At 73.9% G+C, this 57,671-nt stretch carries 42 protein-coding genes, 4 pseudogenes and 1 riboswitch (1 of these 47 running past the window's edge); of the genes and pseudogenes, 20 read left to right on the forward strand and 26 right to left on the reverse strand.

Features of this window, described 5'->3' with window-relative positions:
• Positions 1-1,223, forward strand: a 1,223-nt coding sequence (locus tag A2U95_RS07860) for a cell division protein PerM (RefSeq protein WP_240957242.1), incomplete at its 5' end; no start/stop codon positions are given.
• 357 nt (positions 1,224-1,580) lie between these two features.
• Here the strand turns inward: A2U95_RS07860 and sucD are convergent.
• From sucD to A2U95_RS07895, 7 genes are all read right to left on the reverse strand, one after another.
• Positions 1,581-2,465, reverse strand: a complete 885-nt coding sequence (sucD, locus tag A2U95_RS07865; RefSeq protein WP_166021476.1) for a succinate--CoA ligase subunit alpha — start codon at positions 2,463-2,465, stop codon at positions 1,581-1,583.
• A gap of 28 nt (positions 2,466-2,493) precedes the next feature.
• Complete coding sequence (gene sucC / locus A2U95_RS07870; RefSeq protein ID WP_166021477.1) at positions 2,494-3,672, reverse strand: ADP-forming succinate--CoA ligase subunit beta; 1,179 nt, start codon at positions 3,670-3,672, stop codon at positions 2,494-2,496.
• Between the two features lie 290 nt (positions 3,673-3,962).
• The gene (locus A2U95_RS07875; protein ID WP_166021478.1) at positions 3,963-5,558 is read right to left on the reverse strand and encodes a hypothetical protein; all 1,596 of its coding nucleotides are present in this window, start codon (positions 5,556-5,558) and stop codon (positions 3,963-3,965) included.
• A gap of 151 nt (positions 5,559-5,709) precedes the next feature.
• A complete protein-coding gene (locus A2U95_RS07880; protein ID WP_166021479.1) occupies positions 5,710-7,017 on the reverse strand; it encodes a hypothetical protein in 1,308 nt (435 codons plus the stop codon).
• Positions 7,018-7,153: 136 nt separating this feature from the next.
• Complete coding sequence (locus tag A2U95_RS07885; protein WP_166021480.1) at positions 7,154-8,365, reverse strand: VWA domain-containing protein; 1,212 nt, start codon at positions 8,363-8,365, stop codon at positions 7,154-7,156.
• Positions 8,362-10,869, reverse strand: a complete 2,508-nt coding sequence (locus A2U95_RS07890) for a DUF5682 family protein (RefSeq protein WP_240957243.1) — start codon at positions 10,867-10,869, stop codon at positions 8,362-8,364. The genes A2U95_RS07885 and A2U95_RS07890 overlap by 4 nt, the downstream gene beginning before the upstream one ends.
• A complete protein-coding gene (locus A2U95_RS07895; RefSeq protein ID WP_166021481.1) occupies positions 10,866-12,020 on the reverse strand; it encodes an ATP-binding protein in 1,155 nt (384 codons plus the stop codon). Before A2U95_RS07895 ends, A2U95_RS07890 begins: the two co-directional genes overlap by 4 nt.
• Before the next feature lie 144 nt (positions 12,021-12,164).
• Between A2U95_RS07895 and A2U95_RS07900 the strand changes: the two genes are divergently transcribed.
• Genes A2U95_RS07900 through A2U95_RS07910 form a run of 3 tightly spaced genes read left to right on the forward strand, consistent with a single transcriptional unit; the run spans position 12,165 to position 15,129 of the window.
• The gene (locus A2U95_RS07900; protein WP_166021482.1) at positions 12,165-13,511 is read left to right on the forward strand and encodes an SWIM zinc finger family protein; all 1,347 of its coding nucleotides are present in this window, start codon (positions 12,165-12,167) and stop codon (positions 13,509-13,511) included.
• On the forward strand, positions 13,508-13,660 hold the full coding sequence (locus tag A2U95_RS07905; protein ID WP_166021483.1) for a hypothetical protein: 153 nt from the start codon (positions 13,508-13,510) through the stop codon (positions 13,658-13,660). The genes A2U95_RS07900 and A2U95_RS07905 overlap by 4 nt, the downstream gene beginning before the upstream one ends.
• Positions 13,660-15,129, forward strand: coding sequence for a DUF5691 domain-containing protein (locus A2U95_RS07910; protein WP_166021484.1), 1,470 nt, complete (start codon positions 13,660-13,662; stop codon positions 15,127-15,129). The genes A2U95_RS07905 and A2U95_RS07910 overlap by 1 nt, the downstream gene beginning before the upstream one ends.
• A 281-nt stretch (positions 15,130-15,410) precedes the next feature.
• On the opposite strand, the gene A2U95_RS07915 is transcribed toward A2U95_RS07910, so the two are convergent.
• The gene (locus A2U95_RS07915) at positions 15,411-15,827 is read right to left on the reverse strand and encodes a coenzyme B12-dependent isobutyryl CoA mutase small subunit (RefSeq protein ID WP_166021485.1); all 417 of its coding nucleotides are present in this window, start codon (positions 15,825-15,827) and stop codon (positions 15,411-15,413) included.
• A 457-nt stretch (positions 15,828-16,284) separates the two neighbouring features.
• Here A2U95_RS07915 and A2U95_RS07920 point away from each other — a divergent pair, with 457 nt between their 5' ends.
• Positions 16,285-17,757 (forward strand): M23 family metallopeptidase, encoded by a 1,473-nt coding sequence (locus tag A2U95_RS07920; RefSeq protein ID WP_166021486.1) that lies wholly within the window; start codon positions 16,285-16,287, stop codon positions 17,755-17,757.
• 84 nt (positions 17,758-17,841) lie between these two features.
• On the opposite strand, the gene pcrA is transcribed toward A2U95_RS07920, so the two are convergent.
• The gene (gene pcrA / locus A2U95_RS07925; RefSeq protein WP_166021487.1) at positions 17,842-20,313 is read right to left on the reverse strand and encodes a DNA helicase PcrA; all 2,472 of its coding nucleotides are present in this window, start codon (positions 20,311-20,313) and stop codon (positions 17,842-17,844) included.
• Positions 20,314-20,609: 296 nt separating this feature from the next.
• On the opposite strand from pcrA, the gene guaA reads away from it, so the two are divergent.
• The gene (gene guaA, locus A2U95_RS07930) at positions 20,610-22,199 is read left to right on the forward strand and encodes a glutamine-hydrolyzing GMP synthase (RefSeq protein WP_166021488.1); all 1,590 of its coding nucleotides are present in this window, start codon (positions 20,610-20,612) and stop codon (positions 22,197-22,199) included.
• An 87-nt stretch (positions 22,200-22,286) separates the two neighbouring features.
• On the opposite strand, the gene A2U95_RS07935 is transcribed toward guaA, so the two are convergent.
• The gene (locus tag A2U95_RS07935) at positions 22,287-22,772 is read right to left on the reverse strand and encodes a pyridoxamine 5'-phosphate oxidase family protein (RefSeq protein WP_166021489.1); all 486 of its coding nucleotides are present in this window, start codon (positions 22,770-22,772) and stop codon (positions 22,287-22,289) included.
• Positions 22,773-23,086: 314 nt separating this feature from the next.
• On the opposite strand from A2U95_RS07935, the gene A2U95_RS07940 reads away from it, so the two are divergent.
• The 3 genes from A2U95_RS07940 to A2U95_RS07950 all read left to right on the forward strand — a co-directional run bounded on the left by A2U95_RS07940 (position 23,087) and on the right by A2U95_RS07950 (position 26,580).
• Entirely contained in the window at positions 23,087-24,370 is a 1,284-nt protein-coding gene (locus tag A2U95_RS07940; RefSeq protein ID WP_166021490.1) for a hypothetical protein, read from the forward strand.
• Positions 24,371-24,449: 79 nt separating this feature from the next.
• On the forward strand, positions 24,450-24,974 hold the full coding sequence (locus A2U95_RS07945) for a DoxX family protein (RefSeq protein WP_166021491.1): 525 nt from the start codon (positions 24,450-24,452) through the stop codon (positions 24,972-24,974).
• A gap of 275 nt (positions 24,975-25,249) precedes the next feature.
• A riboswitch (cyclic di-AMP (ydaO/yuaA leader) is annotated at positions 25,250-25,406 on the forward strand.
• Positions 25,407-25,413: 7 nt separating this feature from the next.
• Positions 25,414-26,580 carry a C40 family peptidase gene (locus A2U95_RS07950; RefSeq protein ID WP_166021492.1) on the forward strand — a complete coding sequence of 389 codons (1,167 nt, stop codon included), beginning with the start codon at positions 25,414-25,416 and terminating at the stop codon, positions 26,578-26,580.
• Between the two features lie 135 nt (positions 26,581-26,715).
• Here A2U95_RS07950 and A2U95_RS07955 read toward each other — a convergent pair whose 3' ends face one another.
• Complete coding sequence (locus A2U95_RS07955) at positions 26,716-27,069, reverse strand: hypothetical protein (protein WP_166021493.1); 354 nt, start codon at positions 27,067-27,069, stop codon at positions 26,716-26,718.
• A 376-nt stretch (positions 27,070-27,445) separates the two neighbouring features.
• Here A2U95_RS07955 and A2U95_RS07960 point away from each other — a divergent pair, with 376 nt between their 5' ends.
• Complete coding sequence (locus A2U95_RS07960) at positions 27,446-28,519, forward strand: C40 family peptidase (RefSeq protein ID WP_166021494.1); 1,074 nt, start codon at positions 27,446-27,448, stop codon at positions 28,517-28,519.
• 85 nt (positions 28,520-28,604) lie between these two features.
• Here A2U95_RS07960 and A2U95_RS07965 read toward each other — a convergent pair whose 3' ends face one another.
• Positions 28,605-29,348, reverse strand: a complete 744-nt coding sequence (locus tag A2U95_RS07965; protein WP_166021495.1) for a LuxR C-terminal-related transcriptional regulator — start codon at positions 29,346-29,348, stop codon at positions 28,605-28,607.
• Positions 29,345-30,673 (reverse strand): ATP-binding protein, encoded by a 1,329-nt coding sequence (locus A2U95_RS07970; protein WP_166021496.1) that lies wholly within the window; start codon positions 30,671-30,673, stop codon positions 29,345-29,347. Before A2U95_RS07970 ends, A2U95_RS07965 begins: the two co-directional genes overlap by 4 nt.
• Positions 30,674-30,850: 177 nt before the next feature.
• Between A2U95_RS07970 and A2U95_RS07975 the strand changes: the two genes are divergently transcribed.
• The 3 genes from A2U95_RS07975 (at position 30,851) to A2U95_RS07985 (ending at position 33,478) form a co-directional block, all read left to right on the forward strand.
• On the forward strand, positions 30,851-32,290 hold the full coding sequence (locus A2U95_RS07975) for a PspC domain-containing protein (protein ID WP_166021497.1): 1,440 nt from the start codon (positions 30,851-30,853) through the stop codon (positions 32,288-32,290).
• Positions 32,277-32,495, forward strand: a complete 219-nt coding sequence (locus A2U95_RS07980; RefSeq protein WP_166021498.1) for a hypothetical protein — start codon at positions 32,277-32,279, stop codon at positions 32,493-32,495. Before A2U95_RS07975 ends, A2U95_RS07980 begins: the two co-directional genes overlap by 14 nt.
• Before the next feature lie 599 nt (positions 32,496-33,094).
• Complete coding sequence (locus A2U95_RS07985) at positions 33,095-33,478, forward strand: chorismate mutase (RefSeq protein WP_166021499.1); 384 nt, start codon at positions 33,095-33,097, stop codon at positions 33,476-33,478.
• Positions 33,479-34,000: 522 nt separating this feature from the next.
• Here A2U95_RS07985 and A2U95_RS07990 read toward each other — a convergent pair.
• The 7 genes and pseudogenes from A2U95_RS07990 to A2U95_RS08015 form a co-directional block, all read right to left on the reverse strand.
• Positions 34,001-35,992 carry a GMC oxidoreductase gene (locus A2U95_RS07990; RefSeq protein WP_420856978.1) on the reverse strand — a complete coding sequence of 664 codons (1,992 nt, stop codon included), beginning with the start codon at positions 35,990-35,992 and terminating at the stop codon, positions 34,001-34,003.
• 204 nt (positions 35,993-36,196) lie between these two features.
• Complete coding sequence (locus A2U95_RS07995) at positions 36,197-37,834, reverse strand: succinic semialdehyde dehydrogenase (RefSeq protein WP_166021500.1); 1,638 nt, start codon at positions 37,832-37,834, stop codon at positions 36,197-36,199.
• 197 nt (positions 37,835-38,031) lie between these two features.
• Entirely contained in the window at positions 38,032-39,765 is a 1,734-nt protein-coding gene (locus A2U95_RS08000; protein WP_166021501.1) for a serine/threonine-protein kinase, read from the reverse strand.
• A gap of 71 nt (positions 39,766-39,836) precedes the next feature.
• Positions 39,837-41,102: pseudogene (locus tag A2U95_RS33740) on the reverse strand (serine/threonine-protein kinase); the annotation flags it as partial.
• Between the two features lie 515 nt (positions 41,103-41,617).
• Positions 41,618-42,106, reverse strand: a pseudogene (locus A2U95_RS33745) (hypothetical protein); the annotation flags it as partial.
• Positions 42,107-42,264: 158 nt separating this feature from the next.
• Positions 42,265-44,124, reverse strand: a complete 1,860-nt coding sequence (locus A2U95_RS08010; protein ID WP_166021502.1) for a serine/threonine-protein kinase — start codon at positions 44,122-44,124, stop codon at positions 42,265-42,267.
• A 420-nt stretch (positions 44,125-44,544) separates the two neighbouring features.
• Entirely contained in the window at positions 44,545-46,251 is a 1,707-nt protein-coding gene (locus tag A2U95_RS08015; RefSeq protein WP_166021503.1) for a glycerol-3-phosphate dehydrogenase/oxidase, read from the reverse strand.
• Between the two features lie 314 nt (positions 46,252-46,565).
• Between A2U95_RS08015 and A2U95_RS08020 the strand changes: the two genes are divergently transcribed.
• Positions 46,566-47,786, forward strand: coding sequence for a nucleotide sugar dehydrogenase (locus tag A2U95_RS08020; RefSeq protein ID WP_166021504.1), 1,221 nt, complete (start codon positions 46,566-46,568; stop codon positions 47,784-47,786).
• A gap of 115 nt (positions 47,787-47,901) precedes the next feature.
• On the forward strand, positions 47,902-48,501 hold the full coding sequence (locus A2U95_RS08025) for a hypothetical protein (RefSeq protein ID WP_166021505.1): 600 nt from the start codon (positions 47,902-47,904) through the stop codon (positions 48,499-48,501).
• A gap of 78 nt (positions 48,502-48,579) precedes the next feature.
• Here A2U95_RS08025 and A2U95_RS08030 read toward each other — a convergent pair whose 3' ends face one another.
• From A2U95_RS08030 to A2U95_RS08045, 4 genes are all read right to left on the reverse strand, one after another.
• A complete protein-coding gene (locus A2U95_RS08030) occupies positions 48,580-49,704 on the reverse strand; it encodes a GuaB3 family IMP dehydrogenase-related protein (protein WP_166021506.1) in 1,125 nt (374 codons plus the stop codon).
• Positions 49,705-49,819: 115 nt separating this feature from the next.
• Positions 49,820-51,325: an IMP dehydrogenase gene (guaB, locus tag A2U95_RS08035; protein WP_166021507.1), complete on the reverse strand. Its 1,506-nt coding sequence runs from the start codon at positions 51,323-51,325 to the stop codon at positions 49,820-49,822.
• Between the two features lie 224 nt (positions 51,326-51,549).
• Positions 51,550-52,125: a sigma-70 family RNA polymerase sigma factor gene (locus A2U95_RS08040; protein WP_108954763.1), complete on the reverse strand. Its 576-nt coding sequence runs from the start codon at positions 52,123-52,125 to the stop codon at positions 51,550-51,552.
• A 293-nt stretch (positions 52,126-52,418) separates the two neighbouring features.
• Entirely contained in the window at positions 52,419-53,030 is a 612-nt protein-coding gene (locus A2U95_RS08045; RefSeq protein WP_003948568.1) for a response regulator transcription factor, read from the reverse strand.
• 403 nt (positions 53,031-53,433) lie between these two features.
• On the opposite strand from A2U95_RS08045, the pseudogene A2U95_RS08050 reads away from it, so the two are divergent.
• Positions 53,434-53,745, forward strand: a pseudogene (locus tag A2U95_RS08050) (WhiB family transcriptional regulator); the annotation flags it as partial.
• A 121-nt stretch (positions 53,746-53,866) separates the two neighbouring features.
• On the opposite strand, the gene A2U95_RS08055 reads toward A2U95_RS08050, so the two are convergent.
• Positions 53,867-54,778, reverse strand: coding sequence for a LysR family transcriptional regulator (locus A2U95_RS08055; RefSeq protein WP_166024941.1), 912 nt, complete (start codon positions 54,776-54,778; stop codon positions 53,867-53,869).
• 94 nt (positions 54,779-54,872) lie between these two features.
• On the opposite strand from A2U95_RS08055, the gene A2U95_RS08060 reads away from it, so the two are divergent.
• From A2U95_RS08060 to A2U95_RS08070, 3 genes are all read left to right on the forward strand, one after another.
• Positions 54,873-55,541 (forward strand): MOSC domain-containing protein, encoded by a 669-nt coding sequence (locus tag A2U95_RS08060; RefSeq protein ID WP_166021508.1) that lies wholly within the window; start codon positions 54,873-54,875, stop codon positions 55,539-55,541.
• A gap of 63 nt (positions 55,542-55,604) precedes the next feature.
• A complete protein-coding gene (locus A2U95_RS08065; protein WP_166021509.1) occupies positions 55,605-56,381 on the forward strand; it encodes an SDR family NAD(P)-dependent oxidoreductase in 777 nt (258 codons plus the stop codon).
• Between the two features lie 121 nt (positions 56,382-56,502).
• Complete coding sequence (locus tag A2U95_RS08070) at positions 56,503-56,733, forward strand: DUF6243 family protein (RefSeq protein WP_166021510.1); 231 nt, start codon at positions 56,503-56,505, stop codon at positions 56,731-56,733.
• Between the two features lie 245 nt (positions 56,734-56,978).
• Here A2U95_RS08070 and A2U95_RS32560 read toward each other — a convergent pair.
• Positions 56,979-57,272: pseudogene (locus A2U95_RS32560) on the reverse strand (FAD-dependent oxidoreductase); the annotation flags it as partial.
• Between the two features lie 182 nt (positions 57,273-57,454).
• On the opposite strand from A2U95_RS32560, the gene A2U95_RS08080 reads away from it, so the two are divergent.
• Positions 57,455-57,671 carry the 5' portion of an SPFH domain-containing protein gene (locus A2U95_RS08080; RefSeq protein ID WP_166021511.1) on the forward strand. It continues 824 nt past the right edge of the window, so the window shows 217 of its 1,041 coding nt (coding positions 1-217); it begins with the start codon at positions 57,455-57,457; its stop codon lies off the right edge, out of view.

Here is a 57,671-nt window from a genome sequence, read left to right on the forward strand (position 1 = left end):
CCCCGGCCGCCGCGCTGCCGCCGCTGCCCGCGCTGGTGGCGGGCGCGGCGGCGGCCGGGGCGGGGCTGGTGCTGCTCGCGGTGCCGGTGCTGGTCCTGTGGATGAGCGCGCCCTATCCCGACGGCGGCCCGGGCGGCGCGCTGCGCACCACGGCCGCGCTCTGGCTGCTGGCGCACGGCGTCGAACTGACCCGCACCGAGACGTTGTCCGGCGTGCCCGCGCCCATGGGGGTGACGCCGCTGCTGCTCACCGCGCTGCCCGCGCTGCTGCTGCACCGTGCGGGGCGGTCGGCCGCGGAGGGGGGCCACGACGGGGACGTCCCGCCGCCGCGTCCGACGGAGGCGTGGACCGGGGTGACGGCCGGCTACCTGGCGGCCGGGCTGTTCGCGGCGCTGTACGCCTCCGGCGGGGAGTACCGGCCGGGGTGGGGGTGGAGCACGCTGAGCCTGCCGGCGCTGACCGCCGTGGTCGCGGCGTGCGGGGTGTGGGCCGGGTGCGACCGTCCGCGGCGGGCGGTGGACCGGCGGGGCGGACGCCTCCCCGACCTCCTCCTCGGCCGGGCCGACCGGGGCCGCAGGCTGACCACCGTGTGCCGGGCGGCCGGAGAGGGCACGGCGGTGCTGACGGCCGGCGGGACGGTGCTGGCCGTGGTGGCGCTGGCGCTGCGCGCGGGCGAGGCGGGGGAGGCGTTCGGCCGGCTGGCCGGGGGCTGGCTGGACGGCGTGACCCTGCTGCTGCTGTGCCTGGCGCTGCTGCCGAACGCGGCGGTGTGGGCCTGCGCGTACGCGCTCGGGCCGGGATTCACGCTGGGTCCGGCGGTGGTGACGCCGCTGGACGTCCAGGGCGTGGTGCCCTCGCTGCCGGTCTTCCCCTGGCTGGCGGCGGTACCGGCCGGGGGGCTGGGGGCGGCACCGGCGTGGGGGCTGGCCGCGGTGCCGGTGCTGGCGGGGGTGGCCATCGGGGCGCGGGTCGCCCGGGGGACCGCGGCGGCCCGCGTGCCGTGGCCCTGGCTCCGCACGGCGGTGCTGGCCGTCCTGGCGTGCCTGCTCTGCGCCACCGCCCTGGCCGCCCTCACGGCCTTCGCCTCGGGTCCGCTGGGTACGGGCGCGCTCGCCGCCTTCGGCCCCCTCTGGTGGCGGACGGGCCTGGCCACCGCGGCGTGGACCGTCCTCCCGGCCGTCCCGGCGGCCCTCCTGACCCGCTGGGACCTGCTCCGTCGCTGACCCCCGCCCCCGCCCCGCCGGCCGCGCGGGGCGCCGTGCGCCGCTCCGGCGGGCGTGCCGCCCGGGAACGGGGCGGCCGCGCGTTCCGCCTGCGGGTGAGCGTGCCGGCCGGGGGCCCGTGCCCATGGGGGAAGCGCGGGAGGAGGCGGCGGCGCGGCCCCGCGCGGGGCGAGACGCCCTCCTCCGGGGCGGGACGCCCTCCTCCGGGGCGGGACGCCCTCCTCCGGGGCGGGACGCCCTCCTCCGGGGCGGGACGCCCTTCTCCGGGGCGGGACGCCCTTCTCCGGGGCGGACCGGCGACGGGCCCGCGCCCAGGGGGTGTACCCCGGGCGCGGGCCCGTCGAAGGGGGAGGCGCGTCAGCCGGCGAGGATCTCGCGGGCGAGCTTCGCGGTCTCGGTCGGCGTCTTGCCGACCTTGACGCCGGCGGCCTCGAGGGCCTCCTTCTTCGCCTGGGCCGTGCCGGACGAACCGGACACGATCGCACCGGCGTGACCCATGGTCTTGCCCTCCGGCGCGGTGAAGCCCGCGACGTAGCCGACGACCGGCTTGGTCACGTTCTCCTTGATGAACGCCGCGGCACGCTCCTCGGCGTCGCCGCCGATCTCACCGATCATCACGATCAGGTCGGTGTCGGGGTCGTCCTGGAACGCGGCCAGCGCGTCGATGTGCGTGGTGCCGATGATCGGGTCGCCACCGATGCCGACGGCGGTGGAGAAGCCGATGTCACGGAGCTCGTACATCATCTGGTACGTCAGCGTGCCGGACTTCGAGACCAGGCCGATGCGGCCCGGCTTGGTGATGTCGCCCGGGATGATGCCGACGTTCGAGCCGCCCGGCGTGATGATGCCGGGGCAGTTCGGGCCGATGATCCGGGTCTTGTTGTCCTTCTTGCCGGCGTACGCCCAGAACGCGGCGGTGTCGTGCACCGCGATGCCCTCGGTGATCACCACGGCCAGCGGGATCTCGGCGTCGATCGCCTCGATGACCGCGTCCTTGGTGAACTTCTCCGGCACGAAGACGACCGTGACGTCGGCGCCGGTCTTCTCCATGGCCTCCTTGACGGTGCCGAAGACCGGTACCTCGGTGCCGTCGAAGTCGACCGTCTGCCCCGCCTTGCGCGGGTTGACGCCGCCCACGACGTTGGTGCCGTCGCCGAGCATGAGCTTGGTGTGCTTCATGCCCGTGGCACCGGTCATGCCCTGGACGATGACCTTGCTGTCCTTGTTGAGCCAGATAGACATGGTGTGTGGATGTCCTCGTCCTCGGTGCTTACTTGGCGGCGGCGAGCTCGGCGGCCTTGGCAGCCGCACCGTCCATGGTGTCGACGCGCTGGACCAGCGGGTGGTCGGCGTCGCTGAGGATCTTGCGACCCAGCTCGGCGTTGTTGCCGTCGAGGCGGACGACGAGCGGCTTCTCGACCTTCTCGCCGCGCTCCTCGAGGAGCTTCAGCGCCTGGACGATGCCGTTGGCGACCTCGTCACAGGCGGTGATGCCACCGAAGACGTTGACGAACACGGAGCGGACGTCCGGGTCGCCGAGGATGATCTCCAGGCCGTTCGCCATCACCTGGGCGGAGGCGCCGCCACCGATGTCGAGGAAGTTGGCGGGCTTCACGCCGCCGTGGGCCTCACCGGCGTACGCGACGACGTCCAGGGTCGACATGACCAGGCCGGCGCCGTTGCCGATGATGCCGACCTCGCCGTCGAGCTTGACGTAGTTGAGGCCCTTCTCCTTGGCAGCGGCCTCGAGCGGGTTCGCCGCGGCCTTGTCGTGGAGCTCCTCGAAGTCGGGGTGACGGAACTCGGCGTTGTCGTCCAGGGAGACCTTGCCGTCGAGGGCGATGATGTCGCCGGAGGCCACCTTGGCCAGCGGGTTCACCTCGACCAGGAGGGCGTCCTCCTTGATGAAGACGTCCCAGAGCTTCACCAGCACCGCGGCGACCTTGTCGGCGACCTCGGCGGGGAACTTGGCGGCCTCGACGATCTCGCGGGCCTTCTCCGGGGTGACACCGTCGATCGCGTCGATCGGGGTCTTGGCGACGGCCTCGGGGCGGGTGGCCGCCACCTCCTCGATGTCCATGCCGCCCTCGACGGAGGCGATGGAGAGGAAGGTGCGGTTGGCGCGGTCGAGGAGGAAGGAGACGTAGTACTCCTCCGCGATCTCCGGCGCCATCTCCGCCAGCATGACCTTGTGGACCGTGTGGCCCTTGATGTCCATGCCGAGGATGTCGTTCGCCCGGGCGACGGCCTCGTCGGGCGTGCCGGCGAGCTTCACGCCGCCGGCCTTGCCGCGGCCACCGACCTTCACCTGCGCCTTGACGACCGACTTGCCGCCGAGCCGCTCGGTGATCTCGCGCGCCGCCTCAGGCGTGTCGATGACTTCACCGGCAAGCACCGGTACATCGTGCTTGGCGAAGAGGTCCCTCGCCTGGTACTCGAACAGGTCCACGCGCTTCCGTCCCTATCAGTGATCTCGCGGTTCGTTGGATGCGTGGGCGTGCCGCGAAGGGCAACGTGACGTCCGCAGTGTCACAGGGGGGGCGCACACGGTGTCCGAGCGCGCGGCATGTCCGTCCGGCAGGGTATCCCCGCCACCCGTGAGGGCTCTAATTGGGGCATCACACATGAGCGGTGATTACGGTCACATGTTGTCCCAGGTGATCACGGGTTTTCACCGGTTCGGCCGTGCTCGACCGACCTCACCGGGCCGGGTCCCGGCCCGGTGAGGTCGACGGTCGATCAGCCGAAGTACGGGTGCGCGGCGTGGCCCGGCGCGACCTCGTCGGCCGTGCCCAGGACGACTCCGTGCACGCCGTCCACCGCGTGCCCGGCCGTCCCGGCGGCGCCGCCCGCGACCTCCGCGGCGACGCCGTCCGCGAAGCCGCCGGCCTCGGCGGCGGCGGTCCACGCGAACGCGTCGGCCTCGCCGGTCACCCCGGAGGCGAAGGGAGCGGCCTCCCACGCCACCGCCCGGGCCGCGCCGCCGGCGGTGGCCGCCGCCCCGTGCGCCGTGGCGCCGACCGCGCCCACGGCGCCGCCGGTCACGGGGGTGACGGTGCCCTCGACGCCGTGGACGGCGGCGGTGACGGTCCCGTCGGCCCGCCAGGCGGTGGCACCGGCCACGTCCCGCACCTCGTGGATGGCGGGGGCGACGGTGGTGCGGACGGCGCCGACCGCACCGTGGGCGGCGGCCGCCACCCGCCCGACCACCCCGGCGGCGGCGTCGTGCACGCCGTCCACCGTGCCGGCGGCGGTGGCGTCGACGCGCTCCACCAGGGGGACGGCCGTCGCATGGACGTTCCCGACCGCGCCCGCGGCGGTCGCGTCGACCCCGCGCACGGCGGTCGCGGCGGTGGCCGCGGTGGCGTCCACGACCGCGCCGGCGGTGCCGGTGACCCCGTGCACGGCTCCCGGCACCTGACCGGCCACGCCCTGGGCGAAGGGGGTGGCGTGGCCGGCCACGCCCTGGGCGAGCGGAGGCACCTGGCCGGCCACACGGGCCACGAACGGCCGGACCAGCCCGGCCGTGCCGGACGCCAGGTCACCGGCGTCGGCGACGGCCCGCTCAGCGACCGGGCCGGCCCCGTCCAGCGCGGTGCCCGCGACGGGCGGCAGCACGGCCTCCCCGGCGTCGGCGGCGACCTCGCCCACCACCCCGGCGGCGTACGGCGGCACGTCCGTGACGACACCACCGGCGACCGGCCGCACGCCGTCAACCGCATGCACGGCGACCTCGCCCAGAAGGGTGGCAACGGAGACAGCTCCACCGACAGCCTCCCCGGCGACCGCCGTGGTGCGGCCCGCGGTCCCGTCCACCACCGGCAGCGCGCCGTCCACGGCGGAGTACGCCACCGGCGGGACGGCGGCGGAGGCGGCGCCGTCCACCGCCTCGCCGGCGCCGGTCACGGCCGCCGACCGGGCCCCGGTCAGTTCGGGGGCGAAGTCCTCCAGGGGGCCGAAGAGGTAGTCGACCTCGGCCGCGGCGGTACCGCGGACGGCGTCACGGGCGTCCTGGGCGGCGTCCTGGGCCTCCTGGGTGGTGGTCCGGACGGTTCCCTCGGCGCCCTCCCGGGACACGGCGACCTCCTCCCGCACGGTGGTGACGGCCTCGGATGCCTGCTCGGTGGCCTTCCCGGTGGCCTTCCCGGCCTCCGTCACGGTGTCCTCGGCCGTCTCCCCGGCGAACTCGTCGGCGGCCTGGTCCCGGGCGGGCAGGTCCGGGAGGGAGAGGGAGGATGCGGGCAGCTCGTCGGCCGAGGCGGCGGTGGAGCCGAGCGCCCAGGCGCTCGTGACGCCGGCGGCTATGACGATGGACCGGCGGATGTTCTTGTTCATGACGTGCTTCAGATCCTTCAGATCTTGAGCGTTCCGAGCCGTCAAAGGACGGTCGGAAGACTGGGACGTTCCCGTACCGGAGCGCGTCCGGACAGGCGGGCAGACCTGTTCCGCCCCCGCGCGGCAGGTCATGGCGGGGGAAGGGTCCTGCTCAGCCAGGGAAGACGGGGACGTCCCGGTGCCGGTCCCGGGTCCCGGCCGCGTCGTCGCCCGCAGCGGCGCCGGGCCGCAGCCGCAGCGGCGGCCGGGCGTCGGAGGTCACGGCGTGGGCGTCGCCGTGCCGGGGGCTGCCGTTGTCGGCGGACGCCGTGCCGGCGGGCAGGCCGGACGGGTCGCCCGCGGGGGTGCGGTCGGCGGGGAGGGGAACGGCCCCCGTGGCGGCGCGGCCGTCGCCGCGCTCCTGCGGCACCGGCTGGCTGCCCCGCGGCAGGAGGTCCCGCGGCTGCTCCGCCGCGTCCACGGCGCACCGCGCCGTCGTCCCGGGGCCCACGGCCGGGGCGTCACCAGGCACGGCGGGCGGCGTCGGACCGCCCGGGGCGCCGGGCACGGCGGGGAGGGCGGGCGGAGCGGAAAGCGCGGGAAGACACGGCAGTCCGGGCAGTCCGGGCAGCGCGGAGAGCGCGGATAGGGCCGGCAGCGCGGCCGGCGTGGGCAGGGACGGCAGCGCGGAGAGCACGGACGCCGCGGTCGGCACGGGCGGCCCGGACAGCGCGGGCAGGCCCGGCAGCGCGGCGTGCTCGGACGATTCGTGCGGTACCGGCAGTCCCCGGAGTCCGGGCAGCGCGGGCAGCACCGGCAGCGCGGGCAGGTCCGGCAGTGCGTCTCCGGCCGGCGGCGCGGGCAGTTCGGCCCGCTCCGGCCCCGGCGGCGTCCCGGGCCGCGGCAAAGTCGCGGGCGACTCCGCCCGTCCGGCCGACGCGGCGGGCGCGGCAGGCGCGGCGGACTCATGCGTGACCGGCGCCCCGGTGACGTCGCCGAACGCGGGAGACGTCACGGACGAGGGCGAGCCCTGCTGTCCGGGAGGAAGGGACGGCACCGGAGCGGCGGGCCGCGCGGGCCGCGTTCCGGAGGGGGCCTCCTCGGCGGCCCCGGCCGGTGCACCCGCCGCTCGCACCACGCGGTCGGTCACCGTCCGGGACGGCTCCCGCACCAGGTCGCGCACCGGCTCGGCCGACGCACCGTCAGCTCCCGCCGGCACCCCGGCCTCCCCCGCAGGCCCGAGCACACGCTCCGTCAGCGGTCCCGGCGCGGAACCGCTGCGGGACCCGTCCGCGCCCGCGCGGCCGGCGTCGCCCGTCACGGTGACCGTGACCGCCTCCGCCGCCTGTGCCCGCTCCCCGCAGACGAGGGTGAGCCCGAACAGGCCCGCCACCAGCACCGCCAGGAACAGCGCACGCCGCCCGGCCGCCCCACGCACTGGGCGCTGGACGGTCCCGGCGAGGGACGCTGACGTGTGCAAGGGCGAGGAGCTTCCGTGCGGCAACGGATGGACGGGCGGCGAGGACACGGCACGCCCACGGCGCACCGATCCTCGCACGCGCCTCCCGCGGCCACGCAAGCCCCCCGTCAGGGATGGGCGGTGATGTCCGGTTGGCTCACGTCACGTCCGGTATGGGCAACGGCCGCTTCTCCAGCGCCGCCGCCATGACCTCGGGGAACAGGTCCGGCGTACAGGCGAACGCCGGCGCGCCCAACGCGGCCAGCGCCGCCGCGTGCTCGCGGTCGTAGGCCGGGGCGCCCTCGTCGGAGAGGGCCAGCAGCGTCACGAACTGCACGCCCGCCGTCTTCATCGCGGCCACCCTCTTGAGCATCTCGTCGCGTATGCCGCCCTCGTAGAGGTCGCTGATCAGCACCACCACCGTCTCGGCCGGCCGGGTGATCTGCGACTGGCAGTAGGCGAGCGCGCGGTTGATGTCCGTGCCGCCGCCCAGCTGGGTGCCGAAGAGGACGTCCACCGGGTCGTCGAGCTGGTCGGTCAGGTCGACGACCGCGGTGTCGAAGACGACCAGCCGGGTGGCGATGGACCGCATGGAGGCCAGCACCGCGCCGAAGACCGAGGCGTAGACCACCGAGGCGGCCATCGAACCGGACTGGTCGATGCAGAGCACGACCTCCTTCTTCACCGCCTGGGAGGCCCGCCCGTAGCCGATCAGCCGCTCCGGCACGACGGTGCGGTACTCGGGCAGGTAGTTCTTCAGGTTGGCGGCGATGGTGCGGTTCCAGTCGATGTCGTGGTGGCGCGGCCGGTTCACCTTGGCGCTGCGGTCCAGCGCGCCGGTGAGGGTCGCCCGAGTGCGGGTGGCGAGGCGCTTCTCCAGGTCCTCGACGACCTTGCGCACCACCGCCCGGGCCGTCTCCTTGGTCGTCTCCGGCATCGCCCGGTTGAGCGAGAGCAGGGTGCCCACCAGGTGGACGTCCGGCTGCACCGCCTCCAGCATCTCGGGCTCCAGCAACAGCGCGGCCAGGCCGAGCCGGTCGATGGCGTCCTTCTGCATCACCTGGACGACGGAGGACGGGAAGTACGTGCGGATGTCGCCCAGCCACCGGGCGACCGACGGAGCCGAGCCGCCGAGGCCCGCCGAGCGGTCACCGCCGCGCGGGCGGCCGGAGGGCCGCGAGCCCTTCTCTCCGTTGCCGTACAGCGCGGCGAGGGCGGCGTCCATCGCGGCGTCCCGGCCGGTGAGCGCGTGGCCGGTCCCGTCGGCCTGGTCCCCGCCGAGCACCAGCCGCCAGCGCCGCAGCCGCTCGGCCTCCGCGTCCGGTGCGGCGGCGGGCACGGTGAGGGGCGAGGTGGGGGATGTGGTCATGCCGCTGCCTCCACGGTGGCGTCGGACCGGTGATCGGGATCGGGGCCGGGGCCCGTGTCCAGGCCCAGCAGCAGCCGGACCACGGGCAGGACGGCGTCGGCACGGGCCGCATCGAGGTCCTCGGCGAAGCCCGGCGCGGGGGCGGCCGCCGCCCCGCCGCCGGCCGCCGGCCCCCGGCGGACCAGTTCGCCCAGGCTGCGGCGCACTCCCGGCTCGTAGGCCGAGAAGGTGCGGCGCAGCAGGGGCAGCACGTCGGTGAAGGACTCCGCCGGCACCCCGGTCAGCCAGGCGTCGACCAGGCCGAGCAGCCGCTCGTCGTGGACCAGCAGGAGCCCGCCGGAGCCGCCGCCCACGAAGCCCTCGATCCAGGACGCCGCGTCGGCCGGCTCGGTCCCGGGCGACAGGACCAGGCCCATCCGCCGGGCTGCCTCCTCGGTGTCGAGCGCGCCGTCGTCGAGCAGCAGCCGCACCGAACGTCCGCGCAGCACGCCGGGGGCGGTGTCCCGTGCGGCGAGCCTGCCCAGCACGTCGTGCCAGCGGGAGCGCAGTCCTTCCGGGTCGACGGCGGGGACGCCGCCGAGCAGCCCCACCGCGGCGTGCACCGCGTCGACGTGGCGGCGCATCTCGGTGGCCGCCTCGGTGTCGAGGGCGCTGCAGGCCGGCGGGAGGCCGACGAATATCCGCTCGGCGAGCCCGGCGGCGACCTCCGCGAGCGCGCCGGTGTCGGTGCCGCGCACGTCTCCGTAGCGCAGGGTGCGCACCAGGGCGGGCAGGGCGGCCGCCAGGTGGGCGACGTCGGTGTCGAGCGCGGCCCGGTCGGCGAGGGCCCGCATCACGGTGGGCAGGGCGTCCGGGAGGTCGGCGAGCAGGCACCGTTCGGCGAGCGCCGTCACCTCCGCGAGGGCCGTGGCGTCGCAGGCGTCGGACTCGGCCTTGGCGGTGGCGGCGGAGAGCACGGTGGTGCCCCACACCCCGGCCTCGGCGACCCGGACGGCGAGCTCCGGCTCCCAGCGCAGCCGCCAGGTCTCCCGGAAGGTGCCGGTGCCGCCGCGCGAGGTGACGGGCTCGCCCCAGCCGACGGACAGGAGGCGCAGCCGGTGCAGCAGGCGGCTGCGGGCGGCGTCGTTCTCCTTCCGCAGGTCCAGTTCCCGTTCCCGCTCCAGTGCCTCCGGCTTGAGGCGCAGCGCGCGCTGCTGCCGCTCCAGGTCGCGCCGCAGCGGCACGGCGGGCGCGGTGGACGGCACCTCACCGAGCACGTCCCCGACGATCAGCCGGTCGCGGACCAGTTCCAGCGGCACGTCGGAGCCCTCGCACATCACGGCGCGGACCGCGTCGACCGTCTCGCCGAGGCCGGGCAGCGGGCGTCCGCGCATCACCGCGAGGGTCTCGGCAAGCCGGACCGCCTCGATGACGTGGGCGGAGGAGACGCCCAGGTCCTCGTCGCGCAGCAGGCCGGCGATCTTGGTCATCCAGCGTTCCACCGGGCGGTCGGGAGCGGAGAACAGGTGCCCGTACCAGCCCGGGGAGTCGATCCCGGCGCCGTAGCCGCTGAACCGGGAGAGTCTGCGGTGCGTCCAGGGCACCCAGGTCATCTCCGTCCTGATCCTGGGCAGGCCCTTGAGCAGGGCGCGGTCGGCGGCGACGGTGCTCCTCCGCCGCAGGGCGGGGACGTGCCAGGCGCCGCAGACCACGGCGATCTCGTCGCCGAACTCCTTGCGGGCCGCGCGCACCTGGAGCCGCATGTACGCCTCGCGGACCGGGTCGTGGTCGTGGCCGCCGGTTCCGTACGCCTCCCGGAGGGCGCCCATCGCCTCCTCCACGGCGGCGAACGGCGCCAGCGGGTCCTCGCCCGCGCCGCGGTGCTCGACCACGTCCTCCCACCAGCGCTCCGGGTCGTCGTACCCGGCGGCCTCCGCCAGCACGGCCAGCGGATCGACCCGCGGGTCGGCGTTCCGGGCCCCGGTGTCCCCCTCGTCCCCTGCGGGGCCGGGCCCGTCGCCGGGCGGCGCGGCCTCCCCGCCGGCCGCCGGGGTTCCGTCCGGAGCGACGGCGGAACCGTCCGGAGCGACGGCGCCGCGCGCGGGCGCGGCGCCCTCCGCGGCGTCCTCCTCCGCGTCCTTCGCCAGGACCGGAGCCGGGGCCTCCCCCTTCTCCGGTCCGTCCTCGCCCCGCAGGGCGAGGACGTGGGTGGCGGGCAGGTCGACGAACCGGGCCGGGACGCCGTTCTCCACGGCCCACCGCAGGGCCACCCACTCCGGGGAGAACTCGGCCAGCGGCCAGAACGCGGAGCGTCCGGGCTCGTCCACGGCGTGGGCGAGCAGGGCGACCGGCGGCCTCATCTCCTCGTCACCGACCAGCGGAACCAGCGCGTCGGCCTCCGGGGGCCCTTCGATCAGCACCGCCCGGGGACGGACCGCGTCCAGGGCGGCCCGTACCGCGCGGGCCGAGCCGGGCCCGTGGTGCCGCACCCCCAGCAGCAGCGGCAGCGCGTGGGATCCGGTCACGCCGACACCTCCCGGCAGGCGCGGTAGAAGTCCTTCCAGCCGTCCCGCTCGCGGACCACGGTCTCCAGGTACTCCTGCCAGATCACCCGGTCGGCGGCCGGGTCGCGGACCACCGCTCCGAGGATGCCCGCCGCCACGTCCGCCGGCCGCAGCACGCCGTCGCCGAAGTGTGCGGCCAGCGCCAGGCCGTTGGTGACCACGGAGATCGCCTCGGCGGTGGACAGCGTGCCGCTGGGCGTCTTCAGCTTGGTGCGCCCGTCGGTGGTGAGGCCGTCGCGCAGCTCGCGGAAGACCGTGACGACCCGGCGGATCTCGTCGATGCCGTCCGGCGCCTGCGGCAGTTCGAGGGAGCGGCCGAGCTGGTCGACCCGGCGGGAGACGATCTCCACCTCCGCCTCCGGGCTCTCCGGCAGCGGCAGCACCACGGTGTTGAAGCGGCGGCGCAGCGCGCTGGACAGGTCGTTGACGCCGCGGTCGCGGTCGTTGGCGGTGGCGATCAGGTTGAACCCGCGGACCGCCTGCACCTCCTCGCCGAGCTCCGGTATCGGCAGCGTCTTCTCGGAGAGGATGGTGATCAGGGTGTCCTGGACGTCCGCCGGGATGCGGGTGAGCTCCTCGACGCGGGCGATCATGCCGTCGCCCATGGCCCGCATCACCGGGCTGGGGACCAGCGCGTCGCGGCTGGGGCCGTGGGCCAGCAGCTGGGCGTAGTTCCAGCCGTAGCGGATGGCCTCCTCCGGGGTGCCGGCGGTGCCCTGGACCAGCAGCGTGGAGTCGCCGCTGACGGCGGCCGCCAGGTGCTCGGAGACCCAGGTCTTGGCCGTGCCGGGCACGCCGAGGAGCAGCAGGGCGCGGTCGGTGGCGAGCGTGGTGACGGCCACCTCGACGATGCGGCGCGGACCGACGTACTTCGGCGAGATCACCGTGCCGTCGGCGAGCGTGCCGCCGAGCAGGTAGGTGGCGACCGCCCACGGGGAGAGCTTCCAGCGGGCCGGGCGGGGCCGGTCGTCGGCGGCCGCCAGCGCCTGGAGCTCCTGGGCGAAGGCGTCCTCCGCGTGCGGCCGCAGCGCCTGCTCGTTCTTTGCGCCCTTCGCGGGCGCGGGGTCGTCGGACACCGTGGTGACGGACGTCGGGTCGATGGACACAGACATGGCTGAGGCCCCCTCCAGCTCGGCCGGTTCGGATCTGCTGACCACCTTGCACCACGGCACTGACAATCCCCACGGCCTGTGGAAACACGGGGCGCTGGGCCATCCGGGGCAGCGTTGTCAGTGGCAGGTCCTACCGTCGGTGCCATGACTCAGCAGGGGGTGCGCTGGAGCGCGGAACAAGTGCTGGCACTGGCGCCTGACGCGGCGTCCCGCAAAGCCGGAAGCAAACTCGCCGCGCCCGGACCGTGGTCCGGCACGGGCTGCGGTGACGAGGGGACGGTGTGGGGGCTGTGCAAGGGCAGCGGCAGCAAGCCGTATCAGACGATCGTGGACATGGCGGACCCGTCGGCTCCCGCCTACAAGTGCAGTTGTCCGAGCCGCAAGTTCCCCTGCAAGCACGCGCTGGGGCTGCTGCTCCTGTGGGCCGCCGACCCGGCCGCCGTGCCCGCCGGGCAGGAGCCGCCCGACTGGACGCGGCAGTGGCTGGACGGCCGGCGGCAGCGGGCGGAGCGCAAGGAGGCCGCCTCCTCGGGCGGGGGCACGGCCGACGCGGAGGCGGCACAAAAGCGCGCCGAACGCCGCGCTCAGCGGATCGACGCGGGCGCGGGCGAACTGGAGCGGCGGCTCACCGACCTGCTGCGCTCCGGCCTCGCCGGTGCCGAGCAGGCCGGGTACGCCCTCTGGGAGGAGACGGCGGCCCGCATGGTCGACGCGCAGGCGCCCGGACTGGCGGCCCGGGTACGGGAACTGGGGGCGATACCCGGTTCCGGCCCGGGCTGGCCGGTGCGGCTGCTGGAGGAGTGCGCGCTGCTCCACACCCTGGTCCAGGGCTGGCTGCGCCGCGACCGGCTGCCCGAGGAGCTGGCCGCCACGGTTCGCTCCCGGGTCGGTCTGCCCGGCTCCGCCGACGGACCGCCGGTGCGGGACCGGTGGCTGGTGCTCGCCCAGTACGACACCGCGGACGCCCGGCTCACCACCCGCCGTATATGGGTGCACGGCGAGGAGACCGGACGGACGGCGCTGCTCCTCTCCTACGGCGCTGCCGGCCGCGCACCCGAACTGGTGCTGCCCACGGGGCTGGTCCTGGACGCGGAGCTCTCCCCCTACCCCGGTGGCGGGCAGCTCCGTGCGGCGCTCGGCAAGCAGTTCGCCGCCCCGGCCCCGGGCGCGCTGCGCCCGCCGGGACTCACCGCGGCCGGGGCCGCCGCCCGGTACGGCGACGCCCTGCGCGACGACCCCTGGCTGGACGCCGTCCCGGTGACCCTGGAGGCGGTCACCCCGGTGCCGCACGACGGGCGCTGGCAACTGGCGGACGCGGCCGGCGAGGCGCTGCCCGTCACCGGACCGGCCTGCGCCGGGCCCGGCTTCTGGCGTCTGGTCTCCCTCTCCGGCGGCGTGCCGCTGCGCGTCTTCGGCGAGTACGGCCACCGCGGTTTCACCCCGCTCACCGCCTGGCCCGCGGGACCGGGAGAGGCGGTGGCGGTGCGATGACCCGCCCCGTACCCGTCGTCCCCCGGACCGCCGGCGCCCCGGGCACCGCCACGGCCCGTGCCTCCGCCACCGCCACCGCCACCGCCAGTGCCGCATCGCGCACCACCACCCATGCCACCGCCGGCGTCGTCGAAGGGACGCGTTCCTGATGGCTGTCACCGCCTCCGACTGGGAGGACCTGGTCACCACCGCCCTGCTGGGGACCGAGCGGCGCCCGCCCGCCGTGCCGGCCGACGGGCGCGACGCCCCGGTGGCCGTGCTCGACGAGGCCGCGCAGCAGACGCTGCGCCGACGGGCCGGGCTGAGGCCCGCGCAGGCCGCCCCGCTCCCCCGCCCCGCTCCCCCGGACCCCCGGCCGCCGCTGCCCGCCGCTCCGCCCGAGGCGCTGCCCGCGCTGCTGGAGGCCGCCCGCGGCCGCACCGACCTGCGTCCCGCGGTCCTCTCCTTCGCCGGTCCGCGCGCGCTGTGGCTCGCCGGGCTGAACCCGGAGTGGCGGTTCGCCCTGCGTGCCGCGTCAGGCGGCGGCCGGGAAGGACGGCTGCCGGCCGACGCCGGACCCGAACGCGTGCGGGAGCTGTGGGAGGAGGGCCTGTTCGCCGAACGGGTGGCCCTGCTGTCCGCTCTGCGCGACCAGGACCCCGCCGCCGCCCGCGCCCTGCTGGAGTCCACCTGGACGACGGAGCGCGCCGAGGACCGGCTGATGTTCCTCGACTCGTTGCGCGCCGGGCTGTGCGCGCAGGACGAGCCGTTCCTGGAGCGGGCGCTCGCCGACCGCAGCCGCAACGTGCGCGCCACCGCCGCCGAGTTGCTGTCGGCGCTGCCGGGCTCGGCCCTCTCCCTGCGGATGGCCGCGCGGGCTGTGAGCTGCGTGGCCCTCGACCGCACGGGGGCGGACCCGTGCATCGTGGTGGAGGCGCCGCACGCCTGCGACGCGGAGATGGAACGGGACGGCGTGGTGGCCAAGGCCCCCTCCGGGCGGGGCGAGCGGTCCTGGTGGCTGGGCCAGCTGGTCGAGGCCGCCCCGCTGGCGACCTGGCCGGAGCGGCTGGGCGGGCACACGCCCGAGGAGATCGTCGCGCTGGAGGTGGTCGACGGCTGGGAGGGCGAACTGCACGCGGCCTGGTGCCGGGCCGCGGTGCGGCAGGCGGACGCCGCCTGGGCGCGGGCCCTGCTCGGCTCGCCGTCCGCGCCGGAGGCCGCCGGCCCGGGCGCGGTGGGACCGGCCCAGCGGGCCAAACTGCTCACCACCCTGGACGAGGAGGAACGCGCCGCCTGGGTCGCGGAGTTCATCTCCGCGCACGGGCTGTCCGAGGCGTTCCAGCTCCTCGGGGTCTGCGCGGTGCCGTGGTCCGCGCCGCTGGGGCAGGCCGTGGTCGACGCCCTGGACATCGCGCGGGACGCGGGCAGCTACCCGTGGAGCTTCAGCGGCGTCATGGGTCTGGCGGAGCGCTGCCTGGATCCCGCCGAGGCGAACCGCCTGGCGCCCCTCACCGCCACTCCCGCCGAGGCGGAGAACACGGCGCCGGGAGCGGGTGGCTACTGGTCCGAGGCCTTCCAGCGCCTCGACAGCACCCTCCGCCTCCGCGCCACCATGGCGGAGGAGCTGGGAGCCGCCTGACGAGCCACCGGCCTCTGCCGCGGGCCCGGCGGCGCCGCCCCGCCGGCCCCGGCGGGGCGCACGAGGGCAGGAGCCACCGCGCGGCACACCGGCGGGAGCCGACGCGCCGGACGTACCGCTCACCGAGGGGCGTCGGATGCCGGGCCAGGTGCCCCGGCCCCTGGCGCCCCGCGCTCGTCGTCCTGCCCGGAGCGTCCCGTCCGCGGCGTGGCACCCGCGGCGCGCGGACACGGCGTGACACCCGCGGCGCGCGGCCCCGGCGTCACGCCCGTGGCGCGCCGTCAGACGTCGGCGCCCTCGCGGACGTTGGCGCGGACCCAGTCCACGACGGCCTGCGTCGGCGCGCCCGGCGTGAAGATCTCCGCCACGCCCTTCTCCTTGAGCGGCGCGATGTCCGCCTCCGGGATGATGCCCCCGCCGAACACCAGGATGTCCGCGGCGTCCCGCTCCTTGAGCAGGTCGATCACCTTGGCGAACAGCGTGTTGTGCGCGCCGGAGAGGATGGACAGGCCGATCGCGTCGGCGTCCTCCTGGATCGCGGTGTCCACGATCTGCTCGGGCGTCTGGTGGAGGCCCGTGTAGATGACCTCCATGCCCGCGTCGCGCAGGGCCCGCGCGATGACCTTGGCCCCACGATCGTGACCGTCCAGGCCCGGCTTGGCCACCACCACACGGATCGGACCGACTGCCACACCCATCAACGCCTCCAACAACCGACTCAAGCCCGCCGCACCGGCCGGGGAAGTGAACGCACGTTATCTACAGCATCCCCCAGCCGTCCGCCTCCCGGTGGGGAGGGAGTGCGAAATCACACGGCGGCGCCCGCATCCCGCGCCGACACGCCGTCGCCGTCGCCCCGGAGGCCCCGGCGCGCCGCGTCCGCACGCTCCGGCCAGGGCACTCGGAGGACCACAAAAGGGCCGGTAGGCGTGACTGTGGCATAGGCAAGGGGCCCCTTCACCCCGTATCGCGCCGAAAACCTCGAACGTTTACCGAACGCAGCCTCAAAGACACGCCCGGGGAACCCCGAAAGAGTCCCTCTTGCCCCTTTGGTCCCCACAGACTGGCCGCCGAAGATTGTCCAGTCCGCATACCGCCGGGTACAGTCGCCGCACTGCTCTGGCAGCCCCTGTCGTCGAGGCGAAAGAGAAGTTGGTGGACGAGCGTCACCCGTCGGGGACCATGACGACCCCGGCCCCGGCCTCCGACTCGACGTCGGCGCCCTATCCGGCGTACGGCACGTCCGAGGCCTATTACGCGGACTTCACCCAGTACGACGGTCAGGTCTCCCAGGACTACGGCACCGGTTCCTACGAGACCGGTACCCAGCACGGCGGTGGATACGACACCGGTTCATACGACACCGGTTCCCACCCGAGCGGTTCCTACGACACGGGCGGCTGGGCCGACCCGTCGACGACCGCCCCGTACACCGGTGACGGCTACGCGTCGACGTCCTCCTACGACAGCGGCCAGTGGGACACGGGCACCCAGTACGACGGGTACGCCGCCCAGTTCTACGCGGAGCAGCACTACGCGGCCCAGGAGACCGGCTCCTTCGACACCACCGACTGGGGAACCGGCGAGCAGCACTCCGCCCGGATTCCCGGACAGGCCGCCGACGGCCCGGACGGCGCCGGCGAGTGGAACTGGAACGGGCAGGACTCCGACACCGGCTCCTACGACGCCACCGCCTGGAACACCGCGGAGGGGGACGACCCGTCCGCGCACGACGGCCGGGACGCCCACGAGCGGGAGTCCGCCGACGGACACCGCGCGGACGCGGACGGCTCCGGCCACGACGGGCCGAGACGCCACGCCGACGAGGCCGACGACCGGCCCGGCTTCCTGGACGACCAGGACGAGTCCCTCCCGCACACCTCCCGCTCCGCGGGCCGCGGCGGCCGCCGCCGCACCCCCGCCCGCCGCTCCGCCCTGCTGACCGTCGCGGTCCCCTCCGTCTGCGTGATGGGCGTGGCCGGGGTCGCCGCCGCCTCCGTGGGCGGCTCGGTCGAGGAGACCACCACCCAGGCGGCGTCGGACGCCCAGCCGGTGAAGCCCTCGGCCGCGAACGACAAGATCTCCGCCCAGTTCAGCGAGGTCACCGTCGCCGCCGCCGACTTCGGCGACCGCGCCAGCCGCGAGCAGGAGCGGATCGACCTCGAGGCCCAGCGCGCGGCCGAGCTCCGGAAGGCCGCGGAGGAGGCCGCCAAGAAGGAGCGGCTGCGTCCCAAGTTCTCCAGCCCGGTCGCCCAGCGCGGTCTCAGCGCCTACTACGGCGCGGCCGGCGTCAACTGGATGTCCGCCCACACCGGCATCGACTTCCCGGTCGCCTACGGAACGCCCGTGCTGGCGGCCACCGACGGCACCGTCCGCACGCAGTTCAACAGCGCGTACGGCAACATGATGATCGTGACGGCCAAGGACGGCACGGAGACCTGGTACTGCCACCTCTCCACGTACAAGCTCGCCGACGGGATGTCGGTGAAGGCCGGCGACACGATCGCCTACTCGGGCAACTCGGGCAACTCCACCGGACCGCACCTGCACTTCGAGGTCAGGCCGGGCGGCGGCGGCGCGGTCGACCCGCTCGCCTGGCTGCGCAGCCACGGCATCGACCCGACCTGACCCCGTCCGCGACCGTCCGACAGCGAGCGCCCTCCACGACCACGTGGTCGTGGAGGGCGCTCGCTGTCGATGTGCCCAGGGCTTCTAGAGCTTCTCCACCGGCGCGTACCGCAGCAGGAGCCGCTTCGGGCTTCCGTCGCCGAAGTCGATCGTCGCCTGGGCCTTGTCCCCCTCGCCCGCCACGGCGACCACCGTGCCGAGCCCGAACTGGTCGTGGGTGACCCGGTCGCCGGCGGACAGCGCGACCACCGGCCGGTCTCCCGCGCGCCGGGTGGCGAAGCCGGAACCGCCCCCGGCCGAGGAGCGCGACCGCGAGGACGACAGCGAGGCCGCCACACCCGCCGCGGGACCCGCGGCGAAACCGCCCGGCGAGGAACTCCCCTTGCGCCTCCAGTCGAGGTACGTCTCCGGGATCTCCTCCAGGAACCGCGACGGCGGGTTGTACGACGGCTGCCCCCACGCGCTGCGCAGCGCCGCCCGCGTCAGGTACAGCCGCTCCCGGGCGCGGGTGATGCCGACGTAGGCCAGCCGCCGCTCCTCCTCCAGCTCCTTGACCTGGCCGAGCGCCCGCATGTGCGGGAAGACGCCGTCCTCCATGCCGGTCAGGAAGACCACCGGGAACTCCAGCCCCTTGGCGGTGTGCAGCGTCATCAGCGTGATGACGCCGTTGCCGTCCTCCTCGTCGGGGATCTGGTCGGAGTCGGCGACCAGCGCCACCCGCTCCAGGAAGTCGGCGAGCGACGATCCGCTCTCCGCCTCCGCGGTCTCCTGCTCGAACTCCAGGGCGACCGCGGCGAGCTCCTGGAGGTTCTCGATCCGCGTCTCGTCCTGCGGGTCGGTGGACGCCTGGAGCTCGGCGAGGTAGCCGGTCCGCTCCAGCACGGCCTCCAGGACCGTCGCCGGTCCGGCGCCGGACTCCACGACGGTGCGCAGGTCCTCCATCAGCGTGTTGAACCGCTTGACCGCGTTCACCGAGCGGGCCGCCATGCCGTACGCCTCGTCGACGCGGACCAGCGCCTGCGGGAAGCTGATCCGCTCCCGGCGCGCCAGTGCCTCGATCATCGCCTCGGCCCGGTCGCCGATCCCGCGCTTGGGCACGTTGAGGATGCGCCGCAGCGGCACCCCGTCCTCCGGGTTGGCGAGCACCCGCAGGTAGGAGAGGACGTCCCGGACCTCCTTGCGCTCGTAGAAGCGCACGCCGCCGACGACCTTGTACGGCAGGCCGACCCGGATGAAGACCTCTTCGAAGACACGGGACTGCGCGTTGGTCCGGTAGAAGACCGCGACGTCGCCCGGCTTGGCGTCGCCCGCGTCGGTGAGGCGGTCTATCTCGTCGGCGACGAACTGCGCCTCGTCGTGCTCGCTGTCGGCGACGTAGCCGGTGATCCGGGCGCCGGCGCCGGCGTTGGTCCACAGGTTCTTGGGCCTGCGGGACTCGTTGCGCTCGATGACGGCGTTGGCCGCGCTCAGGATGGTCTGGGTGGAGCGGTAGTTCTGCTCCAGCAGGATCGTCGTGGCGTCCGGGTAGTCCTCCTCGAAGTCGAGGATGTTCCGGATGGTCGCCCCGCGGAACGCGTAGATCGACTGGTCGGCGTCACCCACCACGCACAGCTCGGCCGGGGGCACGTCCTCGTCACGCTTCTCCGAGGCTCCGCCGACCAGCTCGCGCACCAGGGCGTACTGGGCGTGGTTGGTGTCCTGGTACTCGTCGACCAGGACGTGCCGGAAGCGGCGGCGGTAGTGCTCGGCGACGTCCGGGAAGGCGCGGAACAGGTTGACCGTCGTCATGATCAGGTCGTCGAAGTCCAGCGCGTTCGCCTCGCGGAGGCGGGACTGGTACATCGCGTAGGCCTGGGCGAGGGTCTTCTCGAAGCCGTCGGCGGCCCGCGCCGCGAAGTCCTCCTCGTCGATCAGCTCGTTCTTCAGGTTGGAGATCTTGGCGCTGAACGACTTGGGCGGGAACCGCTTCGGGTCGAGGTCCAGGTCGCGGCAGACCAGCGCCATCAGCCGCTTGCTGTCGGCGGCGTCGTAGATCGAGAAGGACGAGGTGAAGCCGAGGCGCTTGCTCTCGCGGCGCAGGATGCGGACGCAGGCGCTGTGGAACGTCATCACCCACATGGTGGAGGCACGCGGCCCCACCAGCTGCTCGACGCGCTCCTTCATCTCGCCGGCGGCCTTGTTGGTGAAGGTGATCGCCAGGATCTCGCCCGGGTGCGCGCCCCGCTCCGCGAGCAGGTGGGCGATGCGGTGGGTGAGCACCCGGGTCTTGCCGGAGCCGGCTCCGGCCACGATGAGCAGCGGTGACCCGGCGTGCGTCACGGCGTCCCGCTGGCTCTCGTTCAGCCCCTCCAGCAGGGCGGCGCCGCTCAGCGCCGGACGCGGGGCGCCGTCCCGGTAGTAGGCGTCCCTGGCCGGGGGCACGTCGAAGCGGCCTGCGAACAGGTCGTCCGGAATCGGCTCCGGAGCGTGCTCGTCCTCGGGCGGCGGCGGTTCCTCGTCGTAGGCCGGAGGGGCCTGGAGGCTCGCCAGGTAGCTTTCGTCAAAGAGGCTGCTCATCGCACTCCGAGTCTAGGTGCCTCCGCCGACACCCGTGGCCGCTGTCCGAAACCGGCGGCCGGCCCGAGCCGGCGGGAGAGGGCCGGGCGCGGGCCCTCGGAGGAGCCCGGAGCCGCCCCCTCCCGACGGCCCGGGCGCGGTCCCATCGGGAGGGGGTGCCGGGCCTGGCCGGCGGCGGTGGCCCGGACGCGGCGTGACCTGCGGAGGCCGTGCCCCGCCCGAGGCGGACACGGCGTTCTCCGCACACCGGTAGAATTGGGCGGACAGACCCACACCCTGACGCCGGAAGGCCCCCCGTGTCATCAGCGCCCACCGCTGCGTCCGCCGCCCCCGACACCGTCCTGGTCGTCGACTTCGGTGCGCAGTACGCCCAGCTCATCGCCCGCCGCGTCCGCGAGGCCCGGGTCTACAGCGAGATCGTGCCGAGCACCATGCCGGTCGAGGAGATCCTCGCCAGGAACCCGGCGGCGATCATCCTGTCCGGCGGCCCCTCGTCCGTGTACGAGCCGGGCGCGCCGACCCTGGACCGTGCCCTCTTCGAGGCCGGCGTCCCCGTCTTCGGCATGTGCTACGGCTTCCAGCTGATGGCGCAGACCCTGGGCGGTCAGGTCGACAACACGGGCGCCCGTGAGTACGGCCGCACCCAGCTCCACGTGAGCCGGTCGGGCTCCACCCTCTTCGAGGGCACCCCCGACGAGCAGCCCGTCTGGATGTCGCACGGCGACGCCTGCTCCGCCGCCCCCGAGGGCTTCGCCGTCACGGCCTCCACCGACGTGGTGCCGGTCGCCGCCTTCGAGAACGACGACAAGAAGCTGTACGGCGTGCAGTACCACCCCGAGGTGATGCACTCCACGTTCGGCCAGCAGATCCTCGAGCACTTCCTGTACCGCGGCGCGGGCCTGCAGCCCACCTGGACCACGGGCAACGTCATCGAGGAGCAGGTCGCCGCGATCCGCGAGATGGTCGGCGACCGGCGCGCCATCTGCGGCCTGTCCGGCGGCGTGGACTCCGCGGTCGCCGCGGCGCTCGTCCAGAAGGCCATCGGCAAGCAGCTGACCTGCGTCTACGTCGACCACGGCCTGATGCGCAAGGGTGAGACCGAGCAGGTCGAGAAGGACTTCGTCGCCGCCACCGGGGTGGACCTCAAGGTCGTCGACGCCGAGGAGCGCTTCCTGAACGCGCTCGCGGGCGTCAGCGACCCGGAGGAGAAGCGGAAGATCATCGGCCGCGAGTTCATCCGCGTCTTCGAGCAGGCGCAGGCCGAGATCGTCGCCGAGGCGCCGGGCGACCAGCCCGTCGAGTTCCTGGTCCAGGGCACCCTGTACCCGGACGTCGTCGAGTCCGGCGGCGGCACCGGCACGGCCAACATCAAGTCCCACCACAACGTGGGCGGCCTGCCGGAGGACCTCGAGTTCAAGCTGATCGAGCCGCTGCGCCAGCTGTTCAAGGACGAGGTCCGGATGGTCGGCCAGGAGCTCGGCCTGCCGGAGGAGATCGTCCAGCGCCAGCCGTTCCCCGGTCCCGGCCTCGGCATCCGCATCGTCGGCGAGGTCACCAAGGAGCGCCTGGACCTGCTGCGCGAGGCCGACGCCATCGCCCGCGAGGAGCTCACCGCGGCCGGCCAGGACAGCCAGATCTGGCAGTGCCCGGTGGTCCTGCTCGCGGACGTCCGCAGCGTCGGCGTCCAGGGCGACGGCCGCACCTACGGCCACCCGATCGTGCTGCGCCCGGTCTCGTCCGAGGACGCCATGACGGCCGACTGGTCGCGCCTGCCCTACGAGGTGCTGGAGCGGATCTCCACCCGCATCACCAACGAGGTGCGCGACGTCAACCGCGTGGTGCTGGACGTCACGTCCAAGCCGCCGGGCACCATCGAGTGGGAGTGACCCCTCCCACGCCCGCGTGACGAAGGGGCGCCGTCCGGTCTTCCGGGCGGCGCCCCTTCCGTCCTCGTCCCGCCCGCACCGCGTCCCTCAGGTCCGCTTCACCGCGCGGAGCTCCTCGCCCGGCCTCCAGATCTGCACGACCAGGTACTCGTCGTTCTCGACGAAGGTGCGCACCACCTCCGTGAGGTCGACGCGGAACAGGTGGAAGGCGCCCGGGTCCGGCGGGGAGACCTCCCCCACGTAGCGGCTGCGGGCCTCGCCGTCCTCCACCGGGACCGCCCGCCCGGAGATCCGCACGTCGCCGCCGCCCATCCCCGTACCGGGCCCGGGGTTCGCCTGGAGCGTGAAGCGGGGGTCGCGCAGCAGGTCACGCGCCTTCTGCGAGCCAGGCATCATGCCCAGCCACAGGTCACTGTCGAGGAACCGCACCTCCAGGCCGGAGGTGCGGGGTGAACCGTCCTTGCGGAGGGTGGCCAGGACGTGATGGGTGAAGGCCCCGAACCGTTGCTCGACCACGTCGGCGAGTCCGGGTTCCGCCCGGCGGAAGGCCGCCCAGTCGGTGATGCTCGTCATGGTGCCAGTCTCGCGCCGGACGGGCGTCGCCGGAGGCGGCACGCGGAAATCCGGGCCGTCCGTCCTCGTGGCGGGGCCGTCCCGCCCGAGGTTCACCGGCAGCTCGGGAACGCCCGGAATTCTTCGGGTCGCCACCGGGACCCGTACCCTCTCGGGACGGTTGTGAAGGAAGAGGTGCGGGTTCGGTCCGTTTGCCGGTGAACGACCGCGGCGAGCGGGCCCCGGAGGCCGGACGGGCGGGCGGTACGGCACAATTCCCCTACTCGGCAGCGGAGTTGCCGCAGGGACGAATGGGCGCGGAAGGCGGACACGGCGTGGCGGTGCAGGAGGCGGGGCAGGGCGCCGGCGCGGGGAAGGACGCCCACGGGGGCGGCTGCACGTGCGGGGACTGCCCGCACGGCGCGCGGGCGGGACACCGGAAGGCCCTGGCGGCCTTCCTCCACCAGCGGGACGGGTTCGCCGCCGGGAAGGGGCTGCCCGCCGCGGTCGCGCACTCGGCCTCCGCCTCCCGGCAGTGGGTCTCCGACGAGCTCACCCAGTCCGCCGCCGAGGTGGCCGACCGCAGCCGCGCCGAGGGACGGGCCTGGCTGGCCCGGCTCTGGAAGTCCACGCTCCGCGTGGTGTGGGGCGCGACGGTGCTGCTCCTGATGGTGCAGGCGCTCACCGCGATCGGGGCCGGCTGGACGGCCGCGCGCACGGCCGGACTGCTCGCCGCCCTGGTGACGGCCGCCGCGCTGTCCGCCGCCTCCTGGTACCACCGCGAGCGCGGCGGCGTGCTCGCGCCGGTGATCGGTGAGGACAACCGCCTCTCCACCTCTCGCGCGGTGGCCACCGCCTGGGTGCTGTTCACCGCCTTCGCCGTGCTGACCCTGGCCGGCCAGCTGGCCGCCGCCTCCGGCCACCGGGAGCGGGACGCCCTGATCGAGGGCCTGGACCTGGCCCGGGGCGCGGGCATGGTGACGGTGCTGGCCGTGGTCTGCGTCGTCGCGGTGCTGGTCCGGCGGGTGGTGAGCCTGCGCGTGCAGGGGCAGCGGCTGCAGAAGGTCCGCGCCCATCGCCCGCGTGCCGCCGACCTGCTGACCGACGACTCCGGGCGGGGCAACTTCGCCGACATCCAGTACGTGGTGATCTCCGCCGTGGCGCTGGTCTTCGGCCTGGTCCGGCTGGCCCGCCGTCCGGAGCAGCTGCCCGACCTGCCGTGGGGGCTGGCCGTGGTGGTGCTGGTCTCCGCGGCGACGTACCTGGCCGGCAAGTACGCGGAGGGCGGCCGCCCGGTGGTTTTGTCGGTGGTGCGGGCCCGCGAGGCCGGCGACCTGGACGGGCCGATCCGCACCGGTGACGACATCGAGATCCGTGGCGTGGGGTTCGTGCCGCCGGGGGCGGGGAGCGCGGACCGGCTCTCGCGGATGGTCGTCCGCATAGGGGCGGTCAACGTCCACGTCCCGCTGGTCCCCGTCACCGGCGGTTTCAGCAACCCCTCGGACACGGTGCTGACGGTGCCGGTCCCGGCCGAGGTCGAGCCCGGCCGGGTGGAGGTGCAGGTGGTCACCGCCGCGGGTCTGGAGACCAACCGGATGGCCGTCGACATCACCGAGTGACGCCGTGACGCGACGCACGTAGGCTGTCCCCGAATTGGTTGACGGATAAACCGACCTGCGGGGAAAGGCGGCCACGGTCATGGCGGTCACCACCACCGGCACCACCCGGGCGTCCGGCCCGAGGGAGGCGGCCGCGCGCTTCGCGCTGCTCCCCCTGCGCCTCTTCCTCGGCGCCACCTTCCTCTACGCGGGCCTGCACAAGCTCACCGACTCCACCTTCCTGGAGGAGTCCGGCCCCGGCTCCATCGGCGGGCAGATGGAGGCGGTCCGCGACGCCTCGGCCGTCCCCGCCCTGGTCGACCTCGGCCTCGGCGCCCCCGTCGCCTTCGGTCTCGCCATCGCCCTGGGCGAGCTGGCCGTCGGTCTCGGCGCCCTCCTCGGCCTGTTCACCCGCGTCGCGGCGGCCGGCGGCGCGCTCGTCTCGCTGAGCCTGTGGCTGACGATGAGCTGGACCGCGGAGCCGTACTACCTGGGCAACGACCTGCCGTACCTGATGGCGTGGACCCCGTTGCTCCTGGCCGGCGGCGGCGCGCTCTCCCTCGACGGGGCCTGGCGCGCGCGGCGGGACCGGCGGGCGAAGGAAGCCGGCGCGGACACCGGGTGATCCCGGGCCCGGCGGCGCCACCCTCTGCCCGGTGCCGCCGGGTGCCCGGGCATCCGAGCACCCGGGCATCCGAGCACCCGGCACCCCGTGCAGGCACCGGGATCCAGGCACCGCCGAGCCACCGAGAGCCGCCGGGCCGTCACAGGTAGCCACGCTTTTACGAAGGTCACAAAAACGTATCGGGCATATCGCGCACCGTCCTTCACACGGGCCCCACAGGTTGGCTAACGTGCCGCGCGGGCCGTCCGATCCCGACCGGCGAACCTCGCCGGTCCGCGCGGCCCCCGCCGAGTCCGGCGCCGTGCCGGAGCCGGGGACCCGCGCGCACCACCTGGGGTGAATCGATCCGGCCCCGCCGGACCGTAGGGCAACCCTTCCGGACGCTCCGCCCGAACCCGACAGCTGACCCGGTAGGCGGGAGACGGAAGGAGTCGCCGCCTTGGCGTCGCACCGAAAACCCCGCCCCACGGGCCTGTTCGCGGGCATACGCACCCCCGCGCTGGCAACGGTCGCCCTCACCTCCGTGGCCCTGCTGGCCCAGACCGCCCAGGCCGCTCCGTCCGACCGTCCCGGCCTCGAAGAGGTCCAGAAGAAGGTCGACGACCTCTACCGCGAGGCGGAGGCGGCCACCGAGAAGTACAACTCGGCCAAGGAGAAGAGCGAGCAGCAGCGCGAGGAGCTCGACGAACTGCTCGACGAGGTCGCCGAGCGGACCGAGGAGCTGAACGAGGCCCGCGAGAGACTCGGCTCGTACGCCGCCGCCCAGTACCGCTCCGGCACCGCCCTCCCCGACACCGCGACCTTCCTCCTCGCCGACGCGCCCCAGGACTACTTCGACCAGGCGCAGCTGATGGACCGGCTGACGGGCCGGCAGAAGGAGGCCGTCGACGAGTTCGTGGAGCGGCAGGCCGCCACCACGGAGAAGCGGCGGGAGGCCACCGAGAGCCTGGAGACGCTGAGCTCCTCCGAGGAGGACCTGCGCACCAGCAAGGCGACCGTCCAGGAGAAGCTGACCGACGCCCGGAAGCTGCTGGCCGAGCTGACCGCCGAGGAGAAGGCGCGGCTCGCCGAGATCGAGCGGCGGAAGGAGGAGGAGGCCCGCCGCAAGGCGGAGGAACTCGCCCGCCAGGAGACCGCCGAGGAGAAGGCCCGGCAGGAGGCGCTCGCCGAGCAGGAGGCCGGGGAGGCCACCGGCGGGAGCGACGCGGGCACCGGATCCGGCGCCGGCGGCACCACGGACGCCTCCGCCGCACAGGGACAGAAGGCGGTCGCGTTCGCCGAGGCCCAGATCGGCCGCCCCTACGTCTGGGGCGCCACGGGCCCGGACTCCTACGACTGCTCCGGCCTCACCCAGGCGGCCTGGAAGGCCGCCGGCGTGGACCTCCCCCGCACCACCTACGACCAGGTGAACGCCGGCACCACCGTCCCGGTCTCCGAGGCCGAGCCGGGTGATCTGGTCTTCTTCTACGACGACGTGACCCACGTGGGCGTCTACGCCGGCGGGGGCATGATGATCCACGCCCCCAAGCCCGGCACGTACGTCCGCGAGGAGTCCATCTACTACGACGGCGAGGGCTCCATCCACAGCATCGTGCGCCCCGCCTGACCGGCGTCGGCCCGGTACCGGCCAGGCACCGGCCCGGTATCCGGCGGCGCACGGCCGGCGGCGCACGGCCCGCACGTGCGACGGCCCGCACGCGTGGGGCGTGCGGGCCGTCGCGCGTGCGTCAGCGCGGCCGGGTCACGTCCAGAGCACCGCGATGAAGACGTTCACCGTGGTCAGCGCGCCGACCAGGGCGAACTGCCCCTTGGACACCCGCTCCTCGTCCCGCTTCACGTAGACCAGGCCGAGGATCACGATCAGCAGCAGCAGCTTGATGCCGATCTTGATGTGGTTGACCGAACCGCCCTGGGCCTCGTTGAGGCCGACCAGGGCGATGCCGGTGACCAGCATGGTGAGCGCGCCGTGCAGCATGCCCGGGGTGAAGCGGGCGGCGCCCTGACCGATGGCCTTCATCTGGTGGAAGAAGCCGCCGAGCAGCGCGGCGATACCGATGATGTGAAGGCCGACGAAGATGTGCAGGAGTACGTCCATGCCGGGGAGCCTAGCCACCGCGCGTCCCGCCGCCGGAGGCGGGCCGTCGCACGGCACCCCGCCCGCCACACACGCCCCGGGAGTGCACATTCGGTCACTCCGTCACATCGATCCGTCATGAATGAACCGCCATCCGCACCCCCCTCATCCTCCGGTGACCCTTTGCGTTCAGCTGCGTACAAAGCGTTACCGGACGGTGACGAACCGGATTACCGTCCTCCCCCAGGTGACCGGCTCCCCTCATGTCGTCCCGACCTGGACGGCGTCGGCCACTGACCGAAGGATCCGGCGGCGGCCTGCCTCCCCTGTGCGGGCCGCCGCCGGATGTGTGACCGTCCCGCCCGGGGCGGGACGTACGGAAGGACGTGGACTCCACGTGGCATCGCACCGCAAGTCCCCACAGCACAGGCGGAGCGGCAGCAGGACCCGCACACTGTTCACCGCGGTCCTCGCGGGAGCGGCGGCCTCGGCGGGGCTCGACGGAGTCGGACACGCGGCGCCGAAGCCGGCACCCGAGCAGGTCAGGGAAGAGGTCGGCGAGCTCTACCGGGAGGCCGAGGCGGCCACCGAGAAGTACAACGGGGCCAGGGAGAGGACCGAGGCCGCCGAGCGCCGGGTGAGCGAACTCCAGGACGAGGCGGCCCGGCGCACCGAGGAGCTCAACGCGGCCCGCGAGGCGCTGGGTTCGGCCGCCGCCGCGCAGTACCGCTCCGGCAACGGCCTGGACCCCGCCATGCAGCTGGCGCTCTCCTCCGACCCCGACCGCTTCCTGCGGGACGCCGGCCTCGCCGAACGCGCCGGCGCCGTCCAGGCCACCGAGATCGCCTCGGTGGCCCGGCAGATCCGCGAATTGGACGAGGTGCGCCGGGAGGCCCGGACCGAGTTGCGGGAGCTGGAGGACCAGCAGGAGCGGGCTCAGCGGCACAAGAGAACCGTCACCGGGAAACTGGGGAAGGCCCGCCGGCTGCTCGCCCGGCTCACCGCCGAGGAACGCGCCCGCCTCTCCGCCGGAACCGGCGGCGGCGCCACCGAGGGCTCACCGGACCGGACCGGGAGAACCGCCGCCGCCAAGCCCTCCGGAGGCAGCATCACCGCGCCCAACTCCCGCGCGCACGCCGCCATCGCCTACGCGCAGCGGAAGCTGGGCAGCCCTTACGTCTGGGGTGCCACCGGTCCCGACGCCTTCGACTGCTCGGGCCTCGTCCAGGCCGCCTACCGCTCCGCGGGCGTCTCCCTCCCGCGCACCACCTACGCGCAGATCGGCGCCGGACAGCGCGTCTCCCGGTCCCAGCTCCGCCCGGGCGACCTGGTCTTCTTCTACCCGGGCGTCACCCACGTGGGCATGTACATCGGCGACGGCAAGATGATCCACGCGCCCAACCCCTCCGCCCCGGTCCGCGTCGCCCCGGTCGACGAGATGCCCTTCGCCGGAGCGACACGGGTGGTGTGAGCCCCCTCGGGCGCTCCCGCCCGGGCCCGCCTTCGGCGGGTGTCCCCCCGGTCCGGGAGGGACGCCCCGTCTCACACCGGCCGTCTCACACCAGCCGTCGTGCCGTGGCCCAGCGGGTCAGCTCGTGCCGGTTGGAGAGCTGGAGCTTGCGGAGGACCGCCGAGACATGGGACTCCACCGTCTTCACGGAGATGAAGAGCTGCTTGGCGATCTCCTTGTAGGCGTATCCCCGCGCGATCAGCCGGAGGACCTCGCGTTCCCGCTGGGTGAGGCGGTCCATGTCCTCGTCCGCCGGCGGGGCGTCGGTGGAGGCGAAGGCGTCGAGGACGAATCCCGCCAGACGGGGGGAGAAGACCGCGTCGCCGTCCTGCACGCGGAAGACCGAATCGACGAGATCGGCGCCGGTGATCGTCTTGGTGACGTATCCGCGGGCCCCGCCACGGATGACGCCGATCACGTCCTCCGCGGCGTCGGAGACCGACAGGGCGAGGAACCGCACCGGCCGCTCGGGGTCGGCCGCGAGCCCCGCGCACCGGCGGAGCACCTCGACACCGCCTCCGCCCGGCAGGTGCACGTCGAGCAGGACCACCTCGGGCCGGGTGGCGGTGATCACCTCCACCGCCTGGTCGACGTCGGCCGCCTCGCCCACCACCTCGACCCCGGTGCGTTCCGTCTCGCCGATCTCCGCGCGCACCCCGGTGCGGAACATGCGGTGGTCGTCGACGAGCACGACCCTCACCCGGCGCTCGCCGCCGGGCGTCCCGCTGCCCGTGCCGGCCGTCCCGCTGCCCGTGCCTTCGGCGCCCGTGGCTCCGGTCGCGTCGCTCATGACGTGTTCTCCGCCCTCTCCATCTCCAGCTCGACCTCGGTGCCCCCGTCGGGCACGGCCCGGACGCGGGCCGTGCCGCCGTTGCGTTCCATGCGGCCGATGATCGACTCCCGGACACCCATCCGGTCGGCGGGTATCGCGTCGAGGTCGAAGCCGGGGCCACGGTCGCGGACGGACACGAAGACCGCCCGCCCCTCCACCTCGGCGTAGACCTGTACCGGCCCGCCGTCGCCACCGTACTTGGCGGCGTTCACCATGGCTTCCCTGGCGGCCTGGATCTGAGCGCCGATCTTCTCGTCGAGCGGACAGTCGCCGACCACCACGACCTCCAGGGGGACGCCGTGCTTGTCCTCCACCTCGGCCGCGGTGCTCCGGACCGCCTCGGCGAGCGTCTCCGGCCCGGTCTCCTCGTCCTTGCCGGAACCCTCCGGCCGGTACAGCCAGGCGCGCAGCTCGCGCTCCTGGGCACGGGCCAGCCGGCGGACCTCGCCCGGACTGTCGGCGTTGCGCTGGATCAGGGTCAGCGTGTGCAGGACCGAGTCGTGGACGTGCGCGGCCACCTCGGCCCGCTCCTGGGCGCGGATGCGCATCAGCCGCTCCGCCGACAGGTCCTGCGTCATCCGCACCAGGTAGGGCCCGGCGAGCAGCGCCACCCCGACCAGGACGGCCAGCGCGGCCTGGAGCACCGACCCGAGATGGGCGGCCGAGCCCTGCAGGACGAACATGCCGGAGACCCCGGCCGTCACCAGCAGGACGCCGGCCGCGGCACGGGCCAGCGTCACCGTCCTCCGGCGGCGGCCCACCTCCATCCAGCGGGCCCGCCGGGCGTTGTCCGCCTGCCGCCACACCAGCGCGACGCCCGCCCCGACCAGCACCGTGGGCCAGAGGTAGGCCCGGGCTACGCCGCCCAGGTCCATGCTGCCCACGAAGATCAGGGCGACCACGACCATCAGCAGCAGAGCGATCAACTGGCCCCGGTCGGGTTTCCGGGCCACCAGCCGGCGCGGTGAGGCGGCTCCCTGGGACCCGGAAGGCCCGGAGGACCCGGTGGCTCCGGTGGCCCCCGGTGCCTGCTGCTTGCGGCCGTCCGCGTCCATGACGCCGCCGACGCCCAGCGGCACGAAGAACCAGAAGGCCGCGTACAGCAGGGCGCCCAGCCCCTGCGCGACGAACAGGCCCACGAAGACCAGGCGGACCCACGCCACGGGCAGGCCCAGATGTCCGGCGAGCCCCCGCGCCACGCCCCCGAGCCAACGTCCGTCGCCGCTGCGGTAGAGCTTGCGCGGCGGCCGCGGTTCGTCGAGTGATGCTGCGGCTTCCGGCATGCCACGATCGTCACACGGCGCGTCCCCGGGGTCATCAGGGTAGGTCCCCCAGACATCCCTGATCCGGGTCTCGGCGCGCCTCGAACGGTTCCCCCTGCACCGGTCGGGGGCGATTTCAGGGTTCTCCCAGGGTCGTTCCGACTCCCGCCGGGCCGTCCCGCCCGTCACCATGAATGCATGACGGATCACCACCACGCGTCGAGCCCCGCGTCCCCCGACGCGCAGCGGCGCACCGGTGCGTCCGCGTCCGACGTCGAGTCCCCGGAGCGGGAGGCGCGGCCGCTGCGGCGCGACCGGCGGCACAAGATGCTGGGAGGGGTCTGCGCGGGCCTGGGCCGTCAGTGCGACATGGACCCGGTGATCTTCCGGATCACCCTCGCGGTGCTCTCGGCGACGGGCGGCATCGGCCTGGTCTTCTACGGCTTCACCTGGCTCTTCGTCCCCTACGAGGACGAGGAGGAGAACGAGATACGCCGCCTGCTCACGGGGCGGGTGGACGGGCCGGCACTGGCCTCCGTGCTGTTCGCCCTGGTGGGCTGCGGAGTGTTCCTGTCCATGCTCGGCGACGGAGGGCTGCTGACGTTCGGGGCGGTGCTCTCCCTGCTCCTGGCCGGAGCGGGCTACTGGTCCCGGCGCAGGGACGCCCCCGGGCCGGACCCGCTGGCGGTCCAGGCCGTCGCCGACGCACCGCCCGAGGCTCAGGCGCCCCCGATCGCGGCCTCGCTCCCCTCGTGGTGGCGTGAACCGATCGTCAAGGACGGCACCTTCGTGGGGGGCACGGGCTATCTGTGGGGTCCCGGCGACCTCGGGGACACGTCCGACCAGGAGCTGGCGGCGGCGCTCGCGGTCTCCCGCGGCGGAGTCACGGACCAGGTGGCCGGCCGACGGGGGCAGACAGGGAGGAACAAGCCCGCCGGACCGCGGCGGCCCCGCTCCCTCGGTGGGGTGACCTTCCTGCTGGCCCTGGTGGTGGGATCGCTGGTGACCGGCCTGAGCCAGGCCGACACCCCGGCGGTCACCGCCGTCCAGCACGGACTGGCCTGTGCCCTTCTCGTCCTCGGCGCGGGTCTGGTGGCCAGTTCCTTCCTCGGCCGCACCGGTGCGGGCACGGTCTTCTGGGGCCTGGTCACGGCAGGCATGCTGACGGTGACCGCCGCGCTTCCGCGCGACGTCGACGCGGACTGGATACGCAGGGAGTGGCGTCCGGCCTCCGTGGCCGACACCCGTGCCGGCTACCAGTTGGGGCTGGGCCTGGCCCGGCTGGACCTCACGGACCTGCCGGTGACGGACGGGCAGACGGTCCCGGTCCGGGTGGAGGTCGGCACGGGTCGCGTCGAGGTGGTCGTGCCCGACGACGTGACGGTGCGGACACGGATCGACGTCGGCCTCGGTGACATCCGCTCGCCGTCCGACTCCGGGCGTGACACCGGCGCGGGGGCCGGCCTGACGGAGGAGTACACGCTGCGGGCCGTGGACGGCGGCAAGGGAACCGGCGGGGACGGGGGCAGAGACGGAAACGGAGACGGAGACGGCGGGGACGACGGGAAGGCCGGGACGATCGAGCTGTGGGTCGAGGTCGGCGCCGGGAACGCGGAGGTGACCCGTGTGGCGTCATGAGTTCCAGCCGGGGCGGTTCATGTCCGGTCTGGTCCTGATCACCGCGGGAGTGCTCTACGCGGGCGACGCCGCCGGGGAGTGGCACGTGCCGTGGCTGGTGGCGATCCCCCTGGTGGTCGGCGGTCTCTCGATCGCCGCCGCGGCCGGGCTCGCGGCCCGCACCCTCCGCAGCGGGCAGCGAGGCCAGGACGACGCCGTCCGCTGAACGCCGCCGGCCTGCCGATCGTGGCGGAACGGGGTCGCGGTGCCGACTGGTGATCTACCTGAGCTGCCCACCCTGCCGGGCAGGACGACCCACTTCGTTCTCGGTGACGACGTGCAGCCGGCGCTCCAGAACGCGTGGCATGCTCATCCTGACGCCTGACGCCTGACAGGCATCCCGTTTCGGGCACTCACTGATCATCTCGGGATGAGGACCTGATTCGCCGCAAGCGGATGCGCAGTCGCTCGAACCGGTGCAGTCGGGCGAAGGCGTGCTCCGGCTCCCGCTCGCCTTCTCCGGGCCCGGAACCGTGGGCGGCGTACAGGCGCCGGGGTGCGCGGCGCGGGGGACGCGTGGTCTCACGATGCGGGCCCGGGTGGAGGCGCCGCGCCCCTGCCGTACATACTGTCCCCATGTCCGCGTACTCGAGCTTCGCGTTTACCTATGGCACCCGGCCCGCCGGCTGCCATGGTCGTGTTGCTCGTCGCGGATAACCGCAGAGCGATTTCCCAGGCGCCCCGGGCCGACAAGGCCCGGGGCGCCTGTTGTTCTCCGGGTCCGACCGGCACCGGGCTCCCCGCACACCACGCAGGAGACCCACGATGAGCATCACCCCCACGACCACTCGCCCGGCCGCCCCGTCGACCGCCGCGTCGGCCATCCGGTCGGCCGGTTCGTCGGCCGACCCGTCCCCCCGGTCGGCCGACGAACCGGCCGCGCACCTGTCCGCTCCCGAATCCGATCCCGCCGCCGTCATCGCCGACGCGCGGGCGAGGATCGACGCGCTGGACGATCACATTCTGGGTCTGGTGCAGGAACGCATGGCCGTGTCCGCGGTCGTCCAGCAGACCCGGATCGCCACCGGTGGCCGCCGGGTGAACCTCTCCCGCGAGATGGAGATCCTCTCCCGCTACCGCGACGCCCTGGGCCGCCCGGGCACCACCCTGGCGATGACCGTCCTGGAGCTCTGCCGCGGTCGCGTCTGACCTCCGCCGGTGTCCGCCCGCACGAAGCCCGGGCCGCCCGCGCGGGCGGCCCGGGCTTCGGAGGACCTCGAGTCCCTGCGATCCGGATTCCCGTACGGCCCCGAGCCCCGTACGGCCCGAGCCCCATACGACCCCGAGCCCTGTACGACTCCGGGCCGCGTTCGCGCCCGGCACCGTCACCCGTCCGGGACCGTGACCGTCCGCCCGCACCCCTCGTTGGTCCGGTTGTCCGTGCCGGCCAGGCACGGCTCCCGAGAAAACCACGCGTGGCTTGCTGGGGCGGCGAGGCGCACGGAGCAACGTGCCGTGCGCCGTGGGACCGTCGCCCCAGGGTTGTGACCGGACGGCAGGGGACAGCAGCCCGGTCACCCAACAGAAACGGCCGGCTCCGGGGACGCCCGGAGCCGGCCGACGGGGACCGCCACCCACGGTCCCGGTCCTGAGCCCGTCGCAACGGCGCCGTCGCGACGGGATGGTGCGGGGCGGGCTTCGTACGGCTCGCGACTTGCGGCTCGCGGCCCGCTACTCCGCCGTTCCCGCAGGCTTCACGGCTCCCGCCGCGTCCACCGGATTCCCCGGGCTCACCGGATTCACGGGCTCGGGCTCGGCCTGCTCCTCCGGTACCGGCGGCCCGGCCGGCTCAGGCATGGTGATCGGCGGCACGGCCGTGGCCGCCGCCTTCGGCGGCACCACCGGCATTCCCAGGAACGGCAGCTTCAGCGCCGCGAACGCCTTCTCCGGCACCACCGGTGTCCTCGGCGGCACCGCGGACAGCCGCCGGTAGGCCTCGCCCTGTGCCGGCCGTGGATCGGCCTCGCCCTTGTTGGGCCAGAACGACATCGCCCGCTCGGCCTGCGCCGTGATGGTCAGTGAGGGGTTGACCCCCAGGTTCGCGGAGACCGCCGCCCCGTCCACCACCGAGATCCCCGGGTGCCCGTACAGCCGGTGGTACGGGTCGATCACGCCGGTCTCCGGCGAGTCGCCGATCGGGCAGCCGCCGAGGAAGTGCGCGGTCAGCGGCATGCCGGTCAGCTCGCCGACGTTGCTGCCCGCGAAGCCGTTGATCTCCTCCGACAGCAGCGACGCCGCCTCCACGGCCGCCTTGATCTGCTTGGGGTTGGGCGCGCCGTGTCCCTGACGCGCGGTCAGGAGACCCTTGCCGAGGCCCTTGCGCTTCAGGTGGGTGGTGAGCGAGTTGTCGAGGGACTGCATGACCAGCCCGATGATGGTCCTCTCCGACCAACGCCGGTTGGACAGCGACCGGAGCGTCAGCAACGGGTGGCGGAGGGTGTTGCCCAGCCACCCCAGGAGCCGCGCGGTCCCCGTGCCCTTGGCGGCGTACGGCACCTGGAGCACCGTCAGGGCGCCCATGGCGTTGGAGCCCTTGCCGTAGCGCACCGGTTCGATGTGGGTGTTGGCGTCGGGGTGGATCGACGAGGTGATCGCGACGCCCTTGGTGAAGTCGGCCCTGGGCCGGCCGGTGACCCGGCGGTAGCGCCGGTCGTCGGTCTGGGCGCCCACCAGCGCCTCGGAGTTGGTGCGGGTGAGCATGCCCAGCTGGTCGGAGATCCCGGGCAGTTGTCCGCCCGCCTTCATCCGGTGCAGCAGCGTCTGCGTGCCGTAGGTGCCGGCCGCGACGACCACGTGGCGGGAGCGGAAGACGCGTCCCCGGCCGGCCCGCTTGCGGTCGGTGCCGAGGGTGTCGACGACGAAGCCGCCGTGCCCGTCCTCCGTGACCGACCGCACGGTGGTCATCGGGTGGACGGTCGCGCCCGCCTTCTCGGCGAGGTACAGGTAGTTCTCGTTGAGGGTGTTCTTCGCCCCGTGGCGGCAGCCCGTCATGCACTCGCCGCACTCGCTGCACGCCTTGCGGGCGGGACCGACGCCGCCGAAGTACGGGTCGGCGACCTCCTCGCCGGGCCGCGCGGTGACGCTGCCGTCGGCGTCCTCGCCGTCGCCGAAGAACACGCCGACCGGGGCGAGGTGGAAGGTGTCGCCCACGCCCATCCGCTCCGCGGTCGCCTTCAGGTGCTCGTCGGAGGGGGTCATGGTGGGGTTGAGCCGGACGCCCAGCATGCGCCGCGCCTGGTCGTAGTACGGCTTCAGCTCCTCCTCCCAGTCCGTGATGTCCTTCCACTGGGGGTCCTCGAAGAAGGGCGTCGGCGGCACGTACAGGGTGTTGGCGTAGTTGAGCGACCCGCCGCCCACGCCCGCGCCGGCCAGCACCATCACGTTGCCCAGCAGGTGGATGCGCTGGATGCCGTACATGCCGAGCTTGGGGGCCCAGAGGAACTTCCTGAGGTCCCACGAGTTCTTCGGCAGGGTCTCCCGGGTGAACCGCCGGCCCGCCTCCAGGACGCCGACCCGGTACCCCTTCTCGGTGAGGCGGAGCGCGGTGACGGACCCGCCGAAGCCGGAGCCGACGACGATGACGTCGTAGTCGAACGGCGACGGATCCTGCGGGGTTGCGGGCAGGCCGGCGGTCTTCTCCTGCGAGGCGTTCTCCTGCGACACGTGCTCTCCTCATCGAGAACGGTTGAGAACCGGTGCGGACGGTGCGGTTCGGCGGGCCGGCTCGGCAGTACGGCGGTGCGGTTGGGCGGTTGGGCGGTACGGCGGTACGGCGGTACGGCGGTACGGCGAGGGCTTCCGGCGGTACGGCGAGGGGGTGCGGCCGGGGCGGCGGGCCTCGTTCCGGCACGCCACCCCGGCCGGCGGTCAGCGGATGCGGAAGGCCTTCATCAGCTTCAGGCCGACGCTGAGGACGGTGGCGTACTGCTCGTCGTTCAGGCCGAAGGACGGCGCCAGCGGCATCATCCGCTGCACCGCGACGGTCTGCGCCTCGGTGTACTTGAGGATGCCCTCGGAGCCGTGGCGGCGGCCGAGACCGGAGTCCTTCATGCCGCCCATCGGCGACCGGGCGCTGCCGTAGGCGGGGGCGAAACCCTCGTTGATGTTCACGGTGCCGGTCTGCAGCCGGGCCGCGATGCGCCGTGCGCGACGGGTGTCCCTGGACCAGACCGAGGAGTTGAGGCCGTAGTCGGTGGCGTTGACCCGCTCCACGGCCTCGTCGGCGTCGGCGAAGCGGTAGACGGAGACGACCGGGCCGAAGGTCTCCTCGGAGCAGACCGCCATCGGGGTGTCGACGCCGTCGAGGATGGTCGGCTCGTAGAAGTACGGGCCGACGTCGGGACGGGCGACGCCGCCGGCCAGGACCGTGGCGCCCTTGGCGACCGCGTCCTCGACGTGGCGGACGACCATCTCCAGCTGGCGTTCGCTGACCAGCGAGCCCATGTCGGCGCCGTAGCCGAGGAAGTTGCCCAGCCGCACCGCCTTGGTGCGGGCGACGAACCGCTCCAGGAAGGCGTCCGCCACCGACTCGTGGACGAAGAGCCGCTCGATGGAGATGCAGAGCTGTCCCGCGGTGGAGAAGCAGGCGCGCACCGCGCCCTCGGCGGCCTTGTCCAGGTCGGCGTCCTCGAGGACCACCATCGCGTTCTTGCCGCCGAGCTCCAGCGAGACGCCGACCAGGCGGGCGGCGGCGCGCTCGGCCACCTCGCGTCCGGTGCGGGTGGAGCCGGTGAACGACACGTAGTCGGCGTGCCGGACCACCTCGGGTCCCACGACGGGGCCCTCGCCGAGGACGACCTGCCACACGTCGGCCGGCAGTCCGGCCTCGATCAGCTTCTCCCGGGCCCACAGCGCGGTCAGCGCGGTCTCGGTGTCCGGCTTCATCACCACGGCGTTGCCCGCCACGAACGCGGGCAGCGCGTCGCCGACGGACAGCTCCAGCGGGTAGTTCCAGGGCGCGATCTGGCCGATCACGCCGCGCGGGTGGCGCAGTTCCTCGACCTTGGTGAGCAGCGGCACCGCGCCCAGGTGGCTCTTGGGGGCCAGGTAGGCGGGGGCCTTGCGGCCGTAGTGGCGGGCGGCCATGGCGACGGCCTGCAGTTCCTCGTGGGCGTGCAGGCGGGCCTTTCCGGTCTCGGCCTGGATCAGGTCGAGGATCTCGGCCTGGTGGCGGAGCACCAGGTCGTGGAAGCGGAGCAGGACGGCGGCGCGGCGGCGCACCGGGACGGCGGCCCATGCCTTCTGCGCCGCGCGGGCCCGGTCGAACGCCGTCCCGACCTCGTCCAGCGAGGACTCGGGCAGGTCGGCGAGCCGCTCACCGGTGAGCGGGCTGTGGTTGAACGTCCGGCCGGTGCCGGTCACGCCCTCGGTCAGCCGGGCCACCAGATCCGGCGTGACCACGTCACTGATGGCACGCGCGCCGGGCGGGGCGGCGGCCACCGGATTGGCTCCGGTGCCGGTGCGTTCTGTCTCCCGCGCCTGCGGGCGTGCCTGCGTGTCCGTCATGAGGCGCAGGGTATGACGGCCGAAACACTTTGGGTACCCATCGGTAACCCGCCTTTACCCGATGGACACATTCCGCCAGTGATCACTGGCACAAAAGCCCTGATCAGGGGTTGTGCGGTGAGATGCGCCTCCGTGGAACTCCTTTCCGGGGGCCCGCGGTCCCGAGTCCACGGGCCCGCGTTCCCAGGCCCGCGGCCTCAGGCCGGGTCGAACTCCAGGGCCTCGATCGTCTTCTGCGCCACTTCCCTGCCCCGCTCGGTGACGTCGCCCTTGCCCGGATACTCGACCGCCACCCGGTACATCTGCTCCTCGGCGTTCTCGTAGTAGAAGAACCGCAGCTCGACCGGGCGCGGGTCCTGGGTGTCGGTGGACTCGAAGGAGACGGTGTTCTCGGCCGCGGGACGGTCCTGGTGCTTCAGGCCGGGCGCGGGCCGGGTCGCCGGGTCCTCCGGCATGCGGAAGTCGTACTCGCCGGACTTGCGGAACTCCTCGTTCTCGGCGTGCATCTGGGCGTCCGGGCTGGCGGCGACGTCGTCGAGGCTGTTCTCCTGGGAGTACCGGTCGATCCTCACCCGGATGGCGCCGCTGGGGTCGTGGAAGGCCACCCAGTCCTTGTCGGTGTCGGTGTCCTCCGGCCGCTCGACCAGGTAGGCGGCCGGCACGCTGACGTTCACGCCGAGCGCCTTCTGCGGGTGGGTCTTCCAGTCGTCCGGCACCGTGCCGCCGAACGGATCGGCGATCACCAGCCAGGCCACCAGCACCGCCGCCAGCAGCCCGGACACCGCGCCGAACAGCACCTTGCGCGGCACCCACACCCCGCCGGTGCGCTGCTGGACGGGCCGGGGCGGGGCGGGCGGCGCCGGGGGCCGCAGCACGGCCTCCAGCAGGCGGCGGGCCCCGGCGTGGTCCAGCCGGTGCGCGGGGTCCTTGCGCAGCAGCCCGTTGATCACCTCGGCGAGCGGGCCGGAGGTGGCGGCGGGCGCGGGCGGCTCGGAGTTGAGGACGGCCTGCAGGGTGGCCGGGGTGTTGCTGCGCCGGAACGGCGAGACTCCCTGGGTGGCCGCGTAGAGCACCACGCCCAGCGACCACAGGTCGGACGCCTCTCCCGGCCGCTGGCCCAGCACCCGCTCGGGGGCGACGTACTCGGGTGAGCCGACGAAGGCGCCGGTGTCGGTGAGGCTGGTGTCGCCCTCGGCCTGGGCTATGCCGAAGTCGGTGAGGACCACCCGGTCGTGGTGACCGAGCAGCACGTTGTCCGGCTTGACGTCCCGGTGCAGGATGCGCGCCGCGTGCACCGCCTCCAGCGCGCCCAGCACCTCCAGGCCGATCCTGGCCGCCTCGCGTGGGCCGAGCGTGCCCTCCTGGAGGACGTCGCCCAGTGAGCGGCCGCGGACCAGCTCCATCACGATCCACGGCCGGCCGTCGACCACCGCCACGTCGTGCACGGTGACCACGGCGGGGTGGTCGGTGCGGGCGGCGGTGGTCGCCTCACGCCGCATCCGCGTGTACAGCTTCTCCCGCTCCGCTTCCGGGAGGTGGTCCGGGAGGCGGGGCTCCTTGACCGCCACCTCGCGGCCCACCGTCTCGTCCATGGCCCGCCAGACGGTGCCCATGCCGCCGTGGCCCAGCCGGGAGAGCAGCCGGTAGCGGCCCGCTATCAGGCGGCCCGCGCCGGGGTCCTGCGCGGACGGCTGGTGCGGGGCGTCCTGGGCGGGCGGGTGCGGATGCGGCCGGGCCTGCGCCGACGACGGGTGAGGCGGAGCCGGCGCGTGGGCCGGGGACTGCTGCGGGGCCGGCTGCGACAGCGGGTGCGGCACCTGCTGCCGGCCGGGCTGCGGCGCCTGCTGCGGCACGGCCGGCCGGGCCGGCGGCTGGAGGCCGTAGCTGGTGGGTTCTTCGGGCCGGTTGCCGGCTCCCCCGTGGCTGCTCATGGACACATCCATATCGCGCCGGACCCGCACGAAGCCACCCGGTCCCCCGACCGGTCACAGAGCCGTGACGGTCAGCGGGTGGTCCCGTAGGTCTGCGAGGCCTGCTCGAAGAGCCGGGTCACCTGGTCCTTCTCCGCCTCCGGGCCGCGCAGTTGCACCACGTGGTAGCGGCCGCCGTCGAGGATCGCCAGATTGCGCACGTACAGTTTGCGCCCCTGGTCGTCGGTCCAGGTGAACTCGCCCTCGGCCATGACCTTCCCGCCGACCTCGATCCGGCGCAGTCCGCCCGAGCCGGCCCAGGTGGAGTCCCGGTAGGGCTGCAGCTCCGGCTCGTGCTCCTGCTGGTAGACCTGCGGGTCGCGGCCGTACTGCTCGGCGCTGTCCCGGCCGGGCACCACGATCAGCCGGAAGTCGCCCTTCGAGTAGACCACCTGCCCCTGGCCGTTGCGGGGCGTGCGCTGCCAGCCGCTCGCCACGGCCACCTCGAAGCCCTCGGGGTCCTTGCGCAGGGTGAAGCCCTCCGCCACCTCGTCGTCCTGCCCGGCCGGGGGTTCGGCGGTGTCCTTCGCGGACGGGGTGGGCGTCGGCTCCGGTGCGTCCCGGGGCGGCGTGGTCGGCGCGGTGTCCACGGGGAAGGCGCCCTTGGAGGTGTCCTGGCCGTCCGCCCGCTCGCCCTCCTTCGGCATGAAGAGCATCGCGTAGGCGACCGCGCCGGCCAGCAGGAGCAGCACCAGGGCCAGCAGCAGCCGTCCGAGCCGGCGGGGCGACCGCTCGCCGCCCTGCGGCCCGCCGCGTTCCGCGCGTCCGAAGCCCTCGTCGTGTCCGAAGTCCTCAGCGCCTCCGAAGCCCTCGGCGCGTCCGGCGCGGGGCGGCCGCTCGGCGCGGGACGCCCGTTCGGCGCGGTCGGACCCGGCGCGGCGGTGGCGGGCGCGTGGCGCCGCCTCGCGGCGGGAGGCGCGGCGGCGGCGCACCAGTTCGCCCTTGCGGCGCACCATCGGCAGGCGCTCCGGGTCGGCCGGGGGCAGCGCGACGAGGTGCGTGCCCGCGTCCGGTTCCGGCGCGGAGCGCACCAGCGAACGCAGCCACCCGGCGAGTTCCTCGATGTCCGGGCGGTCGGTGGGGTCCTGGCGCAGCAGCGACTCCACGACGGGGCGCAGCGGGCCGCACTCCTCGGCGAACGCCGGGGGTTCGGAGCACACCAGCTGCACCAGCTCGGCGGTGGAGTCCTCCGGGTACGGGGCGTGTCCCTGGACCGCGCGGAACAGCAGGGCGCCCAGCGCCCACAGGTCGGTGGCGGGGCCGACGGGCGCGGCGAGCTGCCAGTTGTCGTGCACGGGCCGTGTTCGTCCTGACGGGCGCGGGCGGCGGCGCGGGCCTCGTCCACCCTGGCGGCGGCCGCGCGGGCGGCCTCCCGGTAGGCGGCGACCGCGCCGGCCGGCGTGACGGCGGTCCCTTCGGTGCCGTCCTGCCCGGAGCCCGCGGCGGCGGGCCAGTAGGGGGCGGCGGGGGCCGGGGTCCAGTGGTCGGAGGAGGGGGACGGCGCGGGCAGGCCCAGGGCGTGGGCGGTGCCGCCCGCCGGGGCGTGCGCGGAAGGACCTCCCCGGTCCTCCGCTCCCGGGTCCAGCTCCAGGGCCGGGTCCGGTCCCGGCTCCAGGGCCGGGTCCGGATCCAGGTCCGCGTCCGGTCCCGGCTCGTCGCCGGGCGGCTCGGGGGCGTCCAGCGGCGGGGTCTCCGGCGGCACCGGGTCGTAGCCGCAGAGGGCGTCCTCGGCGGCGCCGGTGGCCAGGCCGGTGAGGACGACGCGGCCGTCGTCGCCGACCAGGACGGTGCGCGGGGTGATGTTCCGGTGCACCCAGCCGTGCGCGTGCAGCACCCGGAGCGCCATCAGCAGGTCCGCGGCGACCTCGGCGGCCCGGTACGGCGTCAGCGGCCGCTCGGCGAGCACGTCGCCGAGCGGACGGCCGGGCACCGCCTCGGCGACCACCCAGAGGGACCCGCCGTCGGCGAACACGTCGTAGACCTGGTCGAGACGTGGGTGGTCGGGGACCCGCGCCGCCTCCCGGGCGGCCTCGAGGGCCCGCCGCACCGCCGGCTCGGCGGGCTCGCCGCCCCTGCCGCGGCCGTGCCCGGAGGCCGCGCTGAAGCCTTCGGGCAGCCCGTCGGCGTCGAGCACCTCGGCCTCGACGACCTCGGGCAGCGGGATCTGACGGACCCGCACCTCCTGCCCGCTGTACGTGTCGAAGGCGAGGCTCTCCGCCAGGTCGTAGCGGTCCTCGCCGGAGGGGTGCACGGGCAGGCGATAGCGATCGGCGAGTATCCGTCCCGCGTAGTCGTCCACCACACCCTCCCCGCTCCGCCCGGCCGGTCACATCCGTTCGGTGTGCGCCGCGTTCCGGCCGCTCTTCCGTCCGTGTACGGTCCGCGCGGATTCACGATACGTGCCGTGGCCGACACTCGCCGCTCGGATGCGACATCCTGCCATCGCGCGTCGCGGCCGGATCAGGACTTCGGCCGGAACGTGGTGGTGAGGGCGTCCCAGGTCTTCTCGCGGCGGTCGCCGTTCCAGTCCGCGGCCGGGGCGGTGTACATCAGGGCGTAGCCCTGGACGGGGCTCACCACGAAACCGCGGTCGACGGTGCGGTACTTGGTGCCCCCGTCGACGTAGGTGAACTCCCAGTCGGCGGCCTCCCAGCCGCGGTAGTCCACCGCCTCTATCCGGATCCGCTTGTACCGGTCGCGGGTCATGGTCTTCTCCAACTGCTTCCAGTCGGCGACCGCGTCGTCCTTGGGCATGGTGGTCCAGCCGATCAGCAGCCGCTGGTCGCCGGGGCCGGTGAAGCGGTCGCCGGCCCTGTCGGTGGAGCGGTAGCGCCATCCGGAGGGCAGGCCGATGGTGTAGCCCTGCCCGGACCGGTAGGTGGTGGTGTCGAGGGAGCCGGAGTCCTGCTCGCCGTCGCCCTTGCCCTTGTCGTCACCGGCCTCGCCCTTGCCGTCGCCGCCCTTGTCGTCCGCGTCCCCGTCGCCCGCGCCGTCGGACGCGGAGGCGGAGGGGGTACGGTCGCCGGGCTCGCCGGAGGCGTCCGTCGCCCCGGGGTCGGGCTTGCCGCCGGCCGTCGTGTCGTCCCGGCCGCCGGGGTTCCCCGAGTCGTCGCCCAGCGTGTTCAGCAGCACGCCGACCAGCACCGCGAGGGCCGCGACCACCACGAGGGCCACCAGCACGGACTGCCGGGAGAACACGTCGCCGAGGGAGCCGCGGGGCTTCGGCGACGGGCCGGCCCCCACGGGGCGTTCCGGCATGTCGTCGGGCGTGTTCATCACCGGCCAGCCCGGGCGGGCGGCCGTCCTGGCGGGCTCCGCGGCGGTGGCCTCGGAGGCGGTCCTGGCGTCCGGCGCGGGGGTGGGCCGGGGCGTGGTGCCGGTGAGGGGCAGCGCGGCGGAGCCCTTGCGCTCCTCGGGCAGCGGGACGGTGCGCACCGGGTCCACGGGCGTGGACTCCGCCTCGGCGGCGGTTCCGGAGAGCACCGCGCCGAGCAGCGCGCGCGCCTTGGCGTCGTCCAGCCGCTTGTCGGGGTCCTTCTCCAGCAGGCCGAGGATGACCTCGCGCAGCGGCCCGGCGTGGCGGGGCTCCTCGACCGGCTCGGTCATCACCGCGGTGAGGGTGGCGATGGCGGAGCCCTTGTCGTACGGCGGCACGCCCTCGACGGCCGCGTACAGCAGGCCGCCCAGCGACCACAGGTCGGCCGCGGGTCCCGGCTTGTGGCCGCGGGCGCGCTCCGGCGAGATGTAGGAGGGGGCGCCGACCAGCATGCCGGTGGAGGTGAGCGAGGGGTCGCCCTCGATCTGCGCGATGCCGAAGTCGGTGAGGACCACCCGGCCGTCCTCGGCCATCAGCACGTTGGACGGCTTCACGTCGCGGTGCAGGATGCCCTCGCGGTGGGCGGAGCGCAGCACGTCGAGGACGGCGAGGCCGACCTCGGCGGCGCGGCGGGGGTGGAGCGTGCCGTCCTCGCGGATCACCTCGGCGAGGGACTTGCCGTCGACGATCTCCATCACGATCCACGGCCGGTCGTCCTCGTCGACCACGTCGTAGACGGTCACCGCGCTGGTGTTGCGGATCCGCGCGATCGCCTTGGCCTCGCGCAGCGTGCGCGTGATCAGGCGGCGCTTCTCCTCCTCGTCGATGTTGGCCGGAAATCGCAGTTCCTTGACGGCGACCTTCCGGCCGAGCGTCTCGTCCTCCGCGCGCCAGACCGTGCCCATGCCACCTCGGCCGAGCACCGTCTCCAGTCGGTAGCGCCCGGCGAGGAGACGTCCGGTCCTGTCCTGACGAGGTGTCCCCGCCCGCTCCGTCTCCGACATGCGTCCCCTCATGCAACCCGCCCTGACAGAGCCTCCATTGTCCCCCACCCGACAAGTGGGCGGGCCGCCGGGTGTCATCTGAACCGGCGCGCCGTACGCGACCGATGACGGGCTGCCACGACACCGATGTCACCGCACCCCGGCCCGGGGGCCGCCGCCTCCCTCGCACGTCGGCCCGGCACCGGCCCCTCCGCACCTCCGGGACGGTCCCCGCCCTTCACCTCGCCGCACCCCCGCCGCCCGCGGGTCCGCTCCCCCGCCCCGCCGGCCCGCGCTTTCCGGTCATGTCCGCCGGCCGTTCCCGCGGGCCGCCGCGCCGCCGCCCGGCAGCCACGCCGCCCCGCGAGGGCGACGGTGGCCGCGGGCCGGACCGGCGGCGGCGCCACGACGGTGCGGGCGACACGGAGCGGTCAGGAGCGGTCAGGAGCGGACGATGTCCGGCGCGCCGAGCCTCGCCGCGTCGGCCGTGAGGTCGTCCGGCTGGCGCTGGGACTCCCGCTCGGCCTCCACCCGCTTCTCGTAGTACTCGACCTCCCGGTCCACCCGCTCCGCGTCCCATCCCAGGACCGGCGCCATCAGATCGGCCACCTCCCGCGCACTGCGCGTCCCGCGGTCGAAGGTCTCGATGGAGATGCGGGTGCGCCGGGTCATCACGTCGTCCAGGTGCAGCGCCCCCTCGTGGCCGGCCGCGTAGACCACCTCGGCCCGCAGGTAGTCCTCGGCGCCTCCGAGCGGCGCGCCCAGCGAGGGGTCCTCGGCGATGAGGGCCAGCACCTCCTCGGCCAGCGAGCCGTACCGGTTGAGCAGGTGCTCCACCCGGACCACGTGCAGGCCGTTGCGGGCGGCGATCTGCGCCCGCGCGTTCCACAGCGCCCGGTACCCCTCCGCGCCGACCAGCGGGATCTCCTCGGTGACGCAGGGCGCGACCCGCCGGTCGAGCCCGTGCACCGCGGCGTCCACGGCGTCCTTGGCCATGACCCGGTACGTCGTGTACTTGCCGCCCGCCACCACCACCAGCCCCGGCACCGGATGCGCCACCGTGTGCTCCCGGGACAGCTTGCTGGTGGCCTCGGACTCGCCGGCCAGCAGCGGCCGCAGGCCGGCGTAGACGCCCTCCACGTCGTCCCGGGTGAGCGGCACGGACAGCACCGAGTTGACGTGCTCCAGCAGGTAGTCGATGTCGGCGCTGGAGGCCGCGGGATGGGCCTTGTCGAGGCTCCACTCGGTGTCGGTCGTGCCGACGATCCAGTGCCGCCCCCAGGGGATGACGAAGAGCACGGACTTCTCGGTCCGCAGGATCAGCCCCGTCGAGGAGTGGATGCGGTCCTTGGGGACGACCAGGTGGATGCCCTTGGACGCCTTGACGTGGAACTGGCCCCGCTCACCGACCATCGCCTGGGTGTCGTCGGTCCACACCCCGGTCGCGTTGACGATCTGCTGGGCGCGGATCTCGTACTCGCCGCCGCCCTCCAGGTCCCTCACCCGCGCCCCCACCACGCGTTCGCCCTCGCGGATGAAGCCGGTGACCCGGGTCCGGTTGGCGACCTCGGCCCCGTAGGCGGCGGCGGTGCGCACCAGGGTGGCGACGTAACGGGCGTCGTCCATCTGGGCGTCGTAGTACTGGAGCGCGCCGGTCAGCGCGTCCTTGCGCAGGCACGGCGCCACGCGGAGCGCGTGACGGCGGGTCAGGTGCCGGTGCCCCGGCAGCCCCCGGCCGTGGCCGCGGGCCAGGGACATCACGTCGTAGAGCGCCACGCCCGTGCCCGCGTAGGCGCGCTCCCATGCCTTGTGCTGGAGCGGGTAGAGGAAGGGGACCGGCTTCACCAGATGGGGCGCCAGCCGCTCCAGCAGCAGCCCCCGCTCCTTCAGCGCCTCCCTGACCAGCGCGAAGTCCAGCATCTCCAGGTACCGCAGCCCGCCGTGGATCAGTTTGCTGGAGCGGCTGGAGGTACCGGAGGCCCAGTCGCGGGCCTCGACCAGGCCGGTCACCAGGCCGCGGGTCGCCGCGTCCAGCGCGGTGCCCGCCCCGACCACGCCTCCTCCGACCACCAGGACGTCGAGTTCCCTCTCGGCCATGGCCGCCAGGGACCCGGCGCGCTGCTCCGGCCCGAGTGTCGTTGTCCTCACCGCTGCCTCCCACGCTGTCGTCGTGTGTCGCTGCCGGTCGAACTGGGTGGGTCACCCGTGCTGATCGATTCTCACCGGCCTTTCGCAGATCGGCCACCACCCCTCACTGTCCTGTGGACGGACTTCCCCGCATTCCCCCACGTCACTGCCGTCCCGTCACCCCTGAGGATGATCCGCCCGGCCAACACGCGGATTTCCTCCACAATCCCGCATAACGGTCATATTTACTCCTAGTCTGACAGTGCGCTCGCCCATTCCGACCTCCCGGCTTGCGCCCCTGTCCCCCTCCGGTTATCGGGAAGGACGGCCCACCCATGCCCGCAGATCTCGCCGTCATCGGCCTCGGCCCGCTCGGCCTGCCGCTGGCCCAGGCCGCCGTCGCCGCCGGCATCCCCACCCTCGGCTACCACACCGGACCGGACGCCGGTTCCCTGAGCGCCGCGGAACTCCGCCGCATGCTCGCCCGCGGCTTCCGGCCCACCACCAGCCCCGACGAACTCGCCCGGGTCCGCACCGCCGTCATCTGCGCACCCGTCACCCGCGCGGCGGACGGCGGCCTGGACCTCGGCGAGGTGGCCTCCGCCGCCCGCACCCTGGCCACCCGGCTGCGCCCGCACACCACCGTGGTCCTGGAGTCGCCGGTCCACCCGGGCACCACCGACGGTTTCCTGCGCGACGTGCTGGAGCAGGGCTCCGGGCTGACGGCCGGCCGCGACTTCCACCTCGCGTACTCCCCCGGCCGCGTCGACCCCGGCAACCGCGCCTGGACGCCCGCCAACACCCCCACCGTCGTGGGCGGCCTCACCCCCGCCTGCACCGAGTCCGCCATCGCCTTCTACTCCCGCGTCACCGACCGCGTGGTCCGGGCCCGCGGCCTGCGCGAGGCCGAGACGGTGCAACTGCTGGAGACCAACTACCGGCACGTCAACATCGCCCTGGTCAACGAGATGGCGGTGCTCTGCCACGACCTCGGCGTCGACCTCTGGGACGTCATCCGCTGCGCCGAGACCAAGCCCTTCGGCTTCCAGGCCTTCCGCCCCGGCCCCGGCGTCGGTGGCCACGGCCTCCCCCGCGACCTGACCGCCCGCGCCGCGGACCCCGCCGCGCCCGCCCTGCGCATGGTCGAACTCGCCCGGCGGGTCAACGCCGACATGCCCCGGTACGTGGCCCGGCGGGCCGCCGCCCTGCTCAACGAGCACGGCAAGTCCGCGCGCGGCGCCCGCGTCCTGCTGCTCGGCGTCACCTACAAGCCCGACCTCGACGACGAGCAGTGCTCCCCCGCCGGGGAGATCGCCGTCCGGCTCGGCGAACTCGGCGCCCAGGTCGTCTTCCACGACCCCTACGTCGGCGAGTGGCGGGTTCACGACCGGCCGGTGCCCCGTGCCGACTCGCTCCACGAGGCCGTCGCGAACTGCGACCTGACCATCCTGCTCCAGCAGCACCGGGCCTACGACCTGCAGAGCCTGTCGGCGAAGGCCCAGCTCCTGCTGGACACCCGGGGGGCGACACCGGCCGGAGCGGCGCACCGGCTCTGACGACGGGGCGCCTCACGGGCGGGCGGCCGCCGGCCGGAACACCGCGAGGACGGCACGGAGCCACTGCTACTCTGCCCACTCTTCGTACAACCGCTCGCACCAACGGGGGACCGTCATGACCCATCCAACGCCTCCTCAGCAGCCCGCCGAGGGCAACCCGTACGCCACGGCTCCCGGCGTCCCGCCGCAGGGCGCGCCCCAGAACGCGCCGCAGGGCTACCCGGGTGCTCCGGCTCCCGCCTACCCGGGTGCTCCGGCTCCCGCCTACGGCGCCCCGGCGATGCCCGTGCTGCCCTCGGGCGGCAAGCTGGCGCTGGGCGCCGTGGCCGGCCTGGTCGCCGCTCTGGTGGCGGCCGTCGTCTACGGCATGATCCTCGGCAAGGCCGAGGTGGAGATCGGCTACGCCGCGGTGGGCGTCGGCGCCCTCGTGGGCCTGGTGGCGGGCAAGACCGGCGGCGGCAACCCGGTGACCGGCTCGATCGCCGCGATCATCTCGCTGGGCGCCGTCTACCTCGGTCAGCTGATCGGCATCTCGGTGCTGTTCGCGGACAGCCCCCTGGTCGCGCCCGACGTCACGTTCCTCCAGGTGCTGACGGAGAACTTCTCCCTCGTGCAGGAGACGTGGAGCGAGTCGATGGACCTGATGAGCCTCCTCTTCATCGCCCTCGGCGGCGTGGCGGCGTTCGGTGTCTCCAAGAAGGTCGGCAGCGACTGATCCGCGCCGGCACGCACGAGGGCCCGCCCACCGGTCGCTCCGGTGGGCGGGCCCTCGTGCGTGTGCGGTGCGGTGCGGTCAGCGGCGGTGCTGGGAGTCCGCGACCGTCACCTCGACGCGCTGGAACTCCTTGAGTTCGCTGTAGCCCGTCGTGGCCATCGCCCGCTTGAGCGCGCCGAAGAAGTTCATCGACCCGTCCGGCGTGTGCGAGGGGCCCGTGAGGATCTCCTCCAGCGTGCCGACCGTGCCCAGCGCGACCTTCTTGCCGCGCGGCAGCTCGGCGTTGACCGCCTCCATGCCCCAGTGGTGGCCCTTGCCCGGCGCGTCGGTGGCGCGCGCCAGCGGGGAGCCGATCATCACGGAGTCCGCGCCGCAGGCGATCGCCTTCGGCAGGTCGCCGGACCAGCCCACGCCGCCGTCGGCGATCACGTGGACGTACCGGCCGCCGGACTCGTCCATGTAGTCCCGGCGCGCCGCCGCCACGTCGGCGACCGCGGTGGCCATCGGCACCTGGATGCCCAGCACGTTGCGGGTGGTGTGCGCGGCGCCGCCGCCGAAGCCGACCAGGACGCCCGCCGCGCCGGTGCGCATCAGGTGCAGCGCCGCGGTGTAGGTGGCGCAGCCGCCCACGATCACCGGCACGTCCAGCTCGTAGATGAACTGCTTCAGGTTGAGCGGCTCGTGCGAGGAGGACACGTGCTCCGCGGACACCGTGGTGCCGCGGATCACGAAGATGTCGACGCCGGCGTCCACGACGGTCTTGGAGAACTCCGCGGTGCGCTGCGGGGAGAGGGCGGCGGCGGTGACCACACCGGCGTCGCGCACCTCCTTGATGCGCTGCCCGATCAGCTCCTCCTTGATCGGCGCCGCGTAGACCTCCTGGAGGCGGCGGGTGGCCGCCTCGGCCGGCAGCTCGGCGATCTCGTCCAGCAGCGGCTGCGGGTCCTCGTAGCGGGTCCACAGGCCCTCGAGGTTGAGGACGCCGAGGCCGCCCATCTCGCCGATGCGGATGGCGGTGGCCGGGGAGACGACCGAGTCCATCGGCGCCGCCAGGAACGGCAGCTCGAAGCGGTAGGCGTCGATCTGCCAGGCGATCGAGACCTCCTGCGGGTCCCGCGTACGGCGGCTCGGGACGACGGCGATGTCGTCGAAGGCGTACGCCCGGCGGCCGCGCTTGCCGCGCCCGATCTCGATCTCAGTCACGTCTGTGGCCTTTCCCTCTGCTTGTCAGGCGTCATCCAGTATCGCCGACGCCCATGAAGAGGGCGGCCCCGCACTCGGCGGGACCGCCCTCCAACGAAAGATTCCGTGCTTCCCGTTACAGCTGGCCGCTGTAGTTCGGCGCCTCGACCGTCATCTGGATGTCGTGCGGGTGGCTCTCCTTGAGGCCCGCCGAGGTGATCCGGACGAACCGGCCCTTGGACTCCATCTCCTCGATGGTCGCCGCGCCCACGTAGCCCATGGTCTGGCGCAGGCCGCCGACGAGCTGGTGCAGCACGTTGGAGAGCGGGCCGCGGTAGGGGACCTGGCCCTCGATGCCCTCCGGGACGAGCTTCTCGTCGGAGCTGACCTCGGCCTGGAAGTAGCGGTCCTTGGAGTACGACTTGCCCTGGCCGCGGGACTGCATCGCGCCGAGCGAGCCCATGCCGCGGTAGGACTTGAACTGCTTGCCGTTGATGAACTGCAGCTCGCCGGGGGACTCCTCGCAGCCGGCCAGCAGGCTGCCCAGCATCACGCTGTCCGCGCCGGCCGCCAGCGCCTTGCCGATGTCGCCGGAGTACTGCAGGCCGCCGTCGCCGATCACCGGCACACCGGCCGCGCGGGCGGCGAGGGACGCCTCGTAGATGGCGCTGACCTGCGGGACGCCGATGCCGGCGACCACGCGGGTGGTGCAGATGGAGCCGGGGCCGACGCCCACCTTCACGCCGTCGGCGCCGGCGTCGATGATCGCCTGCGCGCCGTCACGGGTGGCGACGTTGCCGCCGATCACGTCCACGTCCACCGCGGACTTGATCTTGGCCATCCAGGACAGGGCGTTGCTGTTGTGGCCGTGGGAGGTGTCCACGATCAGGAAGTCGACGCCCGCGGCGGCCAGCGCCTGGGCGCGCTCCAGCGCCTCGGGGCTCGCGCCCACGGCGGCGCCGACGAGCAGCCGGCCCTCGGCGTCCTTGGCGGCGTTGGGGTACTGCTCGGCCTTGACGAAGTCCTTGACCGTGATGAGGCCCTTGAGGACGCCCGCGTCGTCGACCAGCGGAAGCTTCTCGATCTTGTGCTTGCGCAGCAGCTCGACGGCGTCGGTGCCGGAGATGCCGACCTTGCCGGTGACCAGCGGCATCGGCGTCATGACCTCGTGCACCTTGCGGTTGCGGTCGGACTCGAAGGCCATGTCGCGGTTGGTGACGATGCCCAGCAGCTTGCCCGCCGGGTCGGTGACCGGGACGCCGCTGATGCGGAACTTGGCGCAGAGCGCGTCCGCCTCGGCGAGGGTGGCCTCGGGGTGCACGGTGATCGGGTCGGTGACCATGCCCGACTCGGACCGCTTCACCAGGTCGACCTGGTTGACCTGGTCCTCGATCGACAGGTTGCGGTGCAGCACGCCGACGCCGCCCTGGCGGGCCATGGCGATGGCCATCCTGGACTCGGTCACCTTGTCCATCGCCGCCGAGAGCAGCGGGATGTTCACCTTGATGTTCCGGGAGATCCGGGTCGAGGTGTCGACCGCGTTGGGGAGGACGTCGGACGCTCCCGGCAGCAGCAACACGTCGTCGTAGGTCAGCCCGAGTGTCGCGAACTTGGCGGGCACTCCGTCGACGTTTGCAGTCATGACACCTTCCCCAGACGGCCTTGATCGGTGCGGATGTCCATGCTAACGGGATCCGGCGGCCCGGCATTCCACCATTCGTGGGCGCGGCGGGTGACGCACCGGCTCCGCGTTCGGTTACCGGGTGTGACCGGAGACCGGGGCGGGACACGGGGAGGCGTCCTCCCTGACGCAGGGGCGGCCGTGTGGCCGGGAATCGCCGTTCCCTCCGTCGCGCGCAGTGACGGTCACTGCTCGGCGAGCGCCCTCAGACGGCTCAGCGCACGGTGCTGGGCGACCCGCACCGCACCGGGTGACATTCCCAACATCTGGCCGGTTTCCTCCGCCGTGAGGCCGACGGCGATACGGAGGAGCAGCAGTTCGCGCTGGTTCTCCGGGAGGTTGGCGAGCAGCTTCTTCGCCCACTCCGCGTCACTGCTGAGCAGCGCCCGCTCCTCGGGGCCGAGCGAGTCGTCGGGCCGCTCGGGCATCTCGTCGGAGGGCACCGCCGTGGAACCGGGGTGGCGCATCGCGGCGCGCTGCAGGTCGGCGACCTTGTGCGCGGCGATGGCGCAGACGAAGGCCTCGAAGGGCCGGCCGGTGTCCCGGTAGCGGGGAAGGGCCAGCAGGACCGCCACGCAGACCTCCTGCGCCAGGTCCTCCACGAAGTGGCGGGCGTCGCCGGGGAGCCGGGACAGCCGGGTGCGGCAGTACCGCAGTGCCAGCGGATGCACCCGGGCCAGCAGGTCGTGCGTCGCCTGTTCGTCCCCGTCGACGGCACGATGGACGAGGGCACCGATCACCGTCGTCTCGTCGTCGCGCATCGCTCCATGGTGCCCTGGAGCCCGCGAGACGGGTCCGCCGTGCCCCTGGTTGTGCACCGAAGCGTTATGAGCAGGTGCGCCGGCACTCATCTCCTGCGCCCTCCCCTTCCGCTGGACCGACTCGTCCCCGTGAACTCCACATCTCAAGGATGCGGCATCCGCGGCGAAACGAGCATCGGGCACCCGTCGGGAGGTTCTGACGTCTCCGTCACAGGTGCGGCAGGCGGGGTCCTCCGGAGATCCCTCCGGCACCCCGCCCTGACGCGGCCACCGAGGCGACCCGTGAACGGGTCCTACCGGACCAGGCCCCACCGGAAACCGAGCGCCACCGCGTGCGCCCGGTCCGAGGCGCCGAGTTTCTTGAAGAGCCGGCGGGCGTGGGTCTTGACCGTGTCCTCGGAGAGGAACAGCTCACGGCCGATCTCCGCGTTGGAACGCCCGTGGCTCATGCCTTCCAGGACCTGGATCTCGCGGGCCGTGAGCGTGGGCGCGGCGCCCATCTCCGCGGAGCGCAGACGGCGCGGCGCCAGCCGCCACGTCGGGTCGGCCAGGGCCTGCGTCACCGTGGCGCGCAGTTCGGCCCGGGAGGCGTCCTTGTGCAGGTAGCCGCGGGCGCCGGCGGCGACGGCGAGCGCCACGCCGTCCAGGTCCTCGGCGACGGTGAGCATGATGATGCGCGCCCCGGGGTCGGCGGAGAGGAGGCGGCGGACCGTCTCGACACCGCCCAGGCCCGGCATGCGGACATCCATGAGAATGAGGTCCGAACGGTCGGCGCCCCAGCGGCGGAGGACTTCCTCGCCGTTGGCCGCCGTCGTCACACGCTCGACGCCGGGCACGGTCGCGACCGCGCGGCGGAGCGCCTCTCGGGCAAGCGGGGAGTCGTCGCAGACGAGGACGGAAGTCATGACCGCCCTCCGCAGCTGATGCGCGTCACCTTGAGCCTCCAGGCTGGTACGAAATCGTCACCTGTGCGGTCGATCCTTCGCGGGCCTCTCGGAGCATCCGTCCGAGCGCTTGTTCCGTCGACCGCCTCGCCCTCTCAACGACGGTCACTCGAAAGAGTTACGGGGAGAAAGGCCGCCTTCGACACTCTACGTGAGGGGGTCATCACCACACGGTGACTCACAGCATGTACACAGGCTTTCCCCATGGACTCTGACCCGATTGGTCCCATTTCTTCCTTTTCGCTGGTGTCTGTGACTAGATTCGCAATGAGTCATATTTTCATCTCCTTAGATCGTTCGTAGATCTTCATTGATCGCGGGTACGCGGTCGCCGAACCGGCAACCAGCACCAAGGGGACACGCCATGGCTGATTTCTCCCGCCTTCCCGGCCCTAACGCCGATCTGTGGGACTGGCAGCTCCACGCCGCCTGCCGAGGGGTCGACAGTTCGCTGTTCTTCCATCCGGAGGGTGAACGCGGGGCGGCGCGCAGCGCCCGCGAGAACTCGGCCAAGGAGGTGTGCATGCGGTGCCCGGTCCGGGCGGAGTGCGCGGCCCACGCCCTGGCGGTTCGCGAGCCCTACGGGGTGTGGGGCGGCCTCACCGAGGACGAACGCGAGGAACTGATGGGGCGGGCACGGCACCGCCTGGTACCCGTGCCGGACCGGGGCGGCCACCGCGACGAGGGGCCCCGGACGCACGGCGTGCCCGGCACGCACGGCGCCGACGGGACGGACGGCGCGGACGGCGACGGCGGATAGCCGACGGATAAACGTTTCTCCGGTGAGCGTCCGGGCCTCAGACGCGGGCGGCAGCCGCGCTCTCGAGCCGGCGGAGCGTGGCCGCGACGGCGGGAACCTGTTCGAGGTCGGTGAGGGTGAGGGCGACGATCTCGCGCCGTACCGCCGGCTCCACGCGGACCTCGCGAACGCCCCGCCCGCGCACCGACTCCACCGCCAGGCGGGGCAGCACGGCCACCCCGAGCCCGGCGCCGACCAGCCCGACCACCGCCGGGTAGTCGTCCGTCGCGAAGTCGATCCGCGGCGTGAACCCGGCCTCCGCGCACACCCGCACCAGCTGCCCGCGGCACCGCGGACAGCCCGCGATCCACGGTTCCCCGGCCAGCTCCCCGATCCCGACCGACTCGGCGGACGCCAGGCGGTGCCCCTCGGGCACCAGTCCCACCAGCCGGTCGCTCAGCAGCGGCCGCACCACCAGGTCGGCCCACTCCTCCGACTCCGCGGAACCCGCCGCGCCGCCGTAACGGAAGGCCAGCGCCACGTCGCAGTCACCGGCGCGGAGCATCTCCACCGAACGCGGCGGCTCGGCCTCCTCCAGCGACACCTGGGTGCCGGGGTGCTCGGCGCGCAGCGCGGCCAGCGCCGTGGGCACCAGCGTGGAGCTGCCGCTCGGGAACGACACCAGCCGGACCCGGCCGGCCCGGAGCCCGGCGATCGCGGCGACCTCCTCCTCCGCGGCGGTCAGCCCGGCGAGGATGCCCGCGGCGTGCCGCACCAGCGCCTCACCGGCCTGGGTGAGCCGCATGCCGCGCCCGGCGCGGACGATCAGCGGCGTGCCCGCCGAGGACTCCAGCGCCTTCATCTGCTGGCTGACGGCCGGCTGGGTGCATCCCAGCTCACGCGCCGCCGCGGAGAAGGAACCGGTGGCGGCGACGGCGCGCAGGACACGGAGATGACGGGCCTCGATCACCCTGCCCAGCATAAGTCAGTCCATAAGTCCGCCTTGTACCTGAACGGGAGAAACCCACTGCCCCTTTGACGACGGCGGCGCTACGGTGCCGCGTATGAAGGTGCTCTCGCTCAATCTCGGTACCGCCGCGGTCGTGCCCTACACCGCTCAGCGCGACGGCCTCACCGGCATCGACAAGCGTCCGGTGGACGGACCCGTCCGGGTCTTCGCCCCCGGCCCCAAGGGAACCGGGGCCAGCGGCGTGACCGGCGACGCGGTCTGCCACACCCGCCACCACGGCGGCGACGACCAGGCGGTCTACGCCTTCGCCCGCGAGGACCTGGACGAGTGGGAGCGCGAGCTCGGCCGGCCACTGCGCAACGGCGTCTTCGGCGAGAACCTCACCACCTCCGGCATCGACGTCTCCGGCGCCCGCGTCGGCGAGCGGTGGCGCGTCGGGCCCGAGGTGGTCCTCCAGGTCACCTCGCCGCGCATCCCGTGCGGCACCTTCCAGGGCCACATGGGCGAGCCGCAGTGGGTGAAGCGCTTCACCGCCAAGGGCGTGCCCGGCGCCTACTTCCGGGTGGTCACCCCCGGCGAGATCCGGGCCGGCGACGCGATCGAGGTCGTCCGCCGTCCGGACCACGACATCACCATCGCCCTCAGCTTCCGCGCCCTGACCCTGGACCGCGGGCTGCTGCCCCGCCTTCTGGAGGCGGGCGACGACCTCCCGGCGGAGGAACGCGCGACCGTCCACAAGTACGCCGCCCCTCGTTCGTCCTGACGCCACTTCCCCACCGGCCGCCCCACCTCCCCCACGCGCCACGGGCTGCATAACCTGACCCCCATGACTACGGCTCTGATCACGGGTTCCACGGCCGGCCTGGGCGCCGCCTTCGCACGACGACTGGCCGCCCTGGGGCACAACCTGGTGCTGGTGGCCAGGGACACCGAGCGGCTGCGCACGCAGGCCACCGAACTGCACGACCGGCACGGCATCGAGGCCGAGGTGCTCACCGCGGACCTCGCCACCGACGAGGGCATCGACGCGGTGGCCGCCCGCCTGTCCGACCGCCGTCACTCCGTGGACCTGCTGGTCAACAACGCGGGCTTCGGCAACAAGGGCCGCTACCTGGAGGTCCCGGTCGCCGACGAGCTGCGCATGCTCAAGGTCCACTGCGAGGCGGTGCTGCGCCTGACCTCCGCGGCGGTCGAGGGGATGCGGGAGCGGCGGCGCGGCGGCGTGATCAACGTCGCCTCGGTCGCGGCCTTCGTCCCGCGGGGCACCTACGGCGCGTCCAAGGCGTGGGTCGTGCAGTTCTCCCAGGGCGTGGCCCGTGAGGTGGCCGCGGACGGCGTCCGCCTGATGGCCCTGTGCCCGGGCTTCGTGCGCACCGAGTTCCACCAGCGGGCGGGCATGGGCACGGACAACATCCCCGGCTGGATGTGGCTGGACGCGGACAAGGTCGTCACCGCGGCCCTCGCCGACTTCTCCCGCGGCAGGACCCTCTCCATCCCGGACCCGCGCTACAAGGCGCTGCTGGGCCTGAGCAAGCTGGTTCCGCGGAACCTGATCGGCGGCGTCTCCACGGCGGCGGGCCGGAAGTACGGCCCGGACCGCTGAGAAATTGACCGGGTGGCCCCGGGCCCGGGCGGCTAGGCTACGGGCAGCCGGGGCAGCTCCGACACCGGTGGGCGTCATGACCCAGCAGTGTTCCGGCCCACCACTCACCGAGGGGACTCCCATGGCCAACCGACGCAACGACATGCTCGGCGTCGGCGGACAGCGCAAGAAGCTGTCCCGCTCCGACCGTAAGGACTCCGTCACCGCCGGCTCCGACAGCCGGCGGACGGCCGCCGAGCAGAAGCAGGAACTGCTCCGCAGGATGCGCGAGCGCACGCAGGGCGCCGTCGCGCCGGCGGACGGCGCGTCGGCGGACGACGCGCAGACGGACGGCGGCGTCGCGCAGGGCTGAGCCGCACAGCACCGTGGCCGTCTCCTCCGGGAGGCGGCCATCGTCATTCGGCGGGGACGCCGGGACGCCGGGGAGCACGCCCGGGGCCTGCCGCGCCTGTCCCGCGGATGCCCGGGCGACGTGGCGTGCGCGGCCTCCCGCCCGGCGTTCCCGGCGTCGCCCCGCCGCGCGCGGGAGGGATCGTCCCGCGGGGAGCGCACGCGGGACCGTCTCAGCCGCACCGCAGCAGCCGCCGGCCTGTTCGGAACGTCGGCCAGCGGCTGCAGGTACCGCTCGGCCCACTCGCCGCCGGTGGGGCAGGCGGCCGGGTGGGGGCGGGTCCAGCCGGGCGGGGCGAGGAGCTTCTCGGCCTCGGCGTCGACCAGTTCGCTCCAGGGGGAGAAGAGCCGCACGTGCGCCCACTCCCGCACCGCCGCTCCCGCCATCCGCTCCGGCTCCAGCACCAGCGGGGTGAGCCCCCGTCCGGCCAGGTGCGCGGCTGCGGCCAGGCCCACGGGGCCGGCCCCGATGACGACGACGGGCGGCTGCTGCTCGGTCATGACTTCTCCTGGCTTGCATCGATGAACGTCGATCCCTTGACGCCACCCGGCCTGTCACGTCGATTCGACATCCGTCAACGCAGGCATCCATCGATACAGCCCCCAGTCTTCTCGTCCGGTTGACGAAAAGAGGTGGACGCAATATCGTCAAAGAGACGAAAACAGATGCCCGGGAGGCCCTCATGGCTGACATCATCAAGCGCTTCGGCATGCGCCACCTGCGCGGAACGCCCACCGCGCACATCCGGCACCACCGCTCGGGCCGGCTCGCGCACGAGGGGCCCGGCATCAGCTTCTGGTACCGGTCGCTGACCGCCGCGCTGTCCGAGGTCCCGGTGGACGACCGCGAACTGGCCATGACCTTCCACGCCCGCACGGCCGACTTCCAGGACGTGACGG

The organism is Streptomyces chilikensis (assembly GCF_001642695.1).
Taxonomy (GTDB): domain Bacteria; phylum Actinomycetota; class Actinomycetes; order Streptomycetales; family Streptomycetaceae; genus Streptomyces; species Streptomyces chilikensis.

Bases quoted from the DNA above. Each gene is read 5' to 3' on its own strand.
- A2U95_RS08045 (WP_003948568.1), bottom strand. From the start codon at position 53,030: ATGACTTCCGTCCTCGTCTGCGACGACTCCCCGCTTGCCCGAGAGGCG.
- sucD (WP_166021476.1), bottom strand. From the start codon at position 2,465: ATGTCTATCTGGCTCAACAAGGACAGCAAGGTCATCGTCCAGGGCATG.
- A2U95_RS08070 (WP_166021510.1), top strand. From the start codon at position 56,503: ATGGCCAACCGACGCAACGACATGCTCGGCGTCGGCGGACAGCGCAAG.
- A2U95_RS07965 (WP_166021495.1), bottom strand. From the start codon at position 29,348: ATGAGCGACGCGACCGGAGCCACGGGCGCCGAAGGCACGGGCAGCGGG.
- A2U95_RS07885 (WP_166021480.1), bottom strand. From the start codon at position 8,365: ATGACCACATCCCCCACCTCGCCCCTCACCGTGCCCGCCGCCGCACCG.
- A2U95_RS08020 (WP_166021504.1), top strand. From the start codon at position 46,566: ATGCCCGCAGATCTCGCCGTCATCGGCCTCGGCCCGCTCGGCCTGCCG.
- guaB (WP_166021507.1), bottom strand. From the start codon at position 51,325: ATGACTGCAAACGTCGACGGAGTGCCCGCCAAGTTCGCGACACTCGGG.
- A2U95_RS07900 (WP_166021482.1), top strand. From the start codon at position 12,165: ATGACTCAGCAGGGGGTGCGCTGGAGCGCGGAACAAGTGCTGGCACTG.
- A2U95_RS07970 (WP_166021496.1), bottom strand. From the start codon at position 30,673: ATGCCGGAAGCCGCAGCATCACTCGACGAACCGCGGCCGCCGCGCAAG.
- A2U95_RS07975 (WP_166021497.1), top strand. From the start codon at position 30,851: ATGACGGATCACCACCACGCGTCGAGCCCCGCGTCCCCCGACGCGCAG.
- A2U95_RS07985 (WP_166021499.1), top strand. From the start codon at position 33,095: ATGAGCATCACCCCCACGACCACTCGCCCGGCCGCCCCGTCGACCGCC.
- A2U95_RS08010 (WP_166021502.1), bottom strand. From the start codon at position 44,124: ATGTCGGAGACGGAGCGGGCGGGGACACCTCGTCAGGACAGGACCGGA.
- A2U95_RS07935 (WP_166021489.1), bottom strand. From the start codon at position 22,772: ATGACGAGCATCACCGACTGGGCGGCCTTCCGCCGGGCGGAACCCGGA.
- A2U95_RS07995 (WP_166021500.1), bottom strand. From the start codon at position 37,834: ATGACGGACACGCAGGCACGCCCGCAGGCGCGGGAGACAGAACGCACC.
- A2U95_RS07895 (WP_166021481.1), bottom strand. From the start codon at position 12,020: ATGTCTGTGTCCATCGACCCGACGTCCGTCACCACGGTGTCCGACGAC.
- A2U95_RS08065 (WP_166021509.1), top strand. From the start codon at position 55,605: ATGACTACGGCTCTGATCACGGGTTCCACGGCCGGCCTGGGCGCCGCC.
- A2U95_RS07915 (WP_166021485.1), bottom strand. From the start codon at position 15,827: ATGGGTGTGGCAGTCGGTCCGATCCGTGTGGTGGTGGCCAAGCCGGGC.
- A2U95_RS07875 (WP_166021478.1), bottom strand. From the start codon at position 5,558: ATGAACAAGAACATCCGCCGGTCCATCGTCATAGCCGCCGGCGTCACG.
- A2U95_RS07905 (WP_166021483.1), top strand. From the start codon at position 13,508: ATGACCCGCCCCGTACCCGTCGTCCCCCGGACCGCCGGCGCCCCGGGC.
- A2U95_RS08040 (WP_108954763.1), bottom strand. From the start codon at position 52,125: ATGCGCGACGACGAGACGACGGTGATCGGTGCCCTCGTCCATCGTGCC.
- A2U95_RS07955 (WP_166021493.1), bottom strand. From the start codon at position 27,069: ATGGACGTACTCCTGCACATCTTCGTCGGCCTTCACATCATCGGTATC.
- A2U95_RS08000 (WP_166021501.1), bottom strand. From the start codon at position 39,765: ATGAGCAGCCACGGGGGAGCCGGCAACCGGCCCGAAGAACCCACCAGC.
- A2U95_RS07910 (WP_166021484.1), top strand. From the start codon at position 13,660: ATGGCTGTCACCGCCTCCGACTGGGAGGACCTGGTCACCACCGCCCTG.
- A2U95_RS08025 (WP_166021505.1), top strand. From the start codon at position 47,902: ATGACCCATCCAACGCCTCCTCAGCAGCCCGCCGAGGGCAACCCGTAC.
- A2U95_RS07945 (WP_166021491.1), top strand. From the start codon at position 24,450: ATGGCGGTCACCACCACCGGCACCACCCGGGCGTCCGGCCCGAGGGAG.
- pcrA (WP_166021487.1), bottom strand. From the start codon at position 20,313: ATGAGCAGCCTCTTTGACGAAAGCTACCTGGCGAGCCTCCAGGCCCCT.
- A2U95_RS08060 (WP_166021508.1), top strand. From the start codon at position 54,873: ATGAAGGTGCTCTCGCTCAATCTCGGTACCGCCGCGGTCGTGCCCTAC.